The organism is Companilactobacillus halodurans, from assembly GCF_009600985.1.
Classification (GTDB): Bacteria; Bacillota; Bacilli; order Lactobacillales; family Lactobacillaceae; genus Companilactobacillus; species Companilactobacillus halodurans.
The window spans coordinates 1-57,671 of the sequence record NZ_VDFP01000012.1; the positions used below are offsets into that span (position 1 = coordinate 1).

50 protein-coding genes (1 of these 50 running past the window's edge) are annotated in these 57,671 nt (G+C 36.9%); 10 read left to right on the forward strand and 40 right to left on the reverse strand.

What is annotated here, in order from left to right; translation table 11 throughout:
* Positions 1 to 183: 183 nt before the first annotated feature.
* The 12 genes from lysS to pth all read right to left on the reverse strand — a co-directional run bounded on the left by lysS (position 184) and on the right by pth (position 14,903).
* Positions 184 to 1,677 carry a lysine--tRNA ligase gene (gene lysS / locus FHL06_RS06995; protein ID WP_153385583.1) on the reverse strand — a complete coding sequence of 498 codons (1,494 nt, stop codon included), beginning with the start codon at positions 1,675 to 1,677 and terminating at the stop codon, positions 184 to 186.
* 75 nt (positions 1,678 to 1,752) lie between these two features.
* Entirely contained in the window at positions 1,753 to 2,757 is a 1,005-nt protein-coding gene (gene dusB, locus FHL06_RS07000; protein ID WP_153385514.1) for a tRNA dihydrouridine synthase DusB, read from the reverse strand.
* Positions 2,758 to 2,829: 72 nt separating this feature from the next.
* Positions 2,830 to 3,711, reverse strand: coding sequence for an Hsp33 family molecular chaperone HslO (gene hslO, locus FHL06_RS07005; RefSeq protein WP_153385515.1), 882 nt, complete (start codon positions 3,709 to 3,711; stop codon positions 2,830 to 2,832).
* Positions 3,712 to 3,764: 53 nt separating this feature from the next.
* Positions 3,765 to 6,032: an ATP-dependent zinc metalloprotease FtsH gene (gene ftsH, locus FHL06_RS07010; RefSeq protein ID WP_153385516.1), complete on the reverse strand. Its 2,268-nt coding sequence runs from the start codon at positions 6,030 to 6,032 to the stop codon at positions 3,765 to 3,767.
* An 83-nt stretch (positions 6,033 to 6,115) separates the two neighbouring features.
* On the reverse strand, positions 6,116 to 6,661 hold the full coding sequence (gene hpt, locus FHL06_RS07015) for a hypoxanthine phosphoribosyltransferase (protein WP_153385517.1): 546 nt from the start codon (positions 6,659 to 6,661) through the stop codon (positions 6,116 to 6,118).
* Positions 6,658 to 7,986 carry a tRNA lysidine(34) synthetase TilS gene (gene tilS / locus FHL06_RS07020; RefSeq protein WP_153385518.1) on the reverse strand — a complete coding sequence of 443 codons (1,329 nt, stop codon included), beginning with the start codon at positions 7,984 to 7,986 and terminating at the stop codon, positions 6,658 to 6,660. The genes hpt and tilS overlap by 4 nt, the downstream gene beginning before the upstream one ends.
* Before the next feature lie 59 nt (positions 7,987 to 8,045).
* On the reverse strand, positions 8,046 to 8,462 hold the full coding sequence (locus tag FHL06_RS07025) for a S1 domain-containing RNA-binding protein (RefSeq protein ID WP_153385519.1): 417 nt from the start codon (positions 8,460 to 8,462) through the stop codon (positions 8,046 to 8,048).
* Between the two features lie 23 nt (positions 8,463 to 8,485).
* Entirely contained in the window at positions 8,486 to 8,878 is a 393-nt protein-coding gene (locus tag FHL06_RS07030) for an FtsB family cell division protein (protein WP_153385520.1), read from the reverse strand.
* Positions 8,879 to 8,975: 97 nt separating this feature from the next.
* A complete protein-coding gene (locus tag FHL06_RS07035; protein WP_153385521.1) occupies positions 8,976 to 9,215 on the reverse strand; it encodes an RNA-binding S4 domain-containing protein in 240 nt (79 codons plus the stop codon).
* Positions 9,216 to 9,217: 2 nt separating this feature from the next.
* A complete protein-coding gene (locus FHL06_RS07040) occupies positions 9,218 to 10,798 on the reverse strand; it encodes a putative polysaccharide biosynthesis protein (RefSeq protein WP_153385522.1) in 1,581 nt (526 codons plus the stop codon).
* A 1-nt stretch (position 10,799) separates the two neighbouring features.
* Positions 10,800 to 14,321, reverse strand: coding sequence for a transcription-repair coupling factor (gene mfd / locus FHL06_RS07045; protein WP_153385523.1), 3,522 nt, complete (start codon positions 14,319 to 14,321; stop codon positions 10,800 to 10,802).
* Between the two features lie 24 nt (positions 14,322 to 14,345).
* Positions 14,346 to 14,903 carry an aminoacyl-tRNA hydrolase gene (gene pth / locus FHL06_RS07050; protein WP_153385524.1) on the reverse strand — a complete coding sequence of 186 codons (558 nt, stop codon included), beginning with the start codon at positions 14,901 to 14,903 and terminating at the stop codon, positions 14,346 to 14,348.
* A 145-nt stretch (positions 14,904 to 15,048) separates the two neighbouring features.
* On the opposite strand from pth, the gene FHL06_RS07055 reads away from it, so the two are divergent.
* The 3 genes from FHL06_RS07055 (at position 15,049) to FHL06_RS07065 (ending at position 19,892) form a co-directional block, all read left to right on the forward strand.
* On the forward strand, positions 15,049 to 16,032 hold the full coding sequence (locus tag FHL06_RS07055) for an L-lactate dehydrogenase (protein ID WP_153385525.1): 984 nt from the start codon (positions 15,049 to 15,051) through the stop codon (positions 16,030 to 16,032).
* Between the two features lie 119 nt (positions 16,033 to 16,151).
* A complete protein-coding gene (gene cbpA / locus FHL06_RS07060; protein WP_153385526.1) occupies positions 16,152 to 16,814 on the forward strand; it encodes a cyclic di-AMP binding protein CbpA in 663 nt (220 codons plus the stop codon).
* Between the two features lie 327 nt (positions 16,815 to 17,141).
* Entirely contained in the window at positions 17,142 to 19,892 is a 2,751-nt protein-coding gene (locus FHL06_RS07065; protein ID WP_153385584.1) for a cation-translocating P-type ATPase, read from the forward strand.
* Positions 19,893 to 19,976: 84 nt separating this feature from the next.
* On the opposite strand, the gene ald is transcribed toward FHL06_RS07065, so the two are convergent.
* From ald to FHL06_RS07090, 5 genes are all read right to left on the reverse strand, one after another.
* Positions 19,977 to 21,104 carry an alanine dehydrogenase gene (gene ald, locus FHL06_RS07070; protein ID WP_153385527.1) on the reverse strand — a complete coding sequence of 376 codons (1,128 nt, stop codon included), beginning with the start codon at positions 21,102 to 21,104 and terminating at the stop codon, positions 19,977 to 19,979.
* 215 nt (positions 21,105 to 21,319) lie between these two features.
* On the reverse strand, positions 21,320 to 22,432 hold the full coding sequence (gene alr, locus FHL06_RS07075; RefSeq protein ID WP_153385528.1) for an alanine racemase: 1,113 nt from the start codon (positions 22,430 to 22,432) through the stop codon (positions 21,320 to 21,322).
* 1 nt (position 22,433) lies between these two features.
* Positions 22,434 to 22,793, reverse strand: a complete 360-nt coding sequence (gene acpS / locus FHL06_RS07080; protein ID WP_153385529.1) for a holo-ACP synthase — start codon at positions 22,791 to 22,793, stop codon at positions 22,434 to 22,436.
* A gap of 611 nt (positions 22,794 to 23,404) precedes the next feature.
* Positions 23,405 to 24,937, reverse strand: coding sequence for a degradosome RNA helicase CshA (gene cshA, locus FHL06_RS07085; RefSeq protein WP_162000170.1), 1,533 nt, complete (start codon positions 24,935 to 24,937; stop codon positions 23,405 to 23,407).
* 83 nt (positions 24,938 to 25,020) lie between these two features.
* Positions 25,021 to 26,385 (reverse strand): UDP-N-acetylmuramoyl-tripeptide--D-alanyl-D-alanine ligase, encoded by a 1,365-nt coding sequence (locus tag FHL06_RS07090; RefSeq protein ID WP_153385530.1) that lies wholly within the window; start codon positions 26,383 to 26,385, stop codon positions 25,021 to 25,023.
* Positions 26,386 to 26,474: 89 nt separating this feature from the next.
* Here FHL06_RS07090 and FHL06_RS07095 point away from each other — a divergent pair, with 89 nt between their 5' ends.
* Positions 26,475 to 27,707, forward strand: a complete 1,233-nt coding sequence (locus tag FHL06_RS07095) for a multidrug efflux MFS transporter (RefSeq protein WP_153385531.1) — start codon at positions 26,475 to 26,477, stop codon at positions 27,705 to 27,707.
* A gap of 32 nt (positions 27,708 to 27,739) precedes the next feature.
* Here the strand turns inward: FHL06_RS07095 and FHL06_RS07100 are convergent, their stop codons facing one another.
* The 5 genes from FHL06_RS07100 to FHL06_RS07120 all read right to left on the reverse strand — a co-directional run bounded on the left by FHL06_RS07100 (position 27,740) and on the right by FHL06_RS07120 (position 32,428).
* A complete protein-coding gene (locus tag FHL06_RS07100; RefSeq protein ID WP_153385532.1) occupies positions 27,740 to 27,988 on the reverse strand; it encodes a type B 50S ribosomal protein L31 in 249 nt (82 codons plus the stop codon).
* Between the two features lie 202 nt (positions 27,989 to 28,190).
* Positions 28,191 to 29,471, reverse strand: a complete 1,281-nt coding sequence (locus FHL06_RS07105) for a UDP-N-acetylglucosamine 1-carboxyvinyltransferase (RefSeq protein ID WP_153385533.1) — start codon at positions 29,469 to 29,471, stop codon at positions 28,191 to 28,193.
* A 34-nt stretch (positions 29,472 to 29,505) separates the two neighbouring features.
* Complete coding sequence (locus FHL06_RS07110; RefSeq protein ID WP_153385534.1) at positions 29,506 to 31,119, reverse strand: CTP synthase; 1,614 nt, start codon at positions 31,117 to 31,119, stop codon at positions 29,506 to 29,508.
* Between the two features lie 159 nt (positions 31,120 to 31,278).
* Complete coding sequence (gene rpoE / locus FHL06_RS07115; protein WP_153385535.1) at positions 31,279 to 31,941, reverse strand: DNA-directed RNA polymerase subunit delta; 663 nt, start codon at positions 31,939 to 31,941, stop codon at positions 31,279 to 31,281.
* A gap of 46 nt (positions 31,942 to 31,987) precedes the next feature.
* On the reverse strand, positions 31,988 to 32,428 hold the full coding sequence (locus FHL06_RS07120; RefSeq protein ID WP_153385536.1) for a YwiB family protein: 441 nt from the start codon (positions 32,426 to 32,428) through the stop codon (positions 31,988 to 31,990).
* Positions 32,429 to 32,483: 55 nt separating this feature from the next.
* On the opposite strand from FHL06_RS07120, the gene FHL06_RS07125 reads away from it, so the two are divergent.
* From FHL06_RS07125 to mscL, 4 genes are all read left to right on the forward strand, one after another.
* Entirely contained in the window at positions 32,484 to 33,296 is an 813-nt protein-coding gene (locus FHL06_RS07125) for a lipoyl protein ligase domain-containing protein (RefSeq protein ID WP_153385537.1), read from the forward strand.
* A complete protein-coding gene (locus FHL06_RS07130) occupies positions 33,297 to 34,637 on the forward strand; it encodes an HD domain-containing protein (protein WP_153385538.1) in 1,341 nt (446 codons plus the stop codon).
* Positions 34,638 to 34,722: 85 nt separating this feature from the next.
* Positions 34,723 to 36,426, forward strand: coding sequence for a glycerol-3-phosphate dehydrogenase/oxidase (locus FHL06_RS07135; protein ID WP_153385539.1), 1,704 nt, complete (start codon positions 34,723 to 34,725; stop codon positions 36,424 to 36,426).
* 130 nt (positions 36,427 to 36,556) lie between these two features.
* Entirely contained in the window at positions 36,557 to 36,967 is a 411-nt protein-coding gene (gene mscL / locus FHL06_RS07140) for a large conductance mechanosensitive channel protein MscL (protein ID WP_153385540.1), read from the forward strand.
* 608 nt (positions 36,968 to 37,575) lie between these two features.
* Here mscL and FHL06_RS07145 read toward each other — a convergent pair.
* From FHL06_RS07145 to FHL06_RS07190, 10 genes are all read right to left on the reverse strand, one after another.
* Positions 37,576 to 38,553, reverse strand: a complete 978-nt coding sequence (locus FHL06_RS07145) for a ribose-phosphate diphosphokinase (protein ID WP_153385541.1) — start codon at positions 38,551 to 38,553, stop codon at positions 37,576 to 37,578.
* Positions 38,554 to 38,567: 14 nt separating this feature from the next.
* Positions 38,568 to 39,956, reverse strand: coding sequence for a bifunctional UDP-N-acetylglucosamine diphosphorylase/glucosamine-1-phosphate N-acetyltransferase GlmU (gene glmU / locus FHL06_RS07150; RefSeq protein ID WP_153385542.1), 1,389 nt, complete (start codon positions 39,954 to 39,956; stop codon positions 38,568 to 38,570).
* A gap of 74 nt (positions 39,957 to 40,030) precedes the next feature.
* A complete protein-coding gene (gene purR / locus FHL06_RS07155; RefSeq protein WP_153385543.1) occupies positions 40,031 to 40,873 on the reverse strand; it encodes a pur operon repressor in 843 nt (280 codons plus the stop codon).
* 182 nt (positions 40,874 to 41,055) lie between these two features.
* Positions 41,056 to 41,331 carry a Veg family protein gene (locus FHL06_RS07160; protein ID WP_153385544.1) on the reverse strand — a complete coding sequence of 92 codons (276 nt, stop codon included), beginning with the start codon at positions 41,329 to 41,331 and terminating at the stop codon, positions 41,056 to 41,058.
* Between the two features lie 75 nt (positions 41,332 to 41,406).
* Positions 41,407 to 42,288, reverse strand: coding sequence for a 16S rRNA (adenine(1518)-N(6)/adenine(1519)-N(6))-dimethyltransferase RsmA (rsmA, locus tag FHL06_RS07165; RefSeq protein WP_153385545.1), 882 nt, complete (start codon positions 42,286 to 42,288; stop codon positions 41,407 to 41,409).
* Positions 42,275 to 42,853, reverse strand: coding sequence for a ribonuclease M5 (gene rnmV / locus FHL06_RS07170; RefSeq protein ID WP_153385546.1), 579 nt, complete (start codon positions 42,851 to 42,853; stop codon positions 42,275 to 42,277). The genes rsmA and rnmV overlap by 14 nt, the downstream gene beginning before the upstream one ends.
* Before the next feature lie 2 nt (positions 42,854 to 42,855).
* Positions 42,856 to 43,617 (reverse strand): TatD family hydrolase, encoded by a 762-nt coding sequence (locus FHL06_RS07175; protein WP_153385547.1) that lies wholly within the window; start codon positions 43,615 to 43,617, stop codon positions 42,856 to 42,858.
* The gene (gene metG / locus FHL06_RS07180; protein ID WP_153385548.1) at positions 43,617 to 45,635 is read right to left on the reverse strand and encodes a methionine--tRNA ligase; all 2,019 of its coding nucleotides are present in this window, start codon (positions 45,633 to 45,635) and stop codon (positions 43,617 to 43,619) included. The genes FHL06_RS07175 and metG overlap by 1 nt, the downstream gene beginning before the upstream one ends.
* A gap of 48 nt (positions 45,636 to 45,683) precedes the next feature.
* Entirely contained in the window at positions 45,684 to 46,385 is a 702-nt protein-coding gene (locus FHL06_RS07185; protein WP_162000283.1) for an NAD-dependent protein deacylase, read from the reverse strand.
* Positions 46,386 to 46,409: 24 nt separating this feature from the next.
* The gene (locus FHL06_RS07190) at positions 46,410 to 47,366 is read right to left on the reverse strand and encodes a hypothetical protein (RefSeq protein ID WP_153385550.1); all 957 of its coding nucleotides are present in this window, start codon (positions 47,364 to 47,366) and stop codon (positions 46,410 to 46,412) included.
* A gap of 31 nt (positions 47,367 to 47,397) precedes the next feature.
* Here FHL06_RS07190 and FHL06_RS07195 point away from each other — a divergent pair, with 31 nt between their 5' ends.
* Positions 47,398 to 47,904, forward strand: a complete 507-nt coding sequence (locus FHL06_RS07195; RefSeq protein WP_153385551.1) for a YbhB/YbcL family Raf kinase inhibitor-like protein — start codon at positions 47,398 to 47,400, stop codon at positions 47,902 to 47,904.
* Here FHL06_RS07195 and FHL06_RS07200 read toward each other — a convergent pair whose 3' ends face one another.
* The 8 genes from FHL06_RS07200 to trpS all read right to left on the reverse strand — a co-directional run bounded on the left by FHL06_RS07200 (position 47,905) and on the right by trpS (position 56,295).
* Positions 47,905 to 48,828 (reverse strand): Ppx/GppA phosphatase family protein, encoded by a 924-nt coding sequence (locus FHL06_RS07200; protein ID WP_153385552.1) that lies wholly within the window; start codon positions 48,826 to 48,828, stop codon positions 47,905 to 47,907.
* 71 nt (positions 48,829 to 48,899) lie between these two features.
* On the reverse strand, positions 48,900 to 49,673 hold the full coding sequence (locus tag FHL06_RS07205; RefSeq protein WP_153385553.1) for an ABC transporter permease: 774 nt from the start codon (positions 49,671 to 49,673) through the stop codon (positions 48,900 to 48,902).
* Complete coding sequence (locus tag FHL06_RS07210) at positions 49,666 to 50,310, reverse strand: ABC transporter ATP-binding protein (protein ID WP_153385554.1); 645 nt, start codon at positions 50,308 to 50,310, stop codon at positions 49,666 to 49,668. The genes FHL06_RS07205 and FHL06_RS07210 overlap by 8 nt, the downstream gene beginning before the upstream one ends.
* An 80-nt stretch (positions 50,311 to 50,390) precedes the next feature.
* Positions 50,391 to 52,316 carry an elongation factor G gene (locus FHL06_RS07215; RefSeq protein WP_153385555.1) on the reverse strand — a complete coding sequence of 642 codons (1,926 nt, stop codon included), beginning with the start codon at positions 52,314 to 52,316 and terminating at the stop codon, positions 50,391 to 50,393.
* 129 nt (positions 52,317 to 52,445) lie between these two features.
* Positions 52,446 to 53,177, reverse strand: a complete 732-nt coding sequence (locus tag FHL06_RS07220; RefSeq protein WP_153385556.1) for a DUF4811 domain-containing protein — start codon at positions 53,175 to 53,177, stop codon at positions 52,446 to 52,448.
* Positions 53,177 to 54,685: an MDR family MFS transporter gene (locus FHL06_RS07225; RefSeq protein ID WP_153385557.1), complete on the reverse strand. Its 1,509-nt coding sequence runs from the start codon at positions 54,683 to 54,685 to the stop codon at positions 53,177 to 53,179. Before FHL06_RS07225 ends, FHL06_RS07220 begins: the two co-directional genes overlap by 1 nt.
* Before the next feature lie 24 nt (positions 54,686 to 54,709).
* Positions 54,710 to 55,147, reverse strand: coding sequence for a MarR family winged helix-turn-helix transcriptional regulator (locus tag FHL06_RS07230; RefSeq protein WP_153385558.1), 438 nt, complete (start codon positions 55,145 to 55,147; stop codon positions 54,710 to 54,712).
* A 131-nt stretch (positions 55,148 to 55,278) separates the two neighbouring features.
* Entirely contained in the window at positions 55,279 to 56,295 is a 1,017-nt protein-coding gene (gene trpS / locus FHL06_RS07235) for a tryptophan--tRNA ligase (protein WP_153385559.1), read from the reverse strand.
* A gap of 314 nt (positions 56,296 to 56,609) precedes the next feature.
* Between trpS and helD the strand changes: the two genes are divergently transcribed.
* Positions 56,610 to 57,671: the beginning of an RNA polymerase recycling motor HelD gene (gene helD / locus FHL06_RS07240; RefSeq protein WP_153385560.1), read on the forward strand. The gene runs 1,212 nt beyond the window's last position; 1,062 of the gene's 2,274 nt are visible here — the first part of the coding sequence; it begins with the start codon at positions 56,610 to 56,612; its stop codon lies off the right edge, out of view.

Genomic DNA, 57,671 nt, shown 5'->3' on the forward strand with positions numbered 1-57,671 from the left:
GTCGAACATCTAAAGGGCATGAATGGTGTCCTTTTTTGGTGTTCTTAAATGGTTATTACTAATAAATGGTATACAAAAATAAAGTTGATGGCAAAATACCTATCAACTTTATTTATCGTACAGCCAAGAAAAATAGGACCAGCAACCACTTTAACGATTGCTAGTCCTATTATTTATTTACTATTATTCTTCATCATTATTTGTATTATCTTCTGGTCTCATCGTTGGGAACAAGATGACATCACGAATTGATGGTGCATCTGTCAACAACATTACCAAACGATCAATTCCAATACCGAGTCCACCTGTTGGTGGCATACCGTATTCAAGAGCTTCAACAAAGTCGTCATCGATATGTTCAGCTTCATCATTACCCTCTTCACGTTCCTTAGCTTGGGCTTCAAAACGTTGTTTTTGATCGATTGGATCATTTAATTCAGTGAAGGCATTTCCATATTCATGACCAAGAATATAAACTTCAAAACGGTCAGTGAAATTAGGATTGTCTTTACTCTTCTTAGCCAATGGTGAAACTTCCAATGGATATTCATAAACAAAAGTTGGTTCCTTAAGAGTATCTTCAACGAACTCTTCAAAGAATTCAGCGATAATGTGACCAACGCCCCAGAATTCTTCATAGTGAACACCTTTGTCATCAGCTAATTTGCGAGCTTGTTCTAAGTCCATATCTTGGCTGAAATCGATGCCAGTTTGTTCTTTAATAGCATCAACCATCTTGATACGCTTGAAAGGCTTGCTTAAGTCAATATCTTCACCTTGATAAGTGAATTGCTCTGTTCCTAAAGCTTTATCAGCAGCGTGTCTGAAAAGTCCTTCAACTTCCTTCATAACATCTGTCATATCCCAGTAAGCAGCATATGTTTCAAGTGATGTATATTCAGGGTTGTGTTGTGTATCCAAACCTTCATTACGAAAAGCTCTTCCGATTTCATAAACACGTTCAAAACCACCAACGATCAATCTCTTTAATGGCAATTCCAAAGCGATACGAAGATACATTTGCATATCCAAAGCATTGTGATGAGTGATAAATGGACGGGCACTAGCACCACCGGCTTGAGTATTCAAAACAGGGGTCTCAACTGACATGAAACCTTCACCATCCAAATATTCACGAACAGCTGAAATAATCTTAGTACGTTTCTTGAAACGGTCAAAACTGTCTTGGTTAGCAATTAAGTCCAAATATCTTTGACGATAAATTTGTTCAACATTTGTTAAACCATGGAACTTATCAGGCAATGGACGCAATGCCTTAGCTAACATTGTTACATGAGTAGCCTTAACAGTTAGTTCACCCATATCAGTTTTCATGATTTCACCATGGATACCTAGGTGATCGCCAATGTCGGCACGTTTGAAGATATGGTAATTTTCTTCGCCAACGACATCTTTACGGACATAAATTTGAATCTTGCCGCTTCTATCGCGCAAGTCAGCAAAACCAACTTTACCCTTACCACGTTTGGACATCATACGACCTGCGATAACGCAAGGCAAGTCTTGTTCTTCAAGAACTTCCTTATCTTCATCGCCATATTTATCATGAATCTCTTGAGCCAAGGCTGTACGTTCAAATCGTGAACCGAATGGATCGACACCTTCGTCATAGAGTTCTTGAAGTTTATCGCGTCTGACCCGTAATTGGTCATTCATGACTCTCTTCTTCTTTATATCTTCTTTTGTTGGTTGCTTTTTCTTATTTTCGTTACTCAAAATTTTTCCCCCTGTCTACGAAATTTTTGAGGATCTCGCTTCTCGTTTTTCGTAACTTTCAACAAATTGATCTAACGTTTCAAACACTTCAGCCATAGAATTTTCATCCATCACTTTTGCACGTGTTCTAACTGCATGGGGAATTCCCTTTAGATAATATGCTGCTTGTTGACGAAATTCTGGAACACCAACATGCTCACCTTTTAAGTCTACCAGACGTTGGAGTTGAAGTTTAGCAATATTAATTTTTTCTGCCACACTTAATTCAGGTAGAATTTCTCCTGTCTCTAGATAATGGTTCATTTGCTTGAGTTTCCAAACATTGCCTAAGACAGCTCTTCCTACCATAACAGCATCTGTACCAACGTCAGTCAGCATAGTTTTAGCATCTTGAGGCGTTTTAACATCACCATTACCTATAAAAGGAACGTCTAGTCGTTGTGCAACTGTATGTAAAATATCCCAGTCAGCGTGACCAGTATACATTGCAGCTTTAGTACGGCCATGCATTGCAATCGCACTTGCACCACCCTCTTGAGCTGCCAAAGCATTTTCAGTTGCCAAAATATGGTCATCATCCCAACCGGTTCGCATTTTAACCGTTAAAGGTTTCTCAATTGCTGAACTGACAGCCTTAACTGCATCGTACAGTTTGTCTGGATCTCTTAACCAGCTGGAACCAGCTCCAGTCTTTGTGACCTTTTTGACAGGACAGCCCATATTGATGTCGATAATATCAGCACCAGTATTTTGATCTACGTATTGAGCCGCTTGAACTAATGATTCTTTAGTGCCACCAAAAATCTGAATACTAACCGGATGCTCTTTAGGATCGACGAACAACATTCCTAAAGTCTTATCATTTCGGTATTTGATTCCTTGTCCACTAATCATCTCACAGACGACCAAACCTGCTCCAAACTCCTTTGCTGTAACTCGAAAGGCGGAATTAGTTATGCCGGCCATAGGTGCAACGACTAATTGATTTTTAATCGTTACATTGCCTATTTTCCATTCCATAGTGTTTACCTCTGATTTTTTCAATTACAACTTGCAATAATAACAAACTATCTATCAGCATGGCAAATATGATTAGTCTTTTGTATCAATAATTTCTTTCAAATCATTTTCGCTAAACTCATATTTATTGCCACAGAACTTGCAAACAGCCTCTGCACCATGATTTTCATCAATCATTGATTGTAATTCTTTTGTATTTAAAGTAGCTAATGATTTAGAAAATCTTTCCTTTGAACAATCACATTTGAATTGAATTGGCATATCTTGGAGATATTTCATATCGACGCCATGCATCACTTTTTCCATAACATCTTTATTACTTAAGCCTTCATTTAACAATGTTGAAAGATTAGGAATAGTTTTTAAATTATCTTCAATTTGTGTAATATCTTTATCCGTTGCTCCTGGTAAAGTTTGAACTAGGAAACCTCCAGCAGCTCCAACTGTCTCGTTGGGATTTACGAAAACAGATACTCCAATAGCAGATGGAATTTGTTCTGACTTAGCCATATAGTAGGCAAAATCCATTCCAATTTCACCCGAAACTAACGGAACTTGCCCTGTAAATGGTTCTTTCAGGTGTAAATCCTTGGTGATGCTTAAAGTACCATTAGTACCAACAGCAGATGCAACATCAATATGTCCATCTTCTTTTGCCTTTAAACTGACATGAGGATTAGAAATGTATCCTTTAACGTTTCCTTGAGCAGTAGCATCAACAACAATACTACCAACTGGTCCATCGCCTTGAACTCGAGTCGTTAAAACTTCATCTTCCTTTAAAGTTGAAGTAGCAATTAAAACCGAGCCAATCATCGTTCTACCTAAGGCAGCACTAGAGTTTCTCCAAGTATCATGTCTTTTTTGAGCTTCTTGAACAGTTTCTGTTGCATTAACAACGTAAGCTCTAAATTTACCGTTAGTAGACACTGCTTTCGTTAATGTGTCTGTCATATATAGTTCCTCCGTTCAAAAAAGCGACTCTCGCGAGTCGCTTTTTCTTATTGTTATTGATTATCTTTATTATTATCGCTGTTGTCAGCATTTTTGTTTGAATCATCTGAATTAGATTGATCTGAATTAGTTTGGTTCGTATCAGATTGACTAGAATCCGTTTGATTAGAATCAGACTTAGTTTGACTTGAATTGTCAGCATCTGAATTAGTTTCAGAAGTTGATTCGTTATCCTTATGTTCAGAAGGATAAACATCCTTGTCAAGGTCCATGTCTTCAAGCTTTTCAGAATCTTTCTTACCAGTTTCTTCATTCTTTTGCTTAGCAACATCTTTAGCTTCAGCAGCCTTCTTAGCTTCTTCAAAGGTTGCAGCACTTTCACTTGGGAATTCTTGGTTTGGATCATTATCTGGCATCTTACCAGTATTATACAAACTTAAGATTTCCTTTTCGTCAAGTGTTTCATACTTCAAAAGAGCTTCAGCAATAATCTTGTGTTGTTCACGGTGTGTTTCGATGATTTCTCTAGCACGTTCGTGATCTTCATCAATAATGCGTTTAACTTCTTGATCAATTGCCTTAGCAGTATCTTCAGAATATGAAGGTAATTGACGATAGTTACCACCACTGAATGGTTGACCATTCTTTTCAAGTTGAACAGTACCTAAGCGGTCTGTCATACCATATTCAGTAACCATTGTCCGGGCAATTTGTGTTGCCTGTTCAAAGTCATTTGAAGCACCAGATGAAGGTTGGCCAACAATAATTTCTTCAGCTGTACGACCACCTAATAATCCAGTGATTTGTTCATTCAAATCCTTTTTACTTGCAAGGTTTTGATCATCCTTAGGAAGCATGATGGCATAACCACCAGCACGTCCACGAGGTACGATTGTAACCTTTCTAACAACTCGAGAATCGTTCAATACTAAACCAATCAAAGCATGTCCTGCTTCGTGATAAGCAACAGTATGACGTTCCTCTTGAGGAATAACACGATTCTTTTTAGCTGGACCGGCAATAACACGGTCTTCAGCTTCATCCAAGTCAGTAGCATCAATCTTATGCTTACCACGTCTTGCAGCAACTAAAGCAGCTTCGTTTAGTAAGTTTTCTAGATCAGCACCAGCAAAACCTGGAGTTTGTTGAGCAATAGCCTTTAAATCAACATCATCAGCAAGTGGCTTGTTCTTGGCGTGAACCTTAAGAATAGCTTCACGGCCCTTAACGTCAGGACGACCAATAAGAATCTTACGGTCAAAACGGCCTGGACGCAATAGAGCTGGATCAAGAACATCAGAACGGTTAGTAGCGGCCATAACGATGACCCCTTCGTTACCTGTAAATCCATCCAATTCGATTAATAATTGGTTAAGGGTTTGCTCACGTTCATCATTACCACCACCGGTACCAGAACCACGTTGACGACCGACGGCATCAATTTCATCAATAAAGATGATTGATGGAGCATCTTTTTTGGCGTTTTCGAACAGATCACGTACACGTGATGCACCAACACCAACGAACATTTCAACGAAATCTGAACCAGAGATAGAATAAAATGGAACTTTAGCTTCACCAGCAACAGCCTTAGCTAGTAAAGTTTTACCTGTCCCGGGAGGACCCTCAAGTAGAACACCAGCTGGAATTCTTGCTCCCAGAGAAACGTACTTCCTAGGATCTTTTAGGAATTCAACAACTTCAACAAGTTCTTGTTTTTCCTCTTCAGCACCGGCAACATCGGAAAATCTAACTTTATTTTTCTTTGGATCTTCAGGTTTGACCTTAGATTTACCAAAGTTCATGACACGGTTTGCGCCACCACCTTGGCCTCCACGGCCCATCATTGCAAAGATTATAAAGAAGAATAATGCAAACGGAACAACCACCGTCAGAATCAACGAAATCCACTGACCTGATTGCGACTTAGGAGCTGCTGTTGTCTTAACATCCTGAGCTGAGGCAGCGTTATTGATTCTCTTTAACGTATCATTGTTGGGCAGAACAGTTGAACTAAATGAAGTTACTTCACTAGTAGTTGTGGATTGAGAACGGCTGAATAGTGACACGGAGCGTGTCGTTTCAGCTTTTTGAGCTTTCTTGTACTGACCAGTTACTTGATAAGCTCCCCCAATGGGTTCTAGCTTGAAACTCTTCACTTTGCCTTGCTTCAATTGTGTAATGAATTGGTCTTGGCTTAACGTTTTAGATTGGTCTGAGGATTGACCACCAGCAAACCAACTTGCTGCAAGAACCAAAACAACAAAGAGCAAGATGTAAAACAGGCTATTATTAATTAACCTATTTCGATTATTTTTCATACATTTCCTCCTAAATTACTTAGACGATACATATTGTAACATTGGTGAACAGTAACACAATAATAATTGTAACTCTATCTTAATTATTTTGTGCTATAGACCTCTGGTTTTAAAACGCCCACATAAGGTAAATTACGATAATGTTCATTGTAATCCATTCCATAGCCTACAACGAACTCATCTGGAATTTGAACTCCGACATAATCGACCTTGACGTGCTTGATTCTTCGAGCTGGCTTATCTAAAAAGGATACGATTTTAATTGATTTAGCATGTCGCGCATTAAATAGCTCGGTCAAACGGTCCAAAGTATAACCGGTATCAATAATATCTTCCACTATAACGACATCTCGATCACGAATCGAAGTATCCAAATCCTTGATGATTCTCACATCGCCAGTAGTAACTGTATTTTCGCCGCCATAACTTGAAACATCCATAAAGTCGTATTCCATTTGAATATCAAGCTCTTTAACTAAATCCATCATAAACATCGCTGCACCACGCAGGATACAAACAAAAAGAGGATTCTTTCCACGATATTCTTCCGCAAGCTCTTTTCCAAGACGTTTATTGGCTTCTTCTATTTGTTCTTTTGAAACCAAAACATTTTTTATATCTGAGTTCATTCTTTTACTCCATCCAAGTTAATTTGGTAATGTTTATTACCTTTTTTTAAATAATCACTCATATTATAGATTTTTTCAACCCAAACAATCTGATTATCAAATAATAAAACTAAATAATCATTACGTTTATATTCAGGTATTTTCTCATTTATAAATCTTTTACTTAATTTTTGATGTTGACCATTGGATAGGAGCAATTTATCACCATTCCTTCTGGTCCTTAAGGTGATTTTTTCTGGTTTTTTATCAACCGTTATTGAGAAATCAGTTTCATCTTCCGTCACAGTTACTTTCCTGTGATTTAAAGTAGCCACTCGATTCAAGTGAAGCTCGACCTCTGTAAGATTTTTTGTCGAAATCTTTTCAACGACGAATTGATCGTAACTACGAATAAAGCGCCATGAATCCTCTAAATCAATCGAAGCATTGGCAGAATCATTGGTTAAAATACCGATAATTTGATTGATTTGTTTATTGCTGATGGAAATATCCAATTGCCGTTTAGCAAAAAAATTACCCCAAAATAAAGTTTGTTGAAAATGGTCCAATTTTAAAACCGGCTTGATTTTTCCTTTAATTATTCGTGCATCATCAACTAATATCATGGCTTGTTCGATTTGACTAAATTGCTTTTGAGCTAAATCGATCAAAGCCATCAATTGTTGATCAAAGAAACGAAAATGAGCTAAGAGTTGCCCATTTTCCTTTTGCAATTCAGGGAAAATATTATTTCTCAGACGATTACGTAAAGTAATATTACTAAAATTAGTTTCATCTTGCACATGTTTGATATCGTGAATATCGCCATACTCTGCTAATTCTTTTTTAGAAAAGTCTAAAAGCGGTCTAATTATCTGGCCATTGCCAAAATTTCTCTGTTCTTTTAAGCTGATGATTTCATAAGCATTGCCGGACCGAATCATCTTCATCAAGATATTTTCTGCCAAGTCATTGCCATGATGAGCCGTCACCAAGGTATCAAAATGTTCTTGTTTCATAACTTCTTTAAAAAATCCATAACGAAATTCTCGAGCAGCAGCTTCCATCCCAACATCACGAGGCTTTTTATCCCACTTTTTCGTGAAAAATTGGTAACCATTTTTTTGGCAATTATCCTTGACGAATTGTACTTCGGATTTGCTCTCTGGTCGAAGATCATGATCAACATTAACGACGCCAAATTTATCAGTCGGTAAAATTTGGGCAATGACATTCAATAAAACCATTGAATCCACGCCGCCAGAAACAGCTACTAAGATTTTCTTAGCTTGGAAACGTTCTAAATTTCTTTTGACAGTACCTACAATTCTTTTATCAATTAGCATTTCAAATTCTCCTAAAATTAAAAAGGCTGAGACAATGTCTCAACCCCTCCGATGAAATATTAACTACGACGACCTCCACGGCCACCACGTTTTCCTTCGGTATTCTTTTTAAGGATACTCAAACGTTCTTCACTTTCTTTCATGAAGCCCGACATCATATCATCAAAACTTTCAGGTTTATGTTGCTGTGGTTTTCTATCATTTCGATCATGTGAACGATGTGAATGATACTTTGGCTTAGGTCTATCGGTTGCTTGCTTAATCGATAATGCGATTTTATGATCCTTTTCATTAAGAACTAAAACTTTAACAGTATCGCCAACGCTTAGCACATCGTGAATATCTTTGACGTATCCATCAGCAATCTCACTGATGTGCACCATTCCGCTTTGTCCTTCTCCGAGGTCTACGAATGCCCCAAAATTTGTAATTCCAGTTACTTTACCTTCTGTTTTAGCTCCTACTTCAACTGTCATCTAATTAAAAATAATTCCTTTCCCTATTTTTGAATCGTAGTGGTCTTAACGTCGTCAGGTAAATTGTAAATTTGTTCGCCTGATTTACTATACATATACTTCTGGCGAATATATTTTTCCAAATAATTCGTATCATGAAGTTGACTAACTTCCAATTTTAAATCACTCTGAGTCGATTTCTGTTTGCTAAGCTTTTGCTTGCTAACTTCAATCTGATCCATCGTATTAGCGTACGTCCTGTGGGCATTAAAAATTTGCACGCCAAATACTATTAAAATAATCGCAAAAATAATCCCAATCATCGCAATTCTTCTGCGATGTACTTTTTTGACATAATTGTTCCGATTAGGATTTGGAGATTTTGATTTCTTCGGTTGTAAAACCGAAACATTGGAATTTAGTTTACGTACTTCCATACCACTACTCCCCTAGAATTGATTACCTTGAGTATAACAAGTTTATGCGCTTATTTGAATAATAAAATTGTTAATTTTAATCTATTTCAAACATTAATTATATTTCTTCGTACATATCTTCAGATTCAGTTTTCTTAGTTGTTTCTTTGATGTTAAGAACCTTGATTTTCATAGTTCTTTCACCAAAATGCAATTCAATAACGTCACCAACAGAAACGTCAGTAGACGATTTGGCAACTCGATCATTGATTAAAGCTCGACCATTGTCGGTGAATTCTTTAGCAACGGTTCTACGCTTGATAATTCGACTTACTTTTAAAAATTTATCTAACCTCATATTTACTCCCTAATCTTCATAAATTTTGTAATATATTTTCCCATGGGTAAAATTTCCCATTCTTCTTTAGTTAACATTTGCCAATGCTTCGTCAAACTCAAATAAATCAAGGCTCCAATCGGTATGGCAATAATGTTTATCAACACGCTGCTTGGGCGATTGACAATTACGGCCATTGATAAAAGCTTAACGATTATTTTAACAACTATTGCCATGATTAAACCAACTTTTATCAGTGAAAGGATAAATTTTTTATCCAACGATAAAAATTCACGATTGAAATTATAAATTATTAAGATACCAAACAAAATTACGCATTCGCTTAGGACAGTGGCCATTGCTCCTCCAGCTATCCCAAACTTTGGAATCAAAATAATATTCAAAGCTATCTTGGCTAACAAAGACATTCCAAAAAGAATTAGTTTATGAACATTCTTTTCGTCATCCCCACTAGTCACAGCAATCAATAAGTTGATAAATGACACAATCATTATCGACAACATGTAAATGGCTAATGATTTTGAACCACTAGCATCTGTAAAAAGCATTGTATTGATTTGAGGCATTAAGGCAATTAAGCCAGCAGTTTCTGCGACTGATAGCCATAAGCACACTCGAACCATCTTTTGAATCGTACTCTTATTTTGTTTGAGACGATTGGTTTCTTTTAATTGCGGCATGATAGTCGAAACAAATGACAATGACAAAACAATGCCCAATTGCAACAACGGCTGTCCACGATCAAAGATACCTTTTTGAATCTCTGCTTGATTTAAATTAATTCCGGCGTGCATTAATAGCCGCAACATTGAAAATAAATCAATGAACTGGTAAAAAATCGTTATTCCAGTAAAAACAACGATTAAAACCACTTCTAAGACTAGTCCATGTTCCAATTTGATTGGGTGATGGGACTTTTTATCCTGATGCAATTTTGCTTTATCCAATTTAGACTTATCTTTTAAAAACCAGATAACTAAAATGAAGACTGCAAAAATCCCACCAATAAAGGCTCCTGAGTTAGCCCAGGTCCCCATTTTGTAGACATCAAAAACTCCGCGTCCAAACAGTAAAGCACTGCCAATTATGATTACGATTCGCACCAATTGTTCAGAAACTTGCGAAATGGCACTTGGTTCCATAATCAAATTGCTTTGAAAATATCCACGCAAACTAGCTTCAAATGGAACTAGTAAAAATGCTAATGAGACTGCTCGCACTTCAGGATATAAATTAGGATCTCCCATTAAAAAAGCGAGATACTTCGCATAAAACCACAATAACCCTGTAATGACGACGCAGCTTACTAATAATAGGTTAAATGTCTTTTTCAATAGGTTATGTTTCGCAATTATTGTATCCTGCTGTGCAAAAGTCTTTGAAATAACGACTGGCAATCCCGAAAGCGCCAAGACAGAAAAAATCCCATAGAGAGGATAAACCTGTTGATAGATGAAATAGCCCCGATCCCCAACGATATTTTGTAATGGAATCCGATAAATAGCACTCAGCAGTTCTGAAAACAGCGATGCTATCGTCAAAATCCAGGTCCCCTTTATCGCCCTAGACACTTCTTTTTGCATATTATTTTTTAATTTTTTCTTTCTTTAATTTATCAAAATCCTCGGCCATTTTTTGAGCAAAGTTTTTCAGCTGGTCAAACCACTTATCCTTATCAACGCTTCCTGAATCCAGCGTGATTGTGAAGCCACCGTTCTTATCGCTGACTTTAGCTTTCATCGTTGTATTGCTTAAGAATTTGAAAACTAAATCACCTGTTAAGTAATCGTTAGCTTTTTGAGAGAACTTAAAATTGATCATCCCATTACGCATGATGACGCTCTTTACTAAGGATTCATCAAAGGAATTCTTCAATAAACTAATGTCCAATAAATTAGCAACTTCTTGTGGATAATCGCCGAAACGGTCTAACAACTCTGATTTAACTTCTTGATAATTTTCAAGTGAATCAATCTGTCTGATTCGTTTATAAAGTTCAACTTTTTGTCTTTGATCAGTGATATAAGTCTCGGGAAGATAAGCTTCCAAAGCGAGATTAACTTCAGCATTCGTCTTTTCAGCTTTCGTGTGGCCACGTTTTTTAGCCACAGCATCGTTTAACATTTGTGAATACAAATCAAAACCGACTGAATCGATGAAACCGTGCTGTTGTTTACCTAACAAATTACCAGCACCACGAATCGACAAATCTCGCATAGCAATCTTGAAACCAGAACCTAATTCAGTGAAGTTCTTGATGGCTTCAAGTCTTTGTTCGCCGACTTCCGTTAGAACTTTATTAGGACGATACATCAAGTAAGCATAAGCCACTCGATTCGACCGACCGACACGTCCTCTGATTTGATAAAGCTGAGATAGACCATAACGGTCAGCATTCTCAACAATCAAAGTATTGGTATTAGGCATATCGACACCAGTTTCAATAATGGTCGTGGTTACTAAGACATCATAGTCGCCTTCCAAATAGTCAGAAATCACGCCTTCCATTTGGGTCTCGTTCATTCGACCATGCGCTGTGGCAATCCTTGCATCTGGAACTAAAGCTTGCAATTGATCGGCCACTTGTTCCATATCTTCAACTCGATTGTGCAAGTAAAAGACTTGACCGCCACGAGCCATTTCACGTTTGATAGCTCCAGCAATCACTTGATAATTTTGTTCCATAACATAAGTTTGAACTGGATAACGATTGCTTGGTGCCGTTTCAATCAAAGACAAATCACGAACGCCTAACATCGACATATTTAAAGTCCGTGGAATTGGCGTTGCCGTCAAAGTCAAAACATCGACATTTGCCTTTAATTGCTTGATCTTTTCCTTATGTTTAACACCAAAACGTTGTTCCTCATCAATAATCAACAAGCCGATATCGCTGAATTTAACATCTTTTGAAAGCAAACGATGCGTTCCCACAATAATATCTAAAGAACCATCTTCCAAGGCTTCAATAGTTTCCTTACTTTGCTTACGAGTTTGAAATCTCGAAAGAATTCCGATATTAACTGGAAAGCCAGCAAAACGGTCTTTCATTGTCTCATAATGCTGTTGAACTAAAAGCGTCGTTGGTGCTAAGAAGACAACTTGCTTACCTGCTTCAACCGCCTTAAAAGCTGCTCTTAAAGCAACTTCTGTTTTACCAAAGCCAACATCCCCAACTAAAAGTCGATCCATTGGATGAGGCTTTTCCATATCACGCTTGATTTCATCGACTGACCTTAATTGATCCGGCGTTTCTGGATATGGAAAGGCGTTGTCAAAATCATGTTGCATCTGGTCGTCTTTAGGAAAAGCAAAACCTTTTTCAGCTTCACGTTTTGCATAAAGATCAATCAAATCATCTGCAATATCTTCAATATTAGATTGAACCTTCCGCTTAGTTTTTTGCCATTCATTGCCACCAAGCTTATTAACTCGAGGAGACTTTCCTTCAGCTGAAACATATTTTTGAACCATGTCCAATTGTGAGACTGGAATAAACAAACGACCATCGTCACGGTATTCAATCGTGATGTAATCTTGATGCTTGCCATCGACTTCCATTGTCTGCATACCGATAAATTTACCGATACCATGATTGACGTGGACAACGTAGTCGCCTGGTTTCAATTCGTTATAACTCTTTAATCGTTCAGCGTTAGCCAAAGTTTGATGACGACGTTTCTTTGGTTGACGATTGAATAATTCTTTTTCGGTAATGATTGCCAATTTTTCTTCAGGCATTTCAAAACCAGAAGAAAGCCCTGCATTCATCAGTTGAGTCGTTTGTGCTAACACTTTATCTTCAGTCGTTAAAGTCGCCTTAATACCGAAATCAACCAAGGTATCGTTGATTGCATTGATTCGTTTATCATTGCTGATCATTAAAATTACGGTATACGCTTGCTTTTGCCAACGTTCCACTTCTGATTTTAATAGAGGCATCTGACTGAAAAATTGCTGCATTGAACGCACGGAAACATTTTCCAATTGATTCAAGCGGATATGCCCCATACCTTGCTGGAATGCAGATAGATAAATTTGTCCATGAACGTCTTTTTTGATCAATTCATTGAAATCTTGACGAATCTTTTGTTCTGGCAAAGCTTTACCGAACTCTAATTGACTAGCTAGCCAAGATTGATTTTCGGCTTTACTATCATTTGATTGCTCGACCAAACGATTGAATTCATTAAAGATAATCAGGTCATCATCCGTTAAATAATCTAATAAACTGCTAGGACGTTCAAAAATATAGTCAGCGATTCGACCAACATTTTCTGGACGTATCCCTTCTGATAATTCTTCAATCGTTTGACCAAAAGAAACTTCCAAATTATTTTTAGTATCTTTATCAGCTGCTTCTAGTTGACGTTGGTAGCTCTTTTGCAGTTTTTGCAATCCAGATTCCACTTGTTCGTCAGTGATGATTCGATCTTGAGCTGGCAAAATTGTAATTTGGTCAACTGAATCCATGCTGCGTTGCGTCTCTGTATCAAAGAACTTGATTTCTTCCACTTGATCGCCAAAGAAATCAATTCTAACTGGATTATCGACATCTAAAGGATAAATATCGACAATATCGCCACGGATAGCAAAATCGCCAGGTTTAGCAACCAATTTATCCTTGACGTAACCCATTTGTACAAATTGTTGATTCAAATTTTCTAAATCATATTCAGCATCTTTTTTGATGTCTAATTGTGCATTTTGAAATAACGCTTTAGCCGATAATTCATATTCCAAACCAGCGACTGAAGTGACGATAATCCCCGGTTTATCACTTGCTAAAAAGCTCAATGAATCTAGTCGTTGGCTCAATTCATCTGGTGAACTAGTAGCTAATTCAGTTGAAATCGATTCTTCAACTGGAAAAATATGAACTAGCTCGCTATCCAAATAGTTCAAATCATCATAGAGCTTGTTTGCATGAAAATTTGTGTTTTCCACCATTAAAACCTTTTTATCGGTTTGTTTTAAAGTTTCCAATGCAAAAAGGGAAATCGTCGATCCCGTCAAACCAGTCAACAAGTTCTTCGTTTTGGGCTTGACTTGATTAATAAATTCCCCAAGGTTTAGCTTATTAAAAATGAAATTTATTAAATTCAATTTTTGCCCCCCTTTATCGTTAATTTAATTATATTTATTCATCAATTGATTAATATCGGTACCGTCGACCCAGTCCTTGACCATATCAACTGCTTGATCGATGCCGGATAATGCCACTGGTGCTTGGTCTTTTGAAAACGGCGTTAGAACCCAATTAACGACTGATTGTCTATCAGGATGTTGGATACCAATTTTAATACGATTAAAGTCTTTTGTTCCTATAGAAGAAATTATACTCTTAATCCCATTATGTCCACCAGCAGAACCCTTGGTTCTTAGTCGAACTTTACCAATTTGCATGTCGAGATCATCTTGGATAACCATCAACTCGCTAGGTTTTATTTGGTAGTAACCCATCAAAAAGTTAACTGCTCGACCTGATTCATTCATAAATGTCAAAGGTTTAACTAGAAAAACTGTTTCCCCAGCGACTTTGAATTTGCAATATTGTGCTTCAAAGTCTTTTTTCATTTGTGTCTGGCCATACTCGTCCATTAATTTATCAATCGTCATAAAGCCCATATTATGCTTGGTGCGATCGTATTTCTTTCCAGGATTTCCTAAGCCAACGATTAGTTTCATATTTAATACCTCATTTCGAACTTACATTATATCATGTTAAAAATACTAAATTTTCACTTTTTTCACAATCAGCTTGTTTATTTACCTCAATTATTTGTATAATGAACCACGGAACATATTATTTTCGAAGGGATGATATTTTATAATGACAACTCCAACAAACGAAAAGAATCACCAAAAAGTACTTCTAGTTGGTGACGGTGCCGTAGGTTCAACTTTTGCTTATGCTATGACACTTCAAGGTATTGCTCAAGAACTAGTTATCTGTGATATCGCTAAAGACAAGATTAAGGGTGACGCAATGGACCTTGCAGATGCAATTCCATTCTCATACCCAAAGAACATTCACGCTGGTGAATATTCAGATGCTAAGGATGCAGATCTTGTTGTTATCACTGCTGGTGCTCCACAAAAACCAGGTGAAACAAGACTTGACCTTGTTAACAAGAACTTGAACATCTTGAAGACAATCGTTGACCCTATCGTTGAATCAGGATTCAATGGTATCTTCTTAGTTGCTGCTAACCCTGTTGATATCCTTACATACGCTACTTGGAAACTTTCAGGCTTCCCTAAGGAACGTGTTATTGGTTCAGGTACTTCACTTGATACTGCTAGATTACAAAAATTCGTTGGTGAAGAATTAGATCTTGACCCTCGTTCAGTTCATGGTTACATCATGGGTGAACACGGTGATTCAGAATTCGCTGCATGGTCACATCTAACAATCGGTGGCGTTACAATGGCCGAATGGATGGAATCACATCCAGAAATTACTAAAGATACTCTTGACAAGATTTACAAGAAAGTTGTTAACGCAGCTTATGACATTATCAATACTAAGGGTGCTACATTCTACGGTATCGGTACTGCACTTGCAAGAATTTCTAAGGCATTGTTAAACGATGAAAACACTGTTCTTCCATTATCAAATATGATGACTGGTCAATATGGCGTTTCAGACATTTACATCGGTTCACCTGCAATCGTTAACCGTAAAGGTCTAAAACAAATCATCGAAGTTCCATTGAATGATGAAGAATCAGCACAAATGAAGAAATCAGCTGCAGAACTTGAAAAAATTCTTAAAGATGGTTTCGAAGCAACAGGTATCGAAGGTCGTCAATAATCTTTAATATCTCGCTTGAAAAAAAGTCTGAAACAAATGAAAAATTTGTTTCAGCTTTTTTTTTCCTTGGATTTACTGTATTATTAATTCAATTATAATTTGATTGGATGTGAATATATATGTTAGTTAAATCACTTGTACTCAAAAAGGACAAGCTTACAACTGTTAAAGAAACTGTTACACTCGAACAAGCTTTAAAGATTCTAGAAGACTCAGGTTTCCGTTGTGTGCCAATTTTAGATGAAAGTGGACAAATATTTAGGGGAAACATTTATAAGATGCATATCTACCGTCACAAGTCACGTGGTGGCGATATGAGTCTTCCTGTAACTACTTTAATGAAAAACGCCACTAAAACTATCAGCGTTGATTCACCATTCTTCAAAGTATTCTTTAATATCAAAGATTTGCCTTACATCGCAGTCTTAGATGAGAATAATCTTTTCTATGGAATTTTGACACACTCGCGACTTTTGAGTATGCTATCAGATGCCTGGAACTTGGATATTAGTAGTTATGTACTAACTGTCAGTTCTTCAGGCGACAGAGGCGATTTGGAAAAAATGTCCAAAATCTTTGCCAAATACGTTTCGGTTGCGGCTTGTATGACTTTAGATGCCAAGTCAAACGAAGTGGTCCGCAGAACTTTATTCACATTACCTTCTGGAACCGACGTCGACACTTTAAAAGAAATTATCAAGCGTCTTGAGAAAAAGAATTTCATAGTTTCTGAAATTGATGACTTAAAGTCTGGTAAAATACTAGATAAGAACACTTTGTAAGATAATTTTTTCTATTGATCAAGGTTGTAAAATTATCTACGCAGCAGGTAATTTCAAACTTTAATCATTTAGAAAGTAAATATTTTCAATCTGTTTTAAGATACACCCGTACCATAAGTTTCTAAAACAAAACCGTTTTTAAAACAAAACCAAAAAATCCTTATCAGCTGAGCTACGTCGGCTAGTAGGGATTTTTTATTAGTCTTAATTTATGGCATGACATATATAAAATATGATAATATTTTTACAAGGGCAAAATAATTTATAAATTTTATCAATCCCATTTTGTATGAAAATTATTGCGAAATTAGTGAAAGGACTGATTTTCTGACCAAATTCTATCAACTAACAACTACTGACGTTTTAGATAAGCTATTAGTCGATTCAAACCGTGGCCTAAGTAATCAACAAGTCCTCGAAAATCGAAATTTATATGGTACAAATAAACTATCTGAGAAAAAAGAAGATCCCGCGTGGAAAATTTTTCTCAAGGGCTTTAAAGAACCTATCGTGATTGTACTTATCGGTGCAATTTTTTTATCTCTGCTAAGTTCTTTTTACGCCTTCAATGTTCAAAATGAACCACAACATGGAAAAGAAGCTCTTTATGAAGCTATTGCCATTTTTATCTTAGTCATTATAAATGCTTCAATCGTCTTTTTCCAAGAAATGAGCACCAAAAAGAGTCTAGATGCCCTGAAAGAAATGGATAACCGGACTAGCGTTGTCTTGCGAGACCATGAATGGCAAACCATCCCCACTTCCCAAATTGTCGTCGGCGATATTATCAAAGTTAAAATGGGAGACTTTGTTGAAGCCGATGTACGCTGGATCAAGAGTTCAGAATTACAAGTTATCGAGTCTCACTTAACTGGTGAAGCTGATGCAATTTCAAAAGATACTTCAGTTATTTCTGAAGATACTCAATTGGCTGACCGTAATAACATGGGTTATTCAGGTTCAACTGTCTCTAACGGCCAAGGTATTGGTGTCGTTGTTGGTATCGGTGATAACACCGAAATGGGTAACATTGCGACGTTGATTCAAAATTCAGATACAAAGACTTCCCCACTTCAAGTCACCATTAAAAAATTAACTAGCAGTTTGATGAAAATCTCTTTAGCTGTCGTTATTTTGACTTTTATCATTGGAATCATCAAGGCTGGTGAATTAAGTATTGCTTCAATCACATCTGTTTTATCAACCTCGATTTCCTTAGCTGTAGCATCAATCCCTGATGCAATGCCAATTGTTTTATCGATTGTTCTGACGATCGGTGCTACTAAGACAGCTGCTAATAATGGATTGATCAAGTCCCTCAATAGCGTTGAAACTTTAGGCAGTACCTCTTATATTTGTTCCGATAAAACTGGTACTTTAACGCAAAATCAAATGACCGTAACTAATTTTTATGACGGTCAACATTCCTACAAAGTAAGTGGACTTGGTTATGAACCAGTGGGAGAAATCAAAGCCGGTGAAATTAATTTTCAAGCTGATGATTCCTTATTTATCAAAGGTAGCGTCTTATGTAACGAGGCTTCTGTCAAAGAGGTCAATGGGAAATTCAAACCGTTTGGAAATCCAACAGAAATTGCCTTAAATGTTTTAGGCCAAAAAGCTGGCGTAACTAAAGAATCACTAAAAAGTTCCAATAAAATTATGAGAACATTGCCTTTTACCAGTGACCGTAAAATGATGAGCGTTGTTGTTGAGACGCCAACTGCCTATCGGCTTTATACCAAAGGAGCTCCTGATGTTCTTTTAAAAAATAGTCAAAACATTTTGCTTAATAATAAAATTGTTTCCAGTTCCAATCATCAACAATTCTCAAATATAGTCGACGAATACGCTACTAAAGCTCTGCGGACTTTAGCAGTTGCCTATCGTGACTTAACTCAAAAAGAAGCACAGACAAGTACTATTGAGGAATTAGAACAGCAACTGACGATTGTTGGCGTAGCTGGCATTATTGATCCACCAAGGCCAGAAGTTAAAAAATCAGTTAAAACTTTAAACGATGCCAAAATTGAAGTAGTGATGATTACCGGCGACCATGCCAAAACAGCCCGAGCTATTGCTTATGATTTGGGAATCGTCAAATCTAAAAACGCAGTTGTAATTTCAGGTTCTGAAATCGAGAAGATGTCTGATGATGAACTCTTCAATTCAGTTTTAAAAACGAATATCTATGCACGAGTAACCCCAGAACATAAACAAAGAATTATCAAGCAGCTGCAACGTCAAAGACAAATAGTTGCTATGACTGGCGATGGTGTCAATGATGCTCCAGCTTTAAAAGCAGCCGACATTGGAATTGCCATGGGTATAACCGGTACGGAAGTAACCAAAGATTCAGCCGATTTGATTTTACTAGATGACAAATTTACGACCATTGAAAAATCAGTTCGTAGTGGTCGGATGATTTACGCTAATATCAAAAATTTCATGCGTCATGAACTAACAACTAACGTTGCCGAAGTAATGTCTTTACTATTTGGATTATTCTTTACTCAATCGATTGGTCAAGTAACCGCTGGTACAGCAACGTTGACTGCTTTGATGGTCTTATGGGTCAATATGATCAGCGATTCTTTGCCATCATTTGCTTTAGGATATGATGTTGCTGAATCTGACATTATGAAAGAAAAACCTCGTGATGTAAACGAATCGATTCTCGCTAACCACACCTGGTCAAGAGTCTTGATTCGAGGAACTATTATGGGAGCGATGGTTTACTTAGCCTTTTACTGGGCTGCACGAAATAATTTCACCCCTAATCAAGCTCAAACAGCCGCTTTTTTGACCCTAGTTTTCGGACAATTATGGCATGTTTTTGATGCTAGAAGCTCCAAATCGATTTTTAGAAGAAATCCATTTGAAAATAAACATCTATTAGTAGCAGTTTTATTTGCTGGTATTTCATCAATTCTAGTCACTGCCATCCCATTCTTCAATCTTGTGATGGGAACAGCGCAATTACCTCGAATCGTTTATTTATGGGTCATCTTTATCCCTGCTATTCCTACTTTTGTCCTTTCAGGACTTAAGGAAATTTTCAAAATTAAAATTTGGTAACTAAAAAGTTGTGATATAAGATTTGTACAAATCTATATCACAACTTTTTTTTGGATTAAAAGCTGCTTTTGTCACAGTCTCTTTTTAATTTTTTACTTTAGAATCATTCATTATAATATCTATCAACGAGCTGTATTCCAAGTTCAAACTATCCGCAACAGCTTTTTGAGTCAACTTGCCTTGATAAGTATTGATGCCAGTTTGAATAGTTTTATTTTGTTCCAAAGACACGCCCTTGTCAGCGATTGCTAAAGCATATGGCATTGTAACGCTTGATAAGGCTTGAGTAGCAGTTTTCGGAACCGCTCCTGGAATATTAGCCACAGTATAATGAACTACACCATGCGAGACATAAACGGGATCTTCATGAGTTGTTGCCTTAACGCTAGTTTCAAAGAGACCACCTTGATCGATAGGAATATCCACCACCACTGAGCCGGCTTCCATTGAAGCAATCATTTTTTCAGTAACCAATTTTGGAGTTGCAGCTCCCGGAATCAGTACCGCTCCAATTACCAAGTCAGATTCTTTGACACAATGTGCAATATTTTGTGAATTAGACATCAATGTTTGAATCTTGCCCGAAAAGATATTTTCAATTTCTTCCAAACGCTTGGGATTGATATCTAAGAGCGTGACAGATGCTCCCATACCAATCGCAATTTTGGCTGCGTTGACACCAACTGTTCCACCGCCAATAATCGTAACTTTGCCCTTTTTTACTCCTGGAACGCCACTCAGGAGCAATCCTTTACCAAGATGTGGTTTCTCTAAAAAATGAGCTCCCACTTGCACTGCCATTCGACCGGCAATTTCACTCATTGGGAACAACAGTGGCAAACTGCCATCTGGACCAATCATAGTTTCATAGGCGATTCCCGTTGCTTTACTTTCCAATAATGCCTCGGTTAATTTTTTATTAGCTGCCAAATGTAAATATGTGTAAATAATTTGACCAGCTTTAAAATATTTGTACTCACTTTCGATTGGTTCCTTAACTTTGATAATCATCTCGCAATTCCAAGCCTCAGCTTGAGTAACGATTGATGCTCCTGCATCAAGATATTGTTGGTTAGTATATCCAGAACCTAGACCGGCATTGTCTTCAACTAAAACTTGATGACCTGCTTTAACTAGCCCCGCCACTCCATCTGGTGTCGAACCAACACGATCTTCCTGTTTCTTTAGCTCTTTAGGTACGCCAACTATCATCAATCTTTCCTCCTTATTGTGGATTTCTTTTTGATGAATACATCATATCATGTAATGTAAGCCTTAACAATTTAATTAAGCTGGGAATTAATTTTAAAGAAAGGAATTAGATTTTAACTATTTTTTACTTCTGCCGATAAAAAAAGAGCCCTGATAATAAAAAGAATAATTATCAAGACCTCTTAAATTTTAATATTTGAAACACAAATATTTCTTTATTTTTTATATACTCTTGGCAATCTTTCACTCAAGCAGCAAAGAATTTCATAATTAATTGTTTTAGCATATTCAGCCACATCAGTAGCGGTGATTTCCTCATCGCCATCTTTACCAATAATAGTTACTCGAGTACCGACTGGCATTTTCTTAGGAAGTCGAACCATGAATTGATCCATGCAGACCCGACCAACAATCTGACATTTTTGACCATTGATCAAAACATTTGAACCAGACATCCGGCGCAACCAACCATCTGAATAGCCAATGGGAACCGTACCGATCCATTCATCCTCTTGGCTTGTGTAAGTTGCACCATATCCAATACTTGTACCAGCCTTGACTTTCTTAACAAAAACTAGCTCTGAATAAAGGCTCAAAGCAGGTTCTAATTTAAATGGCAATTGCGTAATATCTGTCCCTGAAGGGTTTAAACCATACAAGGCAATTCCATAGCGCACCATATTGATGGCCAAATCCTTATGCCACAAAGCTGTTGCTGAATTTGCACAGTGAACATAAGTAAAGTTCGTGGGCAAATCTCTCTTCATTTCTTTGAAATTTGCAACTTGTTTTTCAAAATACTTTTCATCAGGACTATCTGCTGTTGCAAAGTGCGTGAATAAACCTTCTGGAATAAAGGCTCTTTGATGTTCGTTCAAGAAATTGCAGGCTTCAACTAAATCATCGCGGTTTTGAAAACCGATTCGACCCATACCACTATCGATGGCAAGATGAACTTTTAAGTTAGTTGTTCGTAATTCGACAGCCACCTTTAGCCAATCTAGGTCACCAACTGTAACTGATATATTAGCTCTTGAAGCGATTTTTGCATACTCGACGGGAATTATACCTAAAACGAGAATTGGAGCTTGTACGCCACTATTACGTACCTCTAAAGCCTCATCTAATGTAGCTACGCATAAACCAGTTGCACCATAAGCAATTTCTGCTTGAGCAACCTTAACTAAACCGTGACCATAAGCATTAGCTTTTACGACTGCAAAAACCTCAGTACCTTCAGGGACGGCATTTAACTCATTTTGAAGATTCTTTTTTAATTTGCTTAAATCAACTTCCACATAAGCTGGACGATGAATTGATGGTAACATATTACTCTGCCTCCTCTAGAATAACCTCGGTTATTACTAGCTCATCAGTATCCGAAATAGATACCAAGATATTTCCTTTAAATAAATCAGTTTTGATATAAGGTTGACCAGATTGATGATTCAAAATGCTCAAATCATGAAAACCGATGCCACGAAGCCCAGTTCCCATAGCTTTAGTGAAAGCCTCCTTAACAGAGAAACGCCCTGTTAGATAAGTAATCTTAGCCTTTTCAGTATTTAAAGAATTGAAAACAGCAATCTCATCTTCATTTAAAATTTTCTCCAAAAATCGAGGATGACGACCATAAATCTTACGTACTCGATCAATCTCCGCAATATCTATACCCAGACCCTTAATCATATATAGAATACAACTCCTTTTTTAGAGAGCGGAACAAGGGCGATTAGCTCTCGGAGCGTAAGACAATTTCTCAAATTGGCTGCGTAGCAGACGGTTTGGGAAATAGACTTAGGTGTAGAGAGTTGCCCTTGTGCAGCTCGTTTCAGTGAACAAGCACAATAAAGTGACTTAATTATACAAAAAAATTAAGTAAGTATAACTTACTTGTTTTCAAGTTCAGAGTTCAAAAACATACTTAACCTCTGAATAAAGTTACCTAATATGCTTTATTTCAAAAGAGATACCGAAAAAATAACTCACATGCATCTCATATAACTCATTAAACCAACAGAAAAAACTTATCCACAAGTTTATCCTTGTGCAAAAAAATTAATTTTTTAAAAATCAAAAGCGCTTATCCACAAACACTTCCAACTCCATTGGTAACTTGTGAAGTCTAAGCCTAAATGATAGCATTTTCAAAATACTTTACAAGTCCAATTAGGCAAAATACTTCATAAAATTATTTATTAAGTGTTATTTATTCTAAGCACTTGCCCTATTTTACTGTACAAAAAAAGGCAAAGTAAACTCATTTACCTTGCCTAAATCAAAAATATTATAATTTTATATTATTTTTCTAGATTTGTTCTAATCTTGAATGATTTCTTGCTACGTCCGTGACGACGATTGTCATGTTCACGACGCTTGCCACCATTCTTGTCATCATGATGATCATTGTTACGACGTCTGTGATGGTTTTCGCCACCATTACGACGACCGCGACCACCGTTATTTCTACCACGACGGCCATGACCTGATCTACTGTGACTAACTTTTCTAGATGGAAGTGGTCTTTCAGGAGCAATCTTAACGGGAACACTTTCAGCATCTTTGATTGCATCACTCAAGAATACTCGTGTGATATCTTCAGCTGAATATTCTGAAAGCAATTCTGTAACAGCGTCATCAAAACGATCAAGATGTTTGTCATGTTCCAAAGTATCTTTAATCTCTTGTTTAACTGCTTCAAGTTGTCCTTTAAGAACTTCTTTATCAGTTGGTGGAGCCATTGGTTCCATGCGCTTCTTTGTTAGGTTTTCGATTGTACGTAAGTAACCCATTTCGTTTGGTGTAACGAAAGTTACTGACACACCAGAGTGTCCGGCACGTCCTGTACGTCCAATACGGTGAACATAACTGTCAGGATCTTGAGGAATATCATAGTTATAAACATGTGATACACCGGAAATATCCAAACCACGAGCAGCAACATCAGTTGCCACAAGGAAGTCTAACTTACCAGCTTTGAACTTACGTAAAACGCTCGTTCTCTTATCTTGTGATAAGTCTCCGTGAATACCTTCAGCGTTGTAACCACGAGCTTGCAATCCACGAGTCAATTCGTCAACACGACGCTTAGTACGTCCGAAAATCAAGGCCAATTCAGGTGCTTGAACATCGAAAAGACGTGTCATCAAATCAAATTTTTCAAAATCTTTTGCTTTAACAAAGTATTGTTCAATCTTGTCAGCAGTCAATTCCTTTGACTTAATCTTAACAATCTTAGGTTCAGTCATGAACTTATCAGCAATCTTCATGATTGGCTTAGGCATTGTTGCAGAGAACAACAATGTTTGGTGCTTATTAGGTACGTTTGATAGGATACTTTCAATATCTTCAACGAATCCCATGTCCAACATTTCATCAGCTTCATCAAGTACAACAGTCTTAACGTTGTGCAACTTCAAAGTGTGACGGTTGATGTGATCGAGCATTCTACCCGGTGTACCAACGATGATTTGTGGATGGCTCTTTAGAGCACGAATTTGTCTTCTAATATCTGATCCACCATAAACACTTTGAACTTTAACTTTCTTCTTACTACCTAAACGATATAACTCTTCTTGAGTTTGGATAGCTAATTCTCTAGTTGGTGAGATAATCAATGCTTGAATATCGCTTGATTGAGTATCAACGGCATTTAGCAATGGTAAGCCAAAGGCTGCCGTCTTACCTGTACCAGTTTGAGCTTGTCCGATAACGTCGTCGCCAGTCATAACTAGTGGAATAGTTTGAGCTTGGATAGGTGTAGTTTCTTCAAAACCGGCTTCGTCTACGGCACTCAATAATCTGGGATCTAAATCTAATTCTTTAAATTTCACAAATGTCCTCCATTTTTTAAAACACGATAAATAACAATTTGACTACTTTACCACGTTTTATACACAAACTCAAATAACAACTTCTAAATTAAATCATGTAAAACGTTTTCTAAGTGAATTCCATGGCTTCCCTTTAATAAGACGGTGTCATCTGGTTTTAATTCTTTCTTTAAATCTGTGGTCAAGTCAGCAAGTTGGTCTTTTTCGTACCAAAACAAATTAGAGGAATCATACTTGTCACTGAGTTTATCTTTCAAAAACTTCATATAATCACCAATTAAATAGACTTTTTCAAAGTCATCTGGACTGATATGTTCAAAGAGAGATTCATGTAGACGCTTAGAAGCATCCCCTAACTCCAACATATCTCCTAAAACGATCAACTTCCGACCGGCTGTTTTTATTTCTTTGAGACTGTTTAAAACTTCAATGGCAGCTGTTGGGTTTGAGTTATACACATCACTCAAAATATCAGCACCATTTTTTGCCTTCATCCACTCTGTCCGGTTTTGAGTAACGAACAGATTGCTTAAGGCTTTTTGCATTGCCTCAGGTTGAATATGAGAAACTTTTCCAACTAATAAAGCAGCCAATGCATTATTAACATTATATTCACCCATCATTGGAATTTCAAAATCTAGCTCTGGCCAAAGGTTAGTCTTAAATTTAGTTGACGTTTTACCAGGGCTTATTTGTGTTGCATACAAGGTATTACTGTCTTGATTGCCGAAAGTTAACTTCTCTTGATTAACTTTTTTAGCACGTTCTAACAATAATGGCTCATCACCATTAAAGACAAATCTTCCGTCTTCTTGTAAGTGAACGACAATCTCCATTTTTGCGTCAGCAATTTTGTCACGAGTCCCAAAGAACTCAATATGAGCCTCACCAATCATCGTAATAACTGAAATATCTGGATTAGCAATACTGCTCAAATGGTCAATTTGTCCAGGACGGTCCATTCCCATTTCAACTACCAAAACTTCCGTATTAGTAGGCATATTCAAAATGGTGAATGGTACACCAATTTCATTGTTAAAATTCTGTGGAGTTTTCGCTACATTATTATTGGTACTAAGAATTTTTGCAATCATATCTTTGGTAGTAGTCTTCCCATTGCTGCCAGTTACAGCAATAACTCTCGGATTTACTTTACCCAAATAATACTTGGCCAATGTTTCAAAAGCGTTCGAAACATTCTTAACGACAACATAAGGTATCTTGTCATTAGGAATATCATGATCGCTTTGCCAAATTGTTGCACTCACACCATTTTCAATGGCACTATTTATAAACTCATGTCCATCGCGTTGTCCTTGCAATGGAAAAAATAAGTCGCCCTTTTGAGCTTTGCGACTATCAAAGCAAACGCCAGTAATTTCGACGTCAGCAATAGAGTCTGCTTGGATTTTTAATGCGGAGTAGACTTCCCTTAACTTCATCTTCATGAAAAAACTTCCTCAATTTAAAAAATTAAATTTATAAGAACTAAACAAAAAAAGAGTATACTAAGATACTTAGAAAGGATTTGATGTATATGACATCTAATGCAGATAATAGTCCTGAACCGAATAATTATTGGAAACGAAATTTAATCGTTTTATGGTTCAGTACTTTTGTATCAGGTATCGGCTTCAGTATGATAACACCCTTTATGCCATTATACATTAACCAGTTAGGTAATTTCACCAAAAGTCAGCTCGTCATCTGGAATGGTATCGCCTTTTCATCGACGTTTCTCGTCATGGCGATAATTTCACCAATTTGGGGTAAAATTGCCGATCGACGCGGTCGTAAGTTAATGCTGATTCGAGCTTCTCTAGGTATGGCTATCGTTATATTCCTTCAAGCCTTCGTTACAGCTCCATGGCAATTAGTTGTTTTACGACTCCTTCAAGGTGTCTTTTCAGGATTCGTCAGCAACGCTAATACCTTGATTGCGTCAACAGCCCCACGTTCAGAAAGCGGACAGGCTCTTGGTACTCTAAACACTGGAGTCATTTCAGGAACGCTTTTAGGACCTTTGGTCGGTGGTGTCATCGCGCAGTATTTTGGTTATCGCATACCATTTATGATAACCAGTACATTGCTATTCATTGCCTTTATTTTGGTAATAATCTTTATCCAAGAGGATTTCAAACCAATTCCAAAAGGACAAGAAGAATCAACTAAAGAGATTTTCCACAAGTTGAAAAATCCTAATCTGATTTTGGCAATGTTCGTTACGACTATGATCGTGCAAACATCGAATAACTCGATTAATCCAATCATCAGTTTGTATGTTAAACAATTGATGCATAATTCTAGTCAAGTCACCTTAGTAGCCGGCGTAGTTGCTGCAATGCCAGGGATTGCCAACATTATCGCTGCCCCAAGATTTGGAGCTTTGGGAGATAAAATTGGTACTGGTAAAATTCTGGTTGGTGGTTTGATTTTTGCAATACTTGTCTATATTCCACAGGCATTTGTTACTAATGTTTGGCAACTAGCAGTTTTGCGATTCTTAGTTGGTATTTCTGATGCTTGTTTGGTACCACAAATTCAAACCATCTTGGCCAAATACACTGATGCCAAATACACCGGTCGAATCTTTGGATATAATCAGTCATTCCAATCAGTTGGTAATGTCTGTGGACCATTGCTAGGTTCTTCTATCTCAAGTGTCTTGAGTTATTCCTCTGTCTTCTTGAGCACTAGTTTCCTAGCCTTGATCAACTTTACCTGGGTATTTTCACACTTGAAGTTAAAGAAGAATAAACCAAAAAAATAAGCCATCCGAACGGATGACTTTTTTTATTCGTTTTACTTGTTTTGCAAGCCATATTTCTTGTTGAAACGATCGATACGTCCATCTGCTTGAGCAAACTTTTGTTTACCAGTATAGAAAGGATGTGAATCTGATGAAATTTCAACACGAACTAATGGGTATTCTGTACCTTCATAATCAACTGTTTCACTTGATTGAACTGTTGAACCAGCTAAGAACTTCTTACCTGTTGAAGAGTCCATAAATACAACTTGGTGATAATCTGGGTGAATTCCTTGTTTCATTCTATGTCGCTCCTTTGCCATAAATCCTTAACGGAAATATAGATTAAATTACTAACAGTGTTTAATATTATCATGAGTTAGCTAATTATTCAATAGATTCCTAATAATGTAAATTGACTTTTTGGTCAGAAACTGAATCAATCAACCTAAAAAAGAGAACGCCAATGGCGTCCTCTTTTTTGATAAATTAAACAATCAAAAATTAAGATTCAATCATATCGTCTTCACCAATCAATTTAACATCGGCGTTTAAACAATGCAACTTCCAGACTACTTGATCGTAGCCACGTAAAATATTTTCGGCATGGTCAATTACCGTTTGACCATCAGCTAATAATCCGGCAATCATTAAACAAGCTCCAGCACGAATCTCATCAGCTGAAACATTAGCACCCTTCAATTTGGCACCACCGTGAACAAAGATTAAATCATTTTCACTAGTAATGTCTGCTCCCATCTTATTAAGTTGGGAAATGTGCTTAACTCGTTTAGGATAAATCGTATCAACGACCATCGCTTCGCCACTAGCTTTCATCAAAAGTGGCGTAATTGGTTGCTGTAAATCCGTTGCAAAGCCAGGATATGGCATTGTTTTGATATTAACAGCTTTCAAATTTGGTGATGGTTTAACGTAAATACTATCTTCGCCAACTTCTAAGTTGACTCCCATTTCATCCAGTTTAGCTAAGAAAGCATCCAAGTGCTCGCTGATGATATTCTTGACGAGAATACCACCACCATTGGCTGCAGCTAAGCTTAGATAAGTTCCTGCTTCAATCCGGTCTGGAATAATTGTGTGTGCATTATTGGAACGAAGATTATCTACACCTTCAATTCTAATTGTTTCCGTACCTACACCACGAATAACAGCACCCATATTATTCAAAAATGTTGCTAAATCAATGATTTCTGGTTCCTTAGCGGCATTTTCAATCACAGTTGTCCCCTTAGCCTTAACAGCTGCCAGAATAACATTGATTGTTGCACCGACTGAAACCATATCTAAAAAGATTTTGGCTCCTTTAAGACCCTCTTGTGGAGCAGTAATAATGATCTGCCCATGTTTGTTCTCAACGTGTGCCCCTAGTGCTTCGAATCCTTTGATATGTTGATCAATTGGACGTGGTCCAATGTCGTCACCACCAGGAAAACCAACTACTGCTTTACCAAAGCGACCCAGCATGGCACCCATAAAATAATATGAAGCGCGCAAACTGCTAACTTTTCCACTTGGCAATTCAGCAAATTGAATCTTAGTTGGATCAATTCGCAATACATCATTATTCATTTCTGAAGTAACGTTCATATCTTTCAAAATAGAACGTAAGTTTTTTACATCTCTAATTTGTGGAACAGAATCTAACACTACCGGTGTTTCAGATAAGATAGCTGCAGGTATCAAAGCGACAGTGCTATTTTTAGCGCCACCGATCGTTACCTCACCTGATAACTTCTTTCCACCGTTGATTACAAGTTTTTGCATAAGCTTTTTCCTAACTATATTTGACTACCGAAGATTACATTTCATCTTCTTCAAGGCCTGAAGCTGCACCGATAAAGCCTTTGAACAAGCCTTCTGGTTTAGTTGGTCTTGATAAGAATTCTGGATGGTATTGAGCAGCAATGAAGAACTTGTTTTCAGGAACTTCAATAACTTCAACCAAGTGATTGTCAGGAGATACACCTGAGAATACTAGGCCAAGATCTTCAAATTGTTTACGATATTCATTGTTAAATTCATATCTGTGACGATGTCTTTCTTGAATAACTGATTGATTGTCATAAGCAGCAGCTGTCTTTGTACCTGGTTTTAGTTTACATGGATATGAACCCAAACGTAAAGTACCACCACGGTCTTCAACATCTTTTTTATCTGCCATGATATCAATAATCTTGTGTTTAGCATCTGGATCGATTTCACCAGTTGTTGCATCTTTGATACCAGCAACATCTCGAGCAAATTCGATACTTGCCATTTGCATACCTAAGCAAAGTCCAAGATAAGGAACATCATTTTCACGAGCATACTTAATTGAAGCAATCATGCCTTCTAGTCCACGGCTACCGAAACCACCAGGAACTACGATACCATCTGAATCTTTTAAGTAATCAGCAACGTTATCTTCGTTGATGACATCAGCGGAAATTTTTTCAATTTCTATTTCTGTATTATAAACATAACCGGCAGCACGGAGAGCCTCTGTTACAGAAATGTAAGCATCTTGTAATTTTGTATACTTACCAACCATAGTGATCTTTGTCTTATGCTTCAAGTTGTGAACACGATCAACTAACTTATGCCAATTCTTCATGTCGGCTGGTTTTGTATCTAAGTGTAGGTAACGACAAACAATATCATCAAAGCTTTGTGCTTGTAAGTTCAATGGAACATCATAAAGTGAACTAGCATCACGTGATTCAATAACAGCTTCTGAATCAACATCACAAAATGATGCAATTTTGTCTTTCATGCTTTGTGGCATTGGAAGTTCAGTACGAACAACCAAAATGTTAGGTTGAATACCAATTCCACGTAGTTCTTTAACACTGTGTTGTGTTGGTTTAGTCTTCATTTCACCAGCAGCCTTCAAGTAAGGAACTAATGATGTGTGAATATAAACAACATTTTCTGAGCCAACTTCGGCTTTCATTTGACGCAATGCTTCCAAATATGGTTGTGATTCGATATCACCAACAGTACCACCAACTTCGGTAATGATTACATCTGAATCAGTAGTTGAAGCAGCACGCATGATCTTTTGCTTGATCATATCAGTAATATGTGGAATAACTTGCACAGTTGCTCCGTTGTAATCACCACGACGTTCGCGACGAATTACTTCGGAATAGATTTTACCAGTTGTAACGTTTGAATATTTGTTCAAATCGTTATCGATAAATCTTTCATAATGTCCTAAATCAAGGTCAGTTTCTGTACCATCGTTAGTAACAAAAACTTCACCATGTTGATATGGGCTCATTGTTCCTGGGTCCACATTGATATAGGGATCAAATTTTTGCATTGTAACCTTTAGGCCGCGATTCTTTAAAAGTCTTCCAAGGGATGCGGCAACAATTCCCTTACCTAATGATGAAACGACTCCACCTGTAATAAAAATGTATTTAGTCATATCTTCCTCCACATATTGTTTCTAGGGATTTCTCACTCACAAAAATAAAAAAGTCCCCTATTCTGCATGAACAGGGAACTTGAAGTTGTCTATCTAATAGAGCCCGAACTATATAATACCGTGATATGTTCGAGTCGTCAAACTTTTAATTCGAAAATTTTATTTATTTGTATCGTCGTCGTCTTTGTCGCTGTCATCATCATCATCGTCGTCTTCATCAGACAAGTCGATATCTTCGTCGTCAGCGTCATCATCGTCCGCATCAAATTCTGAAAGTTGGCCTTCGATACCATCTTCCAAACTGTCATCATGTGGATCGTCGTCATCGTCATCAACGGTTATATCAGAATTAGAGAACTTAGACAAGTCAGGACCATTGTCAGATGAACCATTGTCATCATCGTCATCATCCATATCGGATACATCTAAATCGTTGTCATCGTCGTAGTCGACAACATCATCATCTTCATCGTCATCGCTTAAGAAGGCATTAACTTTTTGAGCAGCCTTATGGGCATTTTCAGATCCATTGTCTTCAGGGTGATTTACTTCCTCATCAACTGAATCATATGGATACCATTTACGTAATCCCCAAACATTTTCCCCAAGTGAAAGAAAACTACCATCATTGTTCAAATCTGTATAAAATTGAGGAAGAGATTGCTTGACCTCTTCGTCAGATCTGCCCAAGTAGTCTTGGATTTCGTTAACGATGTCAGAAAAATTCATTACTTTTTTATCATTGTTGTTAAGAATCTCATAAGCTACCTCGATCAGTGAGAGCTCGCTTTTATCTTGATCCTTGAATTTATCAAACTTCAAACGTGTACACGTCCTTTCACAGCGTCTTACTTATAATCATATCGGCTCAGGCACCAAAAATCAATCTAAATTTATAATTACCTATTACATTATTGTCGTAAATCAAGTCATAATCAATGTTTATTTTACCTGAAAGTGGATTATTTAAAATTTCAATCTTGGAATCTTTGGTAAAAGTTCCCAAAGGCAAGACTCCATATTCAGTTTCCAAATGCCCACTGTTATGCTTATTATGTGTAAAATACAAGAGTGAAGCAAGATTTTTGGACTTTGCTACTCGCTTTAAGTGAATTTCACCCTCATCGGTAATCTTAACTAAGATTGAAGCCGTATCATCATTATCTAGACTTTCATTAAATTTTAAATAAACTGAATTTCCAATCTGAGTGAACTTACCCGGTTCGGCAATTTTAGTGTGTGTTAATTCCCCAGATTGTAATGTCTCAATGTTTAACTCTACATTTATATCAAAACTATTATTTTCCAATACTTACTGCCTCTACATGATAAAATTATATTAATTAATTAAAAGAAGTGATTAAGTGAACAACACTATTATATTATACGACCAAGAAATAAGCTCTAATAAAGATATGCTTGTCCCATTTTCAGATACCGGTGCTATTTTAAAATTTGTTTCCGAAAATAATCAACCCGTGATTCACTTTTGGGTCACCCCACCAACGGTGATTCTAGGAATGCAAGACAAGCGTCTCCCTAACTTACAAGCTGGTTTGCAAATGTTATCGCAGAGAAATTACCTATATTATTTACGTAATTCTGGCGGGCTTGGTGTCGTGACTGACCCCGGAATCTTAAATTGTTCTCTTTTCTTACCTAATAAAGATAATTTCTTGATCGATGATGCTTATAACAAAATTTATCGTCTTTTAAAGGATTCCTTCTCCAAAGATATCAAAACTGGCGAAATCGTCAACTCTTATTGTCCAGGAACTTTTGATTTGAGCATTGCTGACAAAAAGTTTGCTGGCATCTCGCAACGTCGAGCTGGCAATGGTGTAGCTGTAATGGCTTATATCAGTATCAATGGCAATCAAAAAAAACGTGGTCAACTAATGAAAGACTTCTACGAAGTATCTAACTTCCCCAAAAGTCAAAAGTTTGATTATCCTGATGTTAATCCACGAGTAATGGAAAACTTAGATCAACTGTTAGATACTAAATTAACGATTACGATGGCTAAGGAAAGAATTTTACACACTATCAGGCAAGAATATCAAGTCGATCAAAAAGAATTCTTTATTATCCAAAATTCACTTCCCTATCAAGAAGCCTATAATTCAACATTAAATGATCTTCTTAAAAGAAATAAAGCCCTATTGGAGGAAAAATAAATGACTTATAATTTAGAAATGCTACCACGAGAAAAGGTTTTTCGCGATCCTATTCATAATTATATCCACGTCCAACATAAAGTCATTCTTGACTTGATTAATACGAAGGAATTTCAACGTCTACGTCGAGTCAAACAATTAGGAACTTCGTCATTTACTTTCCAAGGCGCCGAACATTCTCGATTCACTCATTGTATGGGTGTTTACGAAATAACTCGCCAAATCTGTGACAATTTCCAAAGAAACTATCCTACTAAGAAACCTGGCGATGGACTTTGGAACGATGACGAAAGAATCGTTGCCTTGTGCGCTGCCTTATTGCACGACGTCGGCCACGGTGCTTACTCGCATACTTTTGAGCATATCTTCAACACTGATCACGAGATGTGGACCCAAAAAATCATCACATCCCCTGAAACAGAAATCAATCAAGTTTTGAAAAAAGTTGCACCTGATTTCCCCGAAAAAGTTGCCAGCGTAATTGCTCACACCTATCCCAATCCTCAAGTCGTGCAAATGATTTCTAGTCAAATTGACGCCGACAGAATGGATTACTTGTTGCGTGATGCCTATTTCACAGGCACCAAGTATGGAATGTTCGATTTAACAAGAATTTTGCGTGTCATGCGTCCATATAAAGGTGGAATTGCTTTTGACAACGACGGGATGCATGCTGTTGAAGACTATGTTTTATGTCGTTTCCAAATGTATCAACAGGTTTATTTCCACCCAGTGTCACGCGGAATGGAAGTCGTTTTGACTAAATTGTTGCAACGGGCTAAGGATCTTTATGAACACAACCATATGAATGGCTTTGAAATGCCAAGTCTTTTGATTCCTTTCTTTGAAAACAAGGTCACAATTGACGACTACTTACTTTTAGATGACGGCATCTTAAATACTTATTTCACTCTTTGGCAATATTATCCTGACGAAATTTTAAAAGATTTATCTTATCGTTTTCTTTCACGTAAACCTTTCAAATCAGCTGAATACGACCACAAGACAAAGCATCTTTTGCCTGAATTAGCTGACATCGTTGAAAGCGTTGGGTTTGATAAAAAATATTACACAGCAACTAATACCAGTTATGATCTGCCATATGATGTTTACAATCCTAATTCCAATAAGAGTCGGACTCAAATTGAAATCATGCAAGATGATGGTTCATTGATTGAATTATCGACTGTCAGTCGTTTGGTCAGAGCTTTGACAGGAAAGATTTTGGGCGATGAAAGATTGTACTTCCCTAAATCGATGTTGACTCAACAATCAGATGAGATTTTTGGCTCTGATTATGAAAAATTCCAGAAACATATTCACAACAACAAAATTGTTTAGTCACTATACTTTCAACTTTTCTGTAATTTTATTAGAATATAGCTAAATCAGTTTTAGTAAAATATCTACTTATTGGGAGGATAAAATGAAGGAATTTTCAAACCAAACTAGATTAAATAATTTACAAAACTTACAAGATCAAACCCTTGATCTCTTAGTTATCGGTGGTGGAATCACCGGTTGTGGAATAGCACTCGATGCCCAAACTAGAGAAATCAAAACTGGCTTGATAGAAATGCGCGACTTTGCTTCAGGTACATCCAGCCGATCAACTAAATTAGTCCATGGTGGATTACGTTACTTAAAACAAGCTGCCTTAAAAGAAGTCCATGAAGTCGGTAGCGAAAGAGCAATTGTTTATAACAACGCTCCACACGTTACGACGCCATTAAAAATGATGCTTCCCTTTTATGAAGATGGCACCTTTGGACCATTTTCAACCGCCATTGCCTTGGATGTTTACGATCGTTTGGCTGGCGTCAAAGCTTCTGAAAGAAAATACATGCTCAATGCACATGATACTTTGGAAAGAGAGCCTTATATCAAAGGCGAAAGTCTTAAGGGCTCTGGTGTCTACGTTGAATATCGGACTGACGATGCTCGTTTAACCTTAGAAGTTACTAAAAAAGCCAATGAAAAAGGTGCTTTGATTGCAAATTACATCAAAGCAGTCGGTTTATTATATGACCGCGACGAAAAAATTTGTGGCGTCATCTTTAAAGATTTAATTACAGGTAAAACTGGTGAAATTCATGCCAAAAAGATTATCAATGCGGCTGGTCCTTGGGTCGATGGCATTAGAAAGATGGATCACTCAGATATTGGTAAGCATTTGCATCTTACAAAAGGCGTACATTTAGTAATTGATCACGACAAGTTCCCTATTACCAATTCGGTTTACTTTGATACGCCTTTCCATGATGGCAGAATGATGTTTGCTATTCCACGTGAAAATAAGACTTACATTGGAACGACTGATACAACTTGGACTAAAGATCCTAAGGAACCAAACATCACTGCCACTGATGTCACTTATATTCTAGCAGCCGCTAACCAAATGTTTGACTTGCCACAATATCTTACTCCAGACGATGTGGAAAGTGGTTGGTCTGGCGTTCGTCCATTGATTCAAGAAGAAGGCAAATCTCCTTCGGAAATTTCACGTAAAGATGAAATTTTTCAATCTAAATCTGGATTGCTCTCGATTGCTGGTGGAAAATTAACTGGTTATCGAAAGATGGCTGAAAAAATTGTTGACCGTGTTGCTATGCAACTAAATGACGAAACTAATTATCGTTTTAGAAATTCACAAACCAAGAACTTGCCTTTATCTGGTGGTGCCGTTGGTGGCGAAAAGAATTGGATGGATTTCTTTGATGAGAATATTCATTTAGGGATGACTGATTATCACCTCAGCCGTGAAGATGCAAAAAGAATCGTACAGCGCTATGGTTCTAATGCTATTGAAGTCTTCAAGTTAATTCCCGAAACTAAAACTAAAGCTCGTCTTCCAAGAATCGATTGGGCAATGCTGCATTATGGATTGAAATATGAAATGGTCGAACATCCATTAGACTTTCTACTTCGTCGCAGCAGCCAATTGTTATTTGACATCAAGCATGCCAAAAGTATTAAAACTAACGTTATTGATTGCTTAGCCAAATATTACGATTGGGATGACGATACAAAAGCTCGTCTAACTGATGAAGTAAACCAAAAAATAACTGCAACAGAGTTAAGCGATGTTAAAAAGAAGTACGCGGCCTTTAACAAAGAACGCGGTGATTAACAAATCTATTGCAACTGCATTAAATTTTCGATAAATATTAATCGTCCCTCTTTCAATTTTCCGAAAATATAGTACAGTAAAATCTGTGCTTTGCAAAAGGTAATATATCAATGAAGGAGATTTGGCGAGAATGCTTAAGGAATTCCAAGAATTTATTTCCCGTGGTACTGTTGTTGACTTAGCCGTCGGTGTTATCGTTGGTGCTGCTTTTAATAGCCTAGTATCAGCAATCACCACTTACCTTCTAAATCCGCTTATCGGACTCTTTATTGGGCAAATCGACTTAACAGATATGAAGTTTCAAATTTTAGGAGCTACTTTCTTGATTGGTGACTTTATTAATGCGGTTATCCAATTCTTGATCATTATGTTCGTTGTCTTTATGATTGTAAAAATGATGAATCGTGTACGTCGAGATGGATCACTTAGTAAGTTCGATCAATCTGGTGAAGAAATCCCTGATCCACAAACTGAATATCTACAACAAATTCGTGATTTGCTTAGATATCAACAAAGAAATAATAATAACAACAGATACTAAATTTTAAATTATCAAAAACTGCTGACTCGAGGATGAATCAGCAGTTTTTTTTGTTATTTTTTATTTATTATCAAGTACATCTTTAAATAATCAGTTTATTAGACCTACATATGGTCCTCATTGTCTTGATGATTTACTTTAAATAAGATATTTATCGTCTGATAACAATACTCATATCCTATTCACCCTTTAATAAGGTCTCATATCAGTTTTGTGGCCATATAAAGTTAAATGCCGGTGAATGATACTGGTTTATTTTAAATTTCTCTTATAGCCATTGTGAACTTTTCAAAGTTAATAATTATTCTGATTTAATTAATTCATAATAATCAAAAGTAATATTTTTTAGAATTTAGTTGTTGTTTGAATACAAATTCAATTGTTCAAAATTTTATAAATTAAAAGAGAGAAAACTCTGATAAAGGAGTTTTCTCTCTTTTGGTAGTTTTATAACCTACGCGTTCTATTTTTATAGTGGAAACGAGCTACACAGGGGCAACTACCTGCACCTAAGGCTATTTCCCAAATCACTCGCAAAGTACGCGAGCAATTCGTGAAATTGTCTTAGGCTCCGGTAGCTGACCGCTCCTGTTTCGCTCTCTGGTTTATTATTTCTTATTTTCAAATCTTGTATTAAACAATGGACTAACTGGTTCGTTGTCGTGAACACGTTTAATAGCTTCTCCAATAAGTGGTCCTACTGATACTTGAACCATCTTATCCATAATCTTTTCCTTAGGTAGATTGATTGAATCAGTTACTACTAAGGTCTTGATTGGTGAGGCTTCGATTCTTTCGATAGCTGGACCTGATAGGATTGCGTGTGTACAACATGCATAAACTTCAGTTGCTCCGGCGTCGATAAGTGCTTGAGATGCTAATGAAATTGTACCGGCAGTATCGATCATATCATCGATGATAATGGCACGTTTGCCTTTAACACTACCAATAATATTCATAACTTCGGCTACGTTTGCACGTGGTCTTCTCTTATCAATAATAGCAATTGGCGTCTTCAAAAATTCAGCAAGTTTTCTAGCACGTGTAACACCACCATGATCAGGTGATACAACAACAGCGTCATCTTCTAGATGATTTGTTAAGAAGTAATCAGCTAATAATGGAGCACCCATCAAGTGATCAACTGGAATATCAAAGAATCCTTGGATTTGTGCAGCGTGAAGATCCAAGGCAAGGACACGCTCAACTCCGGCACGTTCTAACATATTAGCAACTAATTTAGCTGTAATAGGTTCACGTGAACGTGATTTACGGTCTTGTCTTGCATATCCATAATATGGAATTACAACATTGATAACATTAGCTGAAGCTCTTCTTAAAGCATCAACCATAATCAATAATTCCATCAAGTTATCGTTAACTGGAGCTGAAGTTGATTGAATCAAGAATACTTCAGAACCACGGATACTTTCTTCGATATTGATTTGGATTTCACCATCACTGAAACGTGTAACTGATGATTTACCAAGTGGTACTCCGACTTCCTTAGCAATTTTTTCTGCTAAAGGTTTGTTAGAATTCAATGCAAAAATCTTCATTGGTCGTTCGTTATTTTGATATGACATTTAATTATTCACCCTTATTTCCATTCTTCACTATTTGATAATGGTAATCTGTTCCAAAAATCTTCTTTGTTAGTTTGTCTTTGACGTGCAATCGCCATTGCATGCTTAGGAATATCCTTTGTAATAGTTGAACCCGCAGCAATAAATGAGTGGTCAGCCATTTCAACAGGAGCAATAATATTTGAATTGCTACCGATAAATGAGTGGTCGCCAATCGTAGAATGCCACTTCTTCACACCATCATAGTTGACAAAGACAACTCCACAGCCAACGTTGATATCAGTACCTAAAGTAGCATCGCCAACATAAGTCAAGTGACCTACTTTAGTTCTATCACCGATTTTAGCATTTTTAATTTCACAAAAGTTACCAACATGCACATCGCGACCAATTTCAGCCTTAGGTCTCAAATGAGAATTAGGACCGATATTGCTACCCTTGTGCATAACGGCGCTTTCAATTGTGGAACTGATAACTTCAACATTATCCTGAATTTCAGAATCAGAAATACGAGAACCTGATCCAATAACACATTCAGAACCAATTGAAGTCTTGCCAAAAATCTTTACATTTGGCTCAATGACGGTATCGTTGCCAATTTTTACATCCACGTCGATGTAAGTATTGTCAGGATCAACAATTGTAACGCCGTCACGCATGTGCGCTTCATTGATTCTTCTTTGCATAAGTTTTTCAGCTTGAGACAAAGCAACGCGGTCATTAACACCTAATGATTCGCTTAAGTCAGCCATTTGATAAGCTGAAACTTTCTTACCTTGTTCCTTTAATAGTGAGATTACATCTGGTAAGTAATATTCACCTTGAGCGTTGTCATTATTAACTTTGTGCAAGTTTTCAAATAACAATTGATTATCGAAGCACAAGACACCAGTATTAATTTCCTGAATTTCTTGTTCGCTTCGTGAAGCGTCTTTTTGTTCAACGATTCTTTCGACATTACCATTGCCGTCACGGACGATACGACCGTAACCAAATGGATTTTGCGCATGAGCTGTCAAAATAGTTACCGCTGCTTCTTCTTTTTCATGATAGTCCAATAATTTTTCAAAAGTATCAGCAGTGAACAATGGTGTATCACCAGTAACAACTAATGTTATACCTTCTTTGTTACCTAAATCTTTTTCAGCTTGTAATACAGCATGACCTGTACCTAACTGTTCAGATTGCAAAGCATAATTAGTTCTGTCGCCAAGCAAATCCTTAACTTTATCTGCGCCATTACCAATAATAGTTTCGACTAAGTCTGGTTTAATTTTTTCTACTTGAGTTAGAACGTGATCAACCATAGCTTTTCCAGCTACTGGATGCAATACCTTGTACAATCTGGATTTCATTCTTGTACCTTTTCCAGCTGCAAGAATTATTACATAACGATTCGACATCAGAAACTCCCTTCAGTCATTCAAATATCCTTATATATAATAGCATTATTATATATGACTGCTCAATCAAGAATTTATTCAAAATAGCTGAAATCGGTATTAGTTAAATAATTACCTGGTTCAACATTTAAAATTCGGTTCTTTGTATCAATTTTAGTTACTTTAAAAATCGAAGTAATTTCGGCATCACTAAATTGACTATTAATATTAATATTCTCAGCAAAAACAGTTGCACCAACAAAAATGGCATTGAATTCAGAAATCAAACTTTGCAAGCCATTGATAGTGCCACCGCCTTTCATGAAGTCATCGACAACTAATACTCGTGAGCCTTCATCCAAACTACGTTTTGATAATTCCATTTTTTCAACACGATCTGAAGAGCCTGAAGCATAGTTGACGCTAATGGTCGAACCTTCAGTAATCTTAGAATCGCGACGAACGATAACAAAGGGAATATTCAAGAAATTGGCCACGCTTTGAGCAATTGGTATACCCTTAGTAGCCACCGTCATAACGACATCAATTGAACTTTGTGAATATTGTGTAGCAATCATTCGACCAACAGTTCTCAATAACTCAGGATCAGCCAATAAATCAGTCAAATACAAATAGCCACCTGGCAAGATTCGATTAGGTTCAACCAATCTTTTAGATGTTTCCTCAACAAATTCAGTAGCTTCCTTTTTTGAAATCCCCGGTGTAAAGATAACTCCACCACCTGCTCCTGGCAGAGTCTCCAAAACTCCGATCCCTCTGATCATAAAAGTTCTCCGTAGAATTCCTAAATCCTCAGAAATTGACGACTTGGCCGATTCGTAACGATCAGCAAAAAATGCCAATGAAATCAAGGTGTGTGGTCGCTCCAATAAATAGCGAGTCATGTCAATCAAACGTTCGCTTCTTCGTGTTTTCATCTTTTTTTCTCCTAAAACATATCTTCCTACAAAATTATAAAGCAAAACAATGAACAATTCATGTTTTTTTCAAATGAAATCGTATCAATCTCTTAACTTTATAATTTTTCTGGTAGTTTTTTCCCTCACACGCAAAAAAAGGGTTGAACTATTTGTTCAAACCCTTTACTAGTGAACTCTTATTATTCAGTTTCAGCTTCAACATCGGTGTCAGCTGGTTCTTCACTATCGAAATGGATATCAATTGATTTTGTTAATAAATCAGCATAGCTGTAAGAAACTCTTTCAAATGAATTTTCATTTTGATCTAAATCTACGACAAAAACTGAATGGAATGTTTCTGACAAAGTTCCTCGACGACGAACAACCTTTTTACGACCTGCTTGTGCAACAATAGTCAAATTCTCACCTAAGTGTGAATCCAAACGACTCTTAATTGTCTTCAATGATGTTGGCATTATAATAATCACTCCTTAGGAATGAAATTCTACCACGTTTTATTGAAAATTTCAACAATATAATACAACTGTAATCTATTTTTTGTTGAATTCAACAGCCATCTGCTTAAATTGTTCGATGGAAACTTGTTCGCCACGGGCATTCTCAGCAATACCACATTTTTCAAAAACATCTTTTATTCTTTCACGATTTTCATCAGTTCGACCAAGCCAGTTCAATAAATTGTTCATTAAACTTTTACGCTTTTGCATGAAAGAAGAACGAACTAATTTATTGAAGAATTCAGGATCTTCGATACCGATTTGATCTTTTGGCAAACGGTCTAAAACTGCAACCGCCGAATCAACTTTAGGTCGAGGAATAAACGAATTTTTTCCAACGATTCGGTCGATTCTAGCCTTCATTTGCGTTTGCACTGCTATGGTCAATGAGCCATATTCACGATGCCCCGGATTAGCGGTAACCCTTTGAGCTACCTCTTTTTGCATCATCAAAACTAATGATTGGAATGGATAATCGCTATTGATCAAATTCAACATGATTGGTGTCGTAATGTAATAAGGCAAGTTAGCAACGACTTTAATTGTTTTGCCCTCTAAATGTTTTTCCTTAACGAACTCATCTAAGTCAACTTTTAAGATATCTTGATTGATAACTTCAATATTATCGTAATATTGCAAGGTATCTGCTAAAACTGGCATCAATGATTCGTCGATTTCAAAAGCAAAAACTTTCTCAGAAACCTCAGCTAACTTTTCAGTTAATGCTCCGATTCCTGGTCCAATTTCAATTGCTATTTCATCTTTTTTTAAACCACTAGCATCGACAATATCGTCTAAAACTTTTTCATTGGTTAAGAAATTTTGTCCTAAACTTTTCTTTGCACGTAATTTGTACTTACGCATAATATCATTTGTGCGAATAGGATCAGCAATACTTAATCTATTTTGTGTCATGAGTACTTCCTTCATCAAAATTTTTAACCGCAGCTACCAAATCTTTAGGTGCTACTTGAAACATATTTAGTCGATTTAAAAACTGCTTAGCATTAGTATAACCAATCTTTAATTCTGAACCAACGAACAATCGTTTCTGTTGCGAATCGGCTTCGCCTACAAGACCTAAGTTGACCATATCTGCATGATCATACTTTTGAAAATCGCTGCTGCTGGCTGTATAGACGGCCTTTAAAGCAGCTTTGATATCCTCATCTCTGGCATGTTCGATTCCTAAACTGCCATCGCTATGTTTAGGAACTGCTTTACTTCGCGGAAGAAAAGCTTGTTTAGCATCGGGAACTGCTTTTTGAATGATTGTTCTTAATCTATTTCCATTAAAATCGGGGTCAGTAAAAATAATTACGCCCCGTTTTTTTTGAGCAATTTTTATTTGCTTAATCGTCTTTTCGTTAAGAGCTGACCCAGTCGTTTCAATCGTATCAACATCATCGCCGAAACAATCTTTTAAACGATTCGTATCCGACTTGCCCTCAACTACAATAATCTCTTTTATTTTTGTCATAATTATAGATTATACACTTGGTGAGCATTGTTGAAAGTATGTTCAGCAACTTCACTGGGTGCAATGTCTTTATATTTAGCAATCGCATCGACCACATATCTCGTATAAGCCGGTTGATTGGAATGACCTCGATAAGGTTCAGGGGTCAAATATGGTGCATCAGTTTCCACTAATAAACGATCTAATGGCGTCTTTTTAGCAGAATCGTGGACTTCAGGAGCATTCTTAAATGAAACGACTCCACTATATGATATCCACAATCCTAAATCTAAGAACTTATTGAGCCATTTTTCATCCCCATTGAAACTGTGCATGATGATACCTGATTTTGACAAGTCATGATTTTTTAAAATCTGATACATGTCAGGAAAGGCGTCACGACAATGGATTGAAACAGGCATGTTGTATTGTTTAGCAATGTCTAATTGTTGAATCAAAACTTTTTGTTGAATCTTAGGATCAGGGTCCTCTTCAAAATGATAATCCAAGCCGATTTCTCCGATTCCAACAACTTCGGGCAACTTTATTTGGTTAACTAATTGTTCTTCGTTGTATTCTTCAGAAAATTCAGGATGCCAACCGACAACAGCGTGCAATGGTTGATAATTTTGAGCTAGACGAATGGCTTCAATGTTGAATTCTTCATTCGACCCAATGATTGCCATTTCCACGACATCTAATTCCTTAGCATTGTCGATAAACTGTTGTGTTTTGCCAGCAAACGCTTTGTCATTTAAATGCGTGTGCGTATCAAATATTTTCATTATCCTAAAATTGCTCCATTTTTATGTGAATCGTCAACGATTGCAAGTTTAACTTCGTCACCTTTTTCAGTGGATAACAACATGCCATTGCTCCATTCGCCAACCATACGACGTGGCTTGAGGTTAACGACAGCCAAGACTTTTTTACCAATCAATTCTTTGTAATTAGGATAGAATTTGTGCATCCCTGAAAGAATTTGACGATCGACTCCTGAACCATCATCCAGTTTGAATTGCAATAACTTGTTGGAATTTTCTACTGGTTTCACGTCCAAGATTTCTGTTACGACCATCTTAACTTTGGCAAAGTCGTCGAATTCGATTTCCTTAGGGAAGTCATCATCGTTATCTGCTTGAGCTTTTGCCTTAGCCTGTGCTGATTTACTCAACTTGCCAGCACCATGCTTAGCTTGCTCTTCAGCCATTTTGCCTTTGATGTAATCAATTTCTTCTTTCGCATCAAGACGTGGGAAGATTGGTTCTGGTTTAGCAGTGACAGTTTTACCAACAACTGTATCGCCAAAATCAAGCGACTTGTCATTATCATAATCAAGGCCCAATTGGCTAAACATCTTCACTGGAGCTTGCGTCATAACCGGACTGATCAAAAGTGCAATCAAACGTAATGATTCTGCTAAATGACCCAAGACAGCTTGTAATTCAGCTTTTTTAGCATCATCTTTTGCAAGAACCCAAGGTTGTGTCTCATCGATATATTTATTGGCACGACCGATAAATGACCAAACGCTAGCAAGTGCTTCAGGGAATTCAAATTTGTCCATATGCGTACGATAATCAGCCAAAGTATCAGAGTAAGCTTGTTCAAGATTTTTATCTAAATCTGTGACCGTTTCAATTGAAACAATCTTGCCATCATCATACTTGTTAATCATTGAAACTGTTCTGTTCAAAAGATTTCCAAGGTCATTAGCTAAATCATAATTGATTTTGTCGATATAATCTTCTGGAGTGAAGACCCCATCATTGCCAAATGGCATTGCACGCATTAAGTAGTAACGAAGTGAATCTAGACCGTATCGAGAAACTAACATTTCTGGATAAACGACATTACCCTTTGATTTAGACATCTTTCCGTCTTTCATCAATAACCAGCCGTGACCAAAGACTTGCTTAGGCAAATCAATTCCTAGAGCCATCAAAATAATTGGCCAATAAATAGTGTGGAAACGAACGATTTCCTTACCAACGAATTGAACATTAGCTGGCCAGTACTTCTTGAAGAGTGAATCGTCGTCGCTTTCATAGCCGAGGGCTGTAATATAGTTCAACAAAGCATCGACCCAAACGTAGACAACGTGTTCAGGATTGCTAGGGATTTTTACACCCCAGTTAAAACTTGTTCGTGAAATAGCCAAGTCTTCAAGACCTGGTTTGATAAAGTTATTGATCATTTCATTTTTACGAATTTCTGGTTCGATGAAGGTTGGATTGTCCTTGTAATATTGCAACAAACGATCAGCATATTTACTCATCTTAAAGAAGTAGCATGGCTCTTTAACTAATTGGACTTCGTGTCCTGAAGGAGCCTTACCACCAATAACTTTGCCATTATCATCATGGAATACTTCAGCTAGTTGGGATTCAGTGAAGTATTCTTCATCATCAACTGAATACCAGCCTGAATATTCGCCTAGATAAATATCGCCTTGTTTAATTAAGCGTTCAATAATTCTTTGAACTGCCTTAACGTGATATTCGTCAGTTGTTCTGATGAATTTATCATTTGAAATATCTAGTTTCTTCCATAGTTCTTTGATGCCTTTAGCCATCATGTCCACGTATTCCTGTGGTTGCATGTGTTTTTCTTCGGCTTTTTGTTCGATTTTTAGACCATGTTCGTCAGTTCCTGTTAAGAAGAAAACGTCATAGCCTTCATTACGCTTGTAACGAGCCAAAGTGTCCGCTGCAATCGTAGTATATGAATTCCCAATTGTTAATTTACCTGATGGATAATAAATGGGCGTTGTTATGTAAAAAGTCTTTTTGTTTTGAGTCAATATATTAGCCTCCACCGCTCTCAAATTGATATTAAGTATAGCATTTTTTTATATTTGTGAAAAAACGTTCGTTGCATCGTCATCAATTGCTAAGATTGATGAATCAATGTTTAAATCTTCCTTATTAATGACTACTAACTTAGCTTTAGAAGAACTATATTCAAGCAATCCTGCAAATGGATATACTTTGAAGCTGGTTCCAACTACAACTAATAGGTCAGCTTTTTGAACCATTAGAGCAGCATTTTGGAAGTTAACCGGATTAATGTTTTCGCCATAAAGGACGGTTGTCCCAGGACGAATGATACCATTATCTTCATGATGTCTGAAATCTTTTAAGTAAGTTTGATAAGGAAACTCTTTGCCACAAGTTAAGCAATGAATATTATCGTATAAATTGCCATGGAATTCCACGACATTCTTAGCTCCAGCTTTAGTGTGCAACTTATCAACATTTTGGGTTACGATTGCACCTTTTTGATTGCTGATTTCAGCCATCTTTTGATGAATGATATTAGGCTTGGCATCTGGAAAGTACATATTTTGAACCACGAAATCATGAAAAACATCGGGATGTTCAACTAAATTGTCGTGACTCAACATGTATTCAGGTGGAAAGTTGTATTTCTTTCTTTTATAGAGTCCATTTTTTGAACGATAATCAGGAATTCCTGATGGCACGGATACGCCAGCACCAGTTAGAAAAGTCACAAACTTAGCTTGTGCTAACAATTCTTTTAACTCTTCGATTTTATCGGACATTCATATTACCCTCTATCTGATCAAGTATTTGATACCCTCTTTTTCAAACACTTCTTCAATTTTGTATTGATAAAAAGCTTTGTAAAATTCTGGGGTTACTTTCTTAGGGTCTAAATTCAAAGTAGCCACGCTTTGACCATCATTGATAGCTATCAAAGCAAAAGCATCTCTACCTGTGGCACGATTCTTAAAGGCAGAATGTTTGATTTGAAAAACTTGATTCAAGGACAAACGCAATTGACGTTTCGAAACGATTGGCGTGATATTCAAGAATTCATGACAGTGCAAGCCCTCATAACCATTAGAAAGAATAATTTCATTATATTCATCTAAGCCGTTAACCAAAGCACGTCTAAATTGGAATGGAACGGTTAAATCATTTCCCTCCGCAATCTCAACTAATTTACTTGCATACTTGAAAGATGTTGGAAATTCATTCTTCCAATCATCGTCACGACTGTGTTCACCAAAGATAATACCGTCAAACATAATTAATGTTCGATAAAAACGCATGTTAGCAAGGTCTAATTCTGCATTGGGATGGAGGGCAGATTCAACCCCCTTCAAATATTCAGTTTTAATTTCATCTGTATAAGTACCGTCTTCTTGCTGGCGTTTAGCAACGATGACATGTTCTAAAGTTTCAAAAACCGAATTAGCGATAGCTAGAATACGACCATCATTATCTGGCTTACCAGAAGTAACAGCACATGAGATACTTGGTTCATCAGACAATTCCAGTTCAATATGGTGCAATTCGTGCGATAGAACGAAATCGCTGAATTTTTCATTGGTAATAACGACTTTAATAATATCGTCTTTTATTTCATGACTGGCTTGATCAAGCGTTAAAAAGTCTTGATCCTTATAGTCAGAATATAGTTCAATCTTTTTATTATATTGTTGTTCAATCTTTTCGACCTGTTCTACAATATGGTTGGATAGTTCATTACTATTTAATTGTTTCATTATTAACACCTCATATAAAGGAGATTTTTGTATGGAAATAAATGTTGATTTACCAAACAATTTACTACCAGATAAATATGGTAAATACGCTCCTGCTGAAAACATAAAAAATGGGAAACCAACGATCAGTTTCCCAATAAAGTTATCAGATATTCCAGCAGACGCAAAGACTATTGCTTTGACCTTTACTGATCCTGATTCAATCCCCGTTTGTGGTTTTGAATGGATTCACTGGACTGCAGCTAATATTCCAAGTTCTCAAGTAAGTATTCCTGAAAACTTTAGTCAAACTGCAACAAGTCCTGTAGTTCAAGGAAAGAACAGTTCTGCTAGTCCATTACTAGATGACACTAAAGACTTGGCCATCGGTTACAATGGACCTAATCCACCAGACCAAACACATGATTATGTTTTACACGTGTTTGCTTTGGATGACAATCTTGATTTGGAAAATGGTTATTGGATGAATGAATTACTGCACAAGATGGAAGGACACATTTTAGCTCGTGCTAAGAAGATTCTTCCAAGTCGAGCTTAGTTATTCTCGATCCTGAAGATTCATTTTATGAAAATAATCAAAAACATAACCTTCTCTAACGCCGAAGTTCGAAAAACGAATTTCCTTAGAGGGGGTTTTTTTAATAATTTCCGAGATGATTAAAATACCACCTAAAATAACTTCGTATCTGCCATCGCTTAATTCCTTGATTTGACTCCGTTCTTCTAACGAAGCATGAATTAATTGATCAAATAACTCATTGACTTGATCGCACGAAATAACAGAATTATGCAAAGTTTTTTTATTCTTACCTTCACGATTCAAAATACTAGTGACGGCTCGAAGAGTTCCTCCTAGTCCTACAAAAGTGGCTTGAGAACTCATCCAGTGCAAGTCTTCTAAGCGACGATTAATATCGTTTCTTGCTTTTTGTAACTGATTTTTTTTGATTGGATCACTCGCTAAATACAAGTCAGAAATTGAAATGGCACCAATCGGTATACTGAGGCCATGTTTTAGGCGACCTTTTTTTGCCAAACTGATTTCGCTGCTTCCGCCACCAACATCGACAATCAAGGCATCTTTGATTCGCATCGTGCTTCTAACAGCAACATAATCAAAGTAAGCTTCTTCTTCTTCATTGATTATTTTTAATTGCAAGCCAGTCTCTTTTAAAACGGCAAAAATCAGTTGCTCTTGATTCTTGGCCATTCTTACTGCTGCCGTTGCAATCAAACTGATACGATTCACGTGGTATCTGTCAATTCTATCTTGAAATTTCTTTAGAACATCAATTGTTTCTTCAATCTGATCGTTAGTCAATAATCGACTCTGAGCAATCGATTTACCTAATCTAATAGGCTCTCGCCAACGATCCAAAGTTTTAAAACGATTTCTTTTTGAAGACTTATACACTGATGTTCTAATGGAGTTAGATCCGATTTCGATAACTGCTAACTTCAAATTTACATCACATCCCATTGTACCAATTATATAAAAAAACAGACCCACATAGTAGGTCTATTTGAAGAAAGCTACGAAATTAGTTCATTATTTAACTGTTTTCTATCATTAAAGAATTGTTTATATCCCAAATAACAAGAAATTATTGAACCAATTCCTGTCGAAGCTAACAGCATAAATGTGACCATAATTTGATATTTAATCGCCTTAACTGGGTCAACTCCAGCAAAAATCAACCCTGACATCATTCCCGGTAAACTAACCAAGCCTAACGTCTTAATTGAATCGATTGTCGGTTGCATTCCACTTTTAATACTATCTTGTAAAATATCGAGTGACGCCATTTTAATATCAGCGCCCAAAGCTAATTTCTCCAAGACTTGTTGATGACGATCAGAAAAAGTTTGCATCATATTACGATAGCATAGACCAATTGCCACCATAATATTGCTGGCAATCATTCCCGTGACAGGTACGACTTGTTCAGGCACAAACTTGATTGAACCAGTCAAAACTAAGGTTCCTAAAGTAATCGTCGTTCCGATAAAAATCGCTAATAATGACGACTGAAAAGCCTTTGGAATTCCATTGCCACGCTTACCTGCATTCCACGAGGCATTGATAACGATGATAACGAAGCAGGCAAAAGTCAGCCAGTTATCGTTGGCCTTGATAACGAACTTCAAAATGTATCCAACTACTGACAACTGGATGATTGCTCGAACTACTCCAACCAAAATATCTTTATTAATATGTAATTTTTCAATGTAGCCAATGACTAGCGCTACTAAAACTAAAACGAATCCTAAAGCTAAAGTCGAATTAGAAACTGTTAAGTTAGTCATCTTCAATCTCCCCATTCCTGATTTTTATCTTATCCACAGAGTCTTCAATTTCTGATTCATCATGGGTCACACGCAGAATAGTTAAGCCTTGTTGATTGAATTCACTCAATATTTTATGAACGATATCTTTATTTTCAGCATCCAAACCGGCTGTTACTTCATCAGTTATCAAGACTTCCGGTGGAAACAAGAGATTGCGCAATAAAGCCACCCGCTGTTTTTCACCACCAGAAACATCATTGACGCTCTTATCGATATAATCGGCACTCAAATTGACCATTTGTAAATACTCAATGGCTTTTGATTCATCGAACTCTTTTTTTCTAACTTCGAAAGGAAATTTTAAGTTGTCTCGAACTGTTTTTCCAAATAAAGTTGGTTGCTGAAAGGCATAAGAAACACGTTGTCGATATTGAATCGGCTCATAAGTTTCAATTGGTTCGCCATCGAATTTAACTTCTCCAGAAGTGGAGCTTAACATTGATGCCAAAATTCTCATCAAAGTACTTTTACCACTACCTGAAGGGCCAACAACTGTTAAGTATTGGCCCTTTTTTATATCTAGATTAATGTCTTTTAAAATCTTAGTATCACCAACTTGATAAAAAAGGTTGCGTACTTCGAATATTTTTTCCATACTTACACCCCCTATTCTTCAATTAATAATTATCCGTGCAATTATATCGAAATACTAGTAATTAGCTTAGAAAAACTTTTTTATTTTGAATAAGGCAAATGCATAGTACCAGGAACTTTATCCCAAGCCACCGGATAACCGGCTCCATGTGCACAAAAGACTGAGTCGGGCGTGTTTTCAAGATCAGAAACTGGTTGATACTGCCTTTTTTCAACAACTTCTGCTTCGTTGTGACAAGGTCGATATCCGTCAACGATACATTCTAAATTGCCTTGCCCATGAGTATAGGCACTGACCTCTTTAGCATAACCTTGCATCGATGAAACTGGAGCAACTCCACTGAGCAGCGTCAAACTATTGCTGTCATTTATTTGAGGAGCATCAAATTTGCCATCCATTTTTTGAATATCATTCATCGCTTTACCGACTTGTTCCTGTGGAATCTCCAAACGGAACCGATACCATGGCTCTAACAACTGACAAGCATCTTCTTGTTTTGCCATCATCAAGCCTTGCCTGATTGCTCGCCAAGTAGCTTCACGAAAATCGCCACCAACAGAATGAACGATACTACCTTTGCCATTAACTAAAGTTATTTTCATATCAGTGATTGGTGAACCTGTTAAAACTCCCAAATGTTCTTTAGCAAAGAAACTCGTTTGGATTTGGTGTTGCCAATTTTGCGGCATAATATCTAAACTCAACTGGGAATCATAAGTTAAGCCGCTGCCTCTAGGTGCTGGTTGCATTAAAAGATGGACTTCAGCGTAGTGACGTAAAGGTTCAAAATGTCCTACCCCTTCAATTTCTTCAGTAATGGTTTCTTTATAAAGGACATTCCCCTGATCAAAATCTACCTTTAAATCAAAACGTTGCTCTAAAATTTGTTGCAAAACTTCTAATTGAACTTCACCCATGATTTGAACATGGATTTCTTGGAGATGATTGGACCACGTGACATGCAATTGTGGGTCTTCTTCTTCCAATTGTTTTAAAGCATTTAAACAAGCATGGATATCATTGCCATTTGGATTCAATGAGTAATTTAAAACTGGTTGAATGGTTGGCTTCAAAACATCGTTCACTTGACCTAATCCCATCCCGGGATGGGCTGAATCTAAGCCTGTAATTGCACAAACTCCACCAGCTGGAATTTCTTGTCGTAATTCAAATTTAGAACCATTGTAGACCCGTAATTGATTAGCCTTCTCATCATTTAACAAGACGGACTTGTTGTGCAAAGTTCCCCCAAGAACTCTGACCCAAGTTAATCTCTCACCCTCATCGTGTGACACTTTGAAAACTCGAGCGCCAAATTCACTTGCAAAAGAACGCTCCTTAGTCCACTCTTTGAACCCGTCCAAGAATTCAGTTATACCTGATAATTTCAAAGCTGATCCAAAGTAACATGGGAAAACTTGACGCTCTTGAATCATTTTTAAAATGGTTTCTTTTGAAACTGTCTCTGACTCCAAAAATTGTTCTAAGACAGTATCATCTTGCATCGCAATCTCTTCATAGGTTTCGCTGGAAATTGTTCCAAAAGCAATACAGCCACCAGATAGTTCCGTCTGCAATTGCTTTAGAACTTTTTTCTTATCGACGCCTAAAGCATCGGTCTTATTGATAAAAATAAAGGTCGGTATTTGATATTGCTGCAACAAATGCCACAAAGTTCTGGTATAGCCTTGGATGCCATCTGTTGCGGAAATAACTAGAATGGCATAATCTAAAACACTCAAAACTTGCTCAGTTTGTGTCGCAAAGTCCACGTGTCCTGGGGTATCTAACAGCGTCATTTTAAAATCTTGATACTGGAGGTTAGCTTGATGGGAAAAAATCGTAATGCCACGTTTTTTCTCTAAATCGTCCGAATCTAAAAAAGCACTACCTTTGTCGACACGGCCTAACTTTCTCAAACCGCCCGCTTCGTATAACAAAGCTTCCGAAAGCGTCGTCTTACCGGCATCAACGTGAGCTACGATTCCCGTCACAATCTGCTTCATATTTTCCTCCTCAATTTTTTATCTAATTTATTCAATCTATTATAGATTAACAGAAACTAACTAATTTCTTGCATAAAAAAATCCTAGTAACCAAAACGGCCACTAGGATTAGTTTTTACGCTTAATTAATTATTTTTGATTTTGAATTTCTTTAACTAACTTAGCTTGTGCCTCAGCTTGAAAGTCTTTTTGTGCTTGTTTAGCAACTTTCTTTTGTTGAGCTGAAGTCATTTGTGGATTTGCTTGCATTGCTCCGGCGATTGCCTTTTTAACGTAAGCTTCCCCTTCTTGTTTCATTTGTTTCTTGAATGACTTACTCTTCATTTTCTTTTGAAGTTGTTTTGCTTGAGTGGTTGAAAGTACTAGCCAGTCATTGCCAACTTTGAAAGTATTAGTTTGCTTGATAAATTCTTTATTGTTGCCTTCAATACCAAACAAGAATGAGTAGAAGCCATTCTTATAGACCCAACGAGTCGTCTTCTGAGTTAAAGTGGCATTATCATAATTACCAGTTTTAACAACATTTTTTACGTCAAGATCGGCTTTAGTAGTCTTAGGTTTCTTAGCATTAGCAGTTTCTGGAGTACGATAAACGTAAACATTTTCTTTGCCGCTAGTACCTAAATCTTTTCTCAAAAGCAGATTTGAACCCTTTTGAACTGATTGAACTTGGTAAACTTTTTGGTCAGTCTTTTGTTCCATACCCAGATGATTGTGTTCATTGGAAATCAAAAGAACCAAACTACAAATGAATAAAACGATGGAAATCAATGATAAAGTGTAACCAACTTTTTTATTCTTCAAAAAGACAGCGAAGTAATAACCTAGAACTGCAAAAATTATAATGGAAATAATTATCATTATTCTTCACCTGCCAATTTTGTATTCTTTAGTTGAGCCATATCAACATCTTGATTAGACTTCTTACGGTTTGTAACTGTGAAACTGATAGCAAAACCGATTAAACAGAATAAGACGGCAACAGCAAAGGCTGCGTGATATCCGGACAAAGTAGCACTCATAAAGTTATCTTGATACTTCAAAGGTGCTTGAGAAAGCATAGTCTTTGAAGGTTGAACGTTATTTGTAACGTTAGTCAAGACACTGATCAAAATAGCAGTACCCATTGAACTGAAGACTTGTCTAACAGTATTATTAACGGCTGTACCGTGACTCATCAAGTCGAATGGCAAAGCATTCATACCATCAGTAGTAGCAGGCATCATAACCATTGAAATACCAAACATACGAATCATGTAAAGAATTACGATATCGATAACAGGTGTTTCTTGTGTTAGGAAGAAGAATGGAATCGTACCAGCAGTTAACAAGAACATACCCATACGTACCAAATCTTTTGGTCCAAACTTATCAAAGGCATTACCTGTGATTGGACTCATAATACCCATCATCAAAGCACCAGGTAGCAAAGTTAAACCTGAGTGGAATGCTGACATCCCTTTAACGATTTGTAGATAAAGTGGTAGAACCATTTCAACACCGATCATGGCCATGTTAGTAACTGATGACAAGGCTGCGGCAGTAGCAAATTTCTTTTCTTTGAAAACACGTAATTCCAAGAATGGAGTTTCCATGTGTAATTGACGAAAACCAAATAATACAATGAAAATTATTCCGACAATGATTGAAACGATAACAGTTGCTGAACCCCAACCGTCATTACCAACAGATGAGAAACCATATAAAATAGCACCAAATCCAACTGTTGATTCAATCAAGGACAAAACATCTAGTTTTGAACGATGCGTTTGAATAACTGGACGCATGAAAATAAAGGCTAAAATCAAAACGATAACAACGATAGGAATGATCATCCCGAAAAGATCTCTCCATGTAAAGTTATCAATGATAAAACCTGAAAGTGTAGGTCCGATAGCAGGAGCAAGTCCAATAACTAATCCACCAAGACCCATGGCAGCACCACGTTTGTTAGGTGGAAAGACTGAAAGCATAACCATCTGCATAAGTGGCATTGTGATACCAACACCAACGGCTTGAATCAAACGACCTGCTAAGATCATCCAAAATGTTGGAGCTGTGAAACACATAATCGTTCCGACTAAGAAAGTCGACATTGCGATAATATACAAAATTTTTGTACTAAAGTTGTTACTTAACCAAGCAGTAACAGGAATCATAATTCCGTTAACTAATAGAAATCCAGTCGTCAACCACTGAACATCTGAAGTCGTAACATTGAATTCTTTCATCAATGTTGGGAATGCTGTTGTCAAAATTGTACCGTTTAAGACCGTACAAAAAGTACCTACTAGAAGAACCAAAACCAAAAGATTACGGTTAAATGGTTTCCCGTGGGCATCCAATATTCCTTTATCATTATTTGCCATAATAATAAAAATCCTCTTCTCTATTTATTTGGAAAATATTTCAATCTTGTCTAAATTCTTGTAGAGTTTCGACAAAACATTTTCCAGTTGTTTCTGTTCTTCAGAAGTTATACCGTCAAAGACTGTATCATTTATATCATGAAAAGCCTCACTAATTTGCTCATAAAGTTTCTCCCCATCGCTAGTGATATAAACAATCTTCTTCCGGCCATTGTTTGGATCCGCCTCTCGGGTTATAAATCCGCGATCTTCAAGTTTTTTTAATGAGCGAGCAATACTAGCACCATCAAACAAAGTCTTCTCACCGATTTTGTCTTGACTATATTGCTTTTCTCGGTAGACGATTGTCAGCAAAACACTTTCAAAAGCATTCAGATGTTCATTCCGTAAATATTTTGCTGCAATTCTCTTGTTCAATGTCATGTATTTCATGACAAAACCAATTAAATTATATTCGTCCATACCTCAACCTCATTTTTTACAAAAAAACTTTTTCTTTTTTAGAACAAAAAATATGTTATACCCAACTCTTGAAGAAATCAAGAGTTATGCATAACATATTTTCATGAAAACGTCTTTCATTTTTTCAGAAATTAGTCAAAGTAGTTAACACCGATGGCTTTTCTTACTTCAGATAAAGTTTGGTTAGCAACCAAATTTGCGGCATCGCTACCTTTTTTAAGAATATCGTAAACGCCAGGAATATCTTTTTCGTATTCAGCACGACGATTACGGATGGGTTCAAGAATTTCTTGTAAAACATCATTCAAGTAACGTTTTACTTTGACATCCCCAAGACCACCAGCTTGATATTGTTCTTTGAGTTCAGCTACTTTTTGCGTATCAGTCGCAAAAGCATCAAGGTAAGTGAAGACAGTATTTCCTTCAATTTTACCAGGATCTTGTACGTGAATATGATCTGGGTCGGTGTACATGGACATAACTTTCTTCGTAACTTCATCAGCTGAATCTGACAAGTAAATACAATTGCCCAATGACTTGCTCATCTTAGCATTGCCATCGATACCAGGAAGTCTGCCTTGACCCTTTGGTGGGAAAACGCCCTTGGGTTCAACTAATGTATCGACGTTATAAGTGTTATTGAAGGTTCTAACGATTTCACGAGTTTGTTCGATCATTGGTTCTTGGTCATCGCCAACTGGGACTGTATCAGCTTTAAATGCTGTAATATCAGCTGCTTGGCTAACTGGATAAGTTAAGAATCCTGCCGGGATACTTTGTCCGAATTGCTTTTTTTTGATTTCTGATTTAACGGTCGGATTTCTTTCCAAACGGGAAACAGATACAAGATCAAGATAATACATTGTTAATTCATTCAATGCGGAAATTTGTGATTGAACTAAAATATTAGTTTTACTTGGGTCGATACCAACAGAAAGGTAATCTAGAGCCACTTGAATCAAACTGTTACGAACCTTTTCGGGGTTACGAGCGTTATCAGTGAATGCTTGCATATCAGCAATCATGATAAACATCTTGTATTTACCCTCATTTTGTAATTTAACACGATTCTTCAAGGAACCTAAATAATGTCCAATGTGAAGTCTGCCGGTAGGACGATCGCCGGTTAAAATTGTATTTGTTTTCATATTTTCCTCCTGAATTTATCAAATCCTATTCATTTTTAAACAAAAAAAGCGTTCCGTCATATTAAAAAGATTAATACAACGGGACGCTTGCACGTGGTGCCACCTGTCTTGTAGAATAACTCTACCACTCTTAGTTATAAGGTGACTGACCGTTCCCATTTCCTAAGACAAGGTCGATAACTTTTTCAGCCGTGAAGTTATTCTCTGAACCAACTTACTTGAATTAGTACTCAAAAATGACTATGATTTAATGTACTCTAATTGCTATTAGCATAGTTAAAAAACGACAAATTGTCAACGAGAGGTAGTTTTTAATGACGATTAATCAATCAAAAGCTGAAGAACAACAAAGAGTCGACTCAGTTGCTAAAAAAATCGATAAAAAAATCGATCGAGTTGACCAAAGCATTGCTCAAGCACACCAAGAAACAAATCGAATTGAACGTAATTACGGCGAAAACACTAAGGTCAATACTACTGAAGTCGATGACCAAATGGAAACTAACGCTTCCGTTCAACAACAAAAACAATTGGTCTATTTGGCTGTTGAAAATGAAAATATTTTAAATTCTAATAAACTCAAGCTAGAAAATCTTCAAGGATCGCCTTACTTTGGAAGAATCGATATCGTTGAAGATGGACAAAAAGATACTCTTTATATAGGAACTTCGACACTTCAAGATGACGATGGCGAATTCTTGATTTACGATTGGCGAGCTCCTATTTCTGGGATTTACTACAATGGCGTCCTCGGAAAGGTTCACTATAAAACTCCTAATGGCACAGCTGAAGTTGATCTGCAGAAGAAACGTCAATTTCAAATCATCAACAATAAAATTAAAAATATGTTCGATACCAATGAAACTGTCGGCGATGAAATCTTGCAATCTGTCCTTGGCGAATACAGCGACGAATATATGAAAAATATTGTTGCTACAATTCAGCATGAACAAAATACCATCATTCGTGACACCCGCTCCGATATCCTTCTGGTACAAGGAGTTGCCGGTTCCGGAAAGACTTCTGCTATCTTGCAACGTGTAGCATATTTGCTATATCACAGCCGTTCGACGATGACTGCTGACAACATCGTCTTATTCTCGCCTAATAAGCTTTTCAGCAATTATATTTCTGAAGTCCTACCAAGTTTAGGCGAGCGCAATATGCGTCAAGTCACGCTCAATGAATTTATTTCGTTGCGCTTAACTGGAGTCCAAGTTGAAACTTTATTCGAAAGTTACGAAAAAGATGAACGCAACCTGCCCGAAACGACCATCAAGATTCGTTTATACAAGGAAAGCGGTGCTTTCTTGGATAAATTGGAACAACTGGAAAATGACAATCCTAATCACACTTTGGACTTTGAGGATGTGATT

Coding starts and splice junctions, on each gene's coding strand:
- lysS (WP_153385583.1), bottom strand. CDS start 1,677: ATGAATGACCAATTACGGGTCAGACGCGATAAACTTCAAGAACTCTAT.
- dusB (WP_153385514.1), bottom strand. CDS start 2,757: ATGGAATGGAAAATAGGCAATGTAACGATTAAAAATCAATTAGTCGTT.
- hslO (WP_153385515.1), bottom strand. CDS start 3,711: ATGACAGACACATTAACGAAAGCAGTGTCTACTAACGGTAAATTTAGA.
- ftsH (WP_153385516.1), bottom strand. CDS start 6,032: ATGAAAAATAATCGAAATAGGTTAATTAATAATAGCCTGTTTTACATC.
- hpt (WP_153385517.1), bottom strand. CDS start 6,661: ATGAACTCAGATATAAAAAATGTTTTGGTTTCAAAAGAACAAATAGAA.
- tilS (WP_153385518.1), bottom strand. CDS start 7,986: ATGCTAATTGATAAAAGAATTGTAGGTACTGTCAAAAGAAATTTAGAA.
- FHL06_RS07025 (WP_153385519.1), bottom strand. CDS start 8,462: ATGACAGTTGAAGTAGGAGCTAAAACAGAAGGTAAAGTAACTGGAATT.
- FHL06_RS07030 (WP_153385520.1), bottom strand. CDS start 8,878: ATGGAAGTACGTAAACTAAATTCCAATGTTTCGGTTTTACAACCGAAG.
- FHL06_RS07035 (WP_153385521.1), bottom strand. CDS start 9,215: ATGAGGTTAGATAAATTTTTAAAAGTAAGTCGAATTATCAAGCGTAGA.
- FHL06_RS07040 (WP_153385522.1), bottom strand. CDS start 10,798: ATGCAAAAAGAAGTGTCTAGGGCGATAAAGGGGACCTGGATTTTGACG.
- pth (WP_153385524.1), bottom strand. CDS start 14,903: ATGAAACTAATCGTTGGCTTAGGAAATCCTGGAAAGAAATACGATCGC.
- FHL06_RS07055 (WP_153385525.1), top strand. CDS start 15,049: ATGACAACTCCAACAAACGAAAAGAATCACCAAAAAGTACTTCTAGTT.
- cbpA (WP_153385526.1), top strand. CDS start 16,152: ATGTTAGTTAAATCACTTGTACTCAAAAAGGACAAGCTTACAACTGTT.
- ald (WP_153385527.1), bottom strand. CDS start 21,104: ATGATAGTTGGCGTACCTAAAGAGCTAAAGAAACAGGAAGATCGTGTT.
- alr (WP_153385528.1), bottom strand. CDS start 22,432: ATGTTACCATCAATTCATCGTCCAGCTTATGTGGAAGTTGATTTAAGC.
- acpS (WP_153385529.1), bottom strand. CDS start 22,793: ATGATTAAGGGTCTGGGTATAGATATTGCGGAGATTGATCGAGTACGT.
- FHL06_RS07090 (WP_153385530.1), bottom strand. CDS start 26,385: ATGAAGATGAAGTTAAGGGAAGTCTACTCCGCATTAAAAATCCAAGCA.
- FHL06_RS07095 (WP_153385531.1), top strand. CDS start 26,475: ATGACATCTAATGCAGATAATAGTCCTGAACCGAATAATTATTGGAAA.
- FHL06_RS07100 (WP_153385532.1), bottom strand. CDS start 27,988: ATGAAACAAGGAATTCACCCAGATTATCACCAAGTTGTATTTATGGAC.
- FHL06_RS07105 (WP_153385533.1), bottom strand. CDS start 29,471: ATGCAAAAACTTGTAATCAACGGTGGAAAGAAGTTATCAGGTGAGGTA.
- FHL06_RS07110 (WP_153385534.1), bottom strand. CDS start 31,119: ATGACTAAATACATTTTTATTACAGGTGGAGTCGTTTCATCATTAGGT.
- FHL06_RS07130 (WP_153385538.1), top strand. CDS start 33,297: ATGACTTATAATTTAGAAATGCTACCACGAGAAAAGGTTTTTCGCGAT.
- FHL06_RS07135 (WP_153385539.1), top strand. CDS start 34,723: ATGAAGGAATTTTCAAACCAAACTAGATTAAATAATTTACAAAACTTA.
- mscL (WP_153385540.1), top strand. CDS start 36,557: ATGCTTAAGGAATTCCAAGAATTTATTTCCCGTGGTACTGTTGTTGAC.
- FHL06_RS07145 (WP_153385541.1), bottom strand. CDS start 38,553: ATGTCATATCAAAATAACGAACGACCAATGAAGATTTTTGCATTGAAT.
- glmU (WP_153385542.1), bottom strand. CDS start 39,956: ATGTCGAATCGTTATGTAATAATTCTTGCAGCTGGAAAAGGTACAAGA.
- purR (WP_153385543.1), bottom strand. CDS start 40,873: ATGAAAACACGAAGAAGCGAACGTTTGATTGACATGACTCGCTATTTA.
- FHL06_RS07160 (WP_153385544.1), bottom strand. CDS start 41,331: ATGCCAACATCATTGAAGACAATTAAGAGTCGTTTGGATTCACACTTA.
- rsmA (WP_153385545.1), bottom strand. CDS start 42,288: ATGACACAAAATAGATTAAGTATTGCTGATCCTATTCGCACAAATGAT.
- rnmV (WP_153385546.1), bottom strand. CDS start 42,853: ATGACAAAAATAAAAGAGATTATTGTAGTTGAGGGCAAGTCGGATACG.
- FHL06_RS07175 (WP_153385547.1), bottom strand. CDS start 43,617: ATGAAAATATTTGATACGCACACGCATTTAAATGACAAAGCGTTTGCT.
- FHL06_RS07190 (WP_153385550.1), bottom strand. CDS start 47,366: ATGAAACAATTAAATAGTAATGAACTATCCAACCATATTGTAGAACAG.
- FHL06_RS07195 (WP_153385551.1), top strand. CDS start 47,398: ATGGAAATAAATGTTGATTTACCAAACAATTTACTACCAGATAAATAT.
- FHL06_RS07205 (WP_153385553.1), bottom strand. CDS start 49,673: ATGACTAACTTAACAGTTTCTAATTCGACTTTAGCTTTAGGATTCGTT.
- FHL06_RS07210 (WP_153385554.1), bottom strand. CDS start 50,310: ATGGAAAAAATATTCGAAGTACGCAACCTTTTTTATCAAGTTGGTGAT.
- FHL06_RS07215 (WP_153385555.1), bottom strand. CDS start 52,316: ATGAAGCAGATTGTGACGGGAATCGTAGCTCACGTTGATGCCGGTAAG.
- FHL06_RS07220 (WP_153385556.1), bottom strand. CDS start 53,177: ATGATAATTATTTCCATTATAATTTTTGCAGTTCTAGGTTATTACTTC.
- FHL06_RS07225 (WP_153385557.1), bottom strand. CDS start 54,685: ATGGCAAATAATGATAAAGGAATATTGGATGCCCACGGGAAACCATTT.
- FHL06_RS07230 (WP_153385558.1), bottom strand. CDS start 55,147: ATGGACGAATATAATTTAATTGGTTTTGTCATGAAATACATGACATTG.
- trpS (WP_153385559.1), bottom strand. CDS start 56,295: ATGAAAACAAATACAATTTTAACCGGCGATCGTCCTACCGGCAGACTT.